Source organism: Acinetobacter sp. 742879 (assembly GCF_000588535.1).
Lineage (GTDB): Bacteria > Pseudomonadota > Gammaproteobacteria > Pseudomonadales > Moraxellaceae > Acinetobacter > Acinetobacter pittii.
The window spans coordinates 114047-171717 of sequence record NZ_JFYC01000004.1 but is presented as its reverse complement, the minus strand read 5'-3'; the positions used below and the strand labels follow the sequence as shown (position 1 = coordinate 171717).

The following is a 57671-nucleotide window of genomic DNA, read 5'->3' as shown; positions in this document are numbered from 1 at the left end:
AAATTAAAAACAGAGCCTTTTTGAGGAGAAAACTATGAAAGCATTACGTGTATTAGTCACTACAACAGCTTTATTCGCTGCTGGCGCTGCTATGGCAGATGAAGCCGTTGTTCATGACAGCTACGCATTTGACAAAAACCAATTAATTCCTGTGGGGGCACGTGCTGAGGTAGGTACAACTGGTTACGGTGGTGCTTTGTTATGGCAAGCAAACCCATATGTAGGTTTGGCTCTTGGTTATAATGGTGGTGACATTTCATGGACAGATGATGTTTCTGTAAATGGTACTAAATATGACCTAGATATGGATAACAATAATATCTATTTAAATGCTGAGATTCGTCCATGGGGTGCAAGTGCTAACCGTTGGGCTCAAGGCTTATATATAGCTGCGGGTGCTGCTTATCTAGATAATGATTATGACTTAGCTAAACGTATTGGTAATGGTGAAACTTTATCAATTGATGGTAAGAACTATCAACAAGCAGTTGCAGGCCAAGAGGGCGGTGTAAGAGGTAAAATGTCTTACAAGAATGATATCGCTCCATACTTAGGTTTTGGTTTTGCACCTAAAATCAATAAAAACTGGGGTGTATTTGGTGAGGTAGGTGCTTACTATACTGGTAACCCACAAGTTCAGTTAACTCAATATAACCTTGCTCCTGTAACAGGTAACCCAACATCTGCCCAAGATGCTGTTGATAAAGAAGCAAATGAAATTCGTAATGACGATAAATACCAATGGATGCCAGTTGGTAAAGTTGGTGTGAACTTCTACTGGTAAGATCAAAAAGAAAAAACGAGCTACGGCTCGTTTTTTTGTACTTAATAAAATAAATAAAAGAGCTAAAAAGCTCTTTTATTTATTTTTAATTTTTATTCGTCTGGGTAAGCAATTTTCTTAAGCGCTTTAATATCCGCATCAGGTGAGCATAAAGAAATAAATTCGTAACCATAACCGCGTAATAAGTGGCCTTTGCGAACCGCAATCCATGTAGTATTAACACCAAAAATATCAGTTTTGGTTTGCTTTAAACGATAATCACGTTCTGTATCATAAGCCACGTCATTGACAATACCCACACCCATGCCAAGTTCCACATAGGTTTTGATAACATCGGCATCAAGAGCTGACATTACGATATCTGCCTCTAGATGAGCCTCTTCAAACGCTTTATCAATTTTAGATCGACCTGTAAAACCACCATGATAAGTAATGAGTGGATATTCTGCTAAAAGTTCTAGAGTGATCTTATCCGCCTGCACCAGAGGATGATTTTGCGGGGTAATAATACTGTGCTGCCATTGATAGTAAGGAATGCTAGCCAGATTTTCTTCAGTCGTTAAAGACTCGGTTGCAATTCCAATATCCGCTTCGCCTTGTAAAAGCATTTCTGAAATTTCAACAGGGCTAGCTTGTTGTAAAATCAAATGAACTTTTGGAAATAATTTCTTAAATTGATTAACGATTGGAGGCAATACATAACGCGCTTGAGTATGCGTAGTTGCGATTGTTAATGTTCCTTCGTCAACCTTATTAAAATCTTCAGCAAGTCGTTTAATATTTTCAGCATCCACTAACATGCGTTCAACAATGCTAAGAAGTGACTGGCCTGGTTCAGTTAAACCTAAAAGGCGTTTACCTTTACGAACGAAAAGTTGAACACCTAATTCATCTTCTAAATCTTTGATGTGTTTACTTACACCCGATTGAGATGTGTAGAGTGCAGCCGATGCTTCCGTCAAGTTAAAGTTTTGGCGTACTGTTTCTCGGATAATTCTTAATTGTTGAAAGTTCATTTACACTTTTCCTCAAAAGAGGTGAGGAGCGTCTAAAGATCCGCAAGATATTTCCTCACCAAATATATTTCTTAAGCAACTTGGTCTGCAAATAAGTGCAATTGAGATGCGCTCACCCAAACAGTTTGATTAGGTTTAAATGCATGTAATTTTGCAGCTTCACTGCTCAGAGCAATTTCAATTAAACGTCCATTACGGTCTTGTAATTCGGCCACTACTTTTCCAGCAATCCAGATTTCACGTACAAAAGTCGCTTCAATGGTATTCGCTTGCGGTTGCGAGTGAATATGTAACTCATCTGGACGGGCAAAAGCAATCACTTTTCCTTGAGGTGCCTCAACTGCTGTTGGTAATTGAATACGGTCATTACCGATACGGATAATACCTTCCGTATGTTCACCTTCAAATCGATTTGCCTGACCCAAGAAATCAAACACAAATGGCGTTGCAGGTTTTTCATAAACTTCACGAGGTGAACCGATTTGCTCAACATTACCTTTATTCATGACAATAATCTGGTCTGCAACCTCAAGTGCTTCTTCTTGATCGTGAGTCACGAAAATTGAAGTGATATGCAATTCATCATGTAAGTTGCGTAACCAGCGACGTAATTCTTTGCGTACTTTGGCATCTAGAGCGCCAAATGGTTCATCGAGTAATAACACGCGAGGTTCTACTGCCAAAGCACGGGCTAAAGCAATACGCTGACGTTGTCCGCCAGAAAGCTGAGCAGGGTAGCGGTCTGCTAAAAAGCCTAGTTGAACTAGATCAAGTAAACGAGTGACACGTTTTTTAATTTCAGCTTCCGAAGGACGGGTTGCACGAGGGCGAACGCGTAAACCAAAGGCAATATTGTCAAATACAGTCATGTGACGGAATAAAGCATAGTGCTGAAATACAAAGCCGACCTGACGCTCACGCACATGTACATTAGTCGCATCTTCACCTTCAAGTAAAACCTGACCGCCATCGGCTGATTCTAGACCTGCAATGATACGAAGCAGAGTCGTCTTACCACAACCAGATGGTCCAAGTAGCGCAACCAGTTCACCCTCTGGAAAGTCTAGGGAAATATTTTTAAGCGCATGGAATGCACCAAAGTGTTTTTCAATATTTTTAACTTGAATACTCATGATTTCATTCCTTACGAATCAGTTGAATGCGGTTCTGGTTTATCTTGATGTAGCTCTAACCAAGTTTTTAAAATCAGTGTTAAAAGAGCTAAGAAGGCAAGCAGTGAGGACACGGCAAAGGCTGCGCTAAAGGTGTACTCGTTATATAAAATTTCAACATGCAGTGGCAGAGTATTGGTTTCACCACGGATATGACCAGAAACCACTGATACTGCGCCAAACTCACCCATTGCACGGGCATTACACAAAATCACGCCGTAAATCAGACCCCATTTAATGTTAGGGAGTGTGACCTTCCAAAAGGTTTGCCAACCTGATGCACCGAGTACAATTGCTGCTTCTTCTTCCTCTGTTCCCTGAGCTTCCATGAGTGGAATTAACTCACGTGCTACAAATGGAACTGTAATAAAAATAGTTGCTAAAACAATTCCAGGTACGGCATATAAAATCTTAATGTCATGATCCATTAACCAGCCGCCGAACCAGCCTTGGGCACCAAAAATAAGAACAATCATTAAACCTGCAATAACAGGTGAAACCGAAAAAGGCATATCAATGATAGTGGTTAAAATTGCCTTGCCTTTAAACTGGAACTTAGAGACAGCCCAAGCTGCAGCAACACCAAATATCACATTAATTGGAACTGCAATTGCTGCGGTGAGTAATGTTAATTTCACTGCTGATAAGGTATCTGGATCAATCAAAGCCTGAACATAGACTTCTAGTCCCTGTTTAAATGCTTCCACGAAAACCAAAATGAGTGGCAGCATGAGGCAACTGAGGAAAAAAATCAGTGCAATTGTAATAAGGGTATAACGTACCCAAGTTGGCTCACGTGTCGCATCACGAGACTGTAACTTCAAAGCAAGTGCGTTGCTGTCGGTATGTAAATTCATGTGATGTTTCTCCCTGTACGACGGTTTGCCCATGCTTGAAGTAAGTTAATGACAAATAGAATGATAAAAGAGAGAACTAACATGACCGCTGCAATGGTCGTTGCACCTGCATAATCATATTCTTCAAGACGAGAAATGATCATCAGCGGTGCGATTTCTGTTTTAAACGGCTGGTTACCTGCAATAAAAATAACAGAGCCATACTCACCCACGCCGCGAGCAAACGCTAAAGCAAAGCCTGTAAATAGAGCAGGTAGTAAGATCGGTAAAATAATTTTAGTAATGGTCTGCCAACGATTTGCACCAAGTGCTGAAGCTGCTTCCTCAAGTTCGGTTTCAATATCGCTGAGTACCGGCTGAACGGTTCGAACAATAAAAGGAATACCAATAAATACCAATGCCAGCGTAATTCCGATAGGTGTATAGGCAACCTGTATACCAAGTGGTTCCAGATATTGACCTAACCAACCAGTAGGTGCATAGAGTGAAGTTAGTGCAATACCTGCAACTGCGGTCGGAAGAGCAAATGGTAAATCGACCAATGCATCAACTAGACGTTTTCCGGGAAAGTTATAGCGGACAAGACACCAAGCCAAAAGCAGACCAAACACAACATTAATAAATGCTGCGATTAAAGCTGAACTAAAGCTGAGTTGAAGCGATTTCAAAATACGCTCAGACGTTAAAATTTCCCATAATCCGTCCCATCCGATTCCAAATGATTTGATAAAGACTGCGGCTAATGGAATAAGCACAATAAAAGAAACGTAGGCGAGGGTGAAGCCCAAAGATAGACCAAACCCAGGCAGCACTCGGGATCGCTGCGACATGATATTTCCTCAAAGAGAAAAGCCTGCTGAAACCAGTAAGCGAATAAATAAAGATAAACAGTGCGGTATAAAGATTGGTATTAAGCAAATTTCAGAGAGAAATGTGTTTTTACCGGGTCGATAGATGAGTGACTACACATCGAATCTTCTGGGATCAAATAGTTCAGCAAATCAGGGAATGGCCCAAAACCTGAGGCAACATTAATATGGCCCACTTCACCAAGATTAACGGGATTTAACTTCCATGATTTTGCAAGTTGTAACGCATCAAAAAAGCCGAGCCATGGATCATTTTCACTAATGAGTAGCGTTGCAGGCACATCAATTTTTAATTGATGAAAATAATCTTTGTAGTCGGTCAAGCTATGGCGAGCAAACCCTGCTTCCCCAAAGCGTGCCGGATTCGCTGGAGCGACTAAAATTAGTTTCTTAACTTGGCTTCTTAATTCTGGATGCTCAGCCAAAGCAGCTACACTCGTTAAGCATCCGAAACTATGTGCAACAATTTGAACAGGAGCTTGAGCTGCTTGAACTGTTTTAACGAATTGCTCAACCCATTCGCTTAATACAGGTCTATCCCAGTTTTTTTGCTCAACACGAGAACTAGACACGAGTTGACGCTGCAACCAAGATTGCCAATGCTGATGTTCACTGCCACCTACACCCGGAACAATTACAGTGTGAATCATGTCTGTTCTCCTTACCTTTAGTGCAAAGAATTACTTCTCTGCACTATTGATTTTCACGATTTGATCGAAAACACCACCATTATCAAAGTGTTGTTTTTGTACTTTTGTCCAACCACCAAATTCTTTATCGATTGTTACAAGCTTCAATGGCTTAAATACATTGCTATATTTTTTAAGAACAGCTGCGTTACGAGGACGGTAGAAGTTACGTGCTGCAATTTCTTGACCAGCAGGTGAGTACAAATAGTTGAGATAACCTTTAGCAATAGTTAAGTTGCCTTTTTTAGCTGCATTCTTCTCCACAATTGCAACTGGAGGCTCAGCTAAGATCGAAAGAGACGGAGTAATAATTTCAAATTTGCCCGGCTGTTCACGAATAGCTAAATGAGCTTCATTTTCCCAAGCCAGTAATACATCACCAATGCCACGCTCAGCGAAAGTAGTCGTCGCACCGCGAGCACCAGAATCTAAAACTTTAGTATGTTTATAAATTTGGCGAACGTATTCTTGTGCTTTTGCATCATTGCCGCCTGGTTGATGTTTTGCCCAAGCCCAAGCTGCGAGGTAGTTCCAACGAGCACCACCAGAGGTTTTCGGGTTTGGTGTAATGATTTCTACACCTGGTTTGATTAAATCAGCCCAGTCTTTAATTTGCTTTGGGTTGCCTTTACGCACCAAAAATACAATGGTTGATGTATATGGCGTTGAGTTTTGTGGCAGTTTTTTCTGCCAGTTAGTTGGAAGTAATTTTGCTTTTTCAGCAATTTCATCAATATCTGCTGCAAGTGCTAATGTCACCACATCTGCATTTAAGCCATCGATAACCGCACGAGCCTGTTTACCAGAGCCGCCGTGTGATTGCTTAAACTCAATATCTTGACCAGTACGTTGTTTCCAGTAAGTACCGAACTGTTTGTTGAAATCTGTATATAGCTCACGAGTAGGATCGTAAGAAACGTTTAAAAATTCTTGGGCTGCAAATGACGAAACAGAAAGAAGTGCAGCGATAACCCCGACTTTTAATTGAGAAAAACGCATGAGATAAGTCCTCAAAAAATATGAAATGTTCAAAACATGAACGCAGAATAGCGCTAGTCTTTATTCTAAAAAAATAATAAAAAACGAATTTAATATGAAAAAAATAGAAATAATAAAAAGAGATAAACTATTCTTAAATCTTGATATATAACAAGTTTCAAAAGCAGATACGAAATCGGTATAATTTTTTAAAATCAATCATTTATTATTTAAATGAAAGGTGTTGTATTGTTGTGCGGCTTTTAGTAAAGGATGGAACAAACATGTGGTGTTTTAAAAATGGGCAACCCGTTGAGACTATTCCTTTATTGGATCGAGCCTTTCATTATGGAGATGGGTGCTTTACCACAATTCGTGTTTTTCAAAATCAAATTGAGCTTAAAGAAAGACACTGGCAACGTCTAAAACTTGCATGTCAAAAACTGTCTTTAACTGTAAATTTTGAATTAATTGAACTGAGTGTACAGCAACTCCAAAAGCAAAACCTCGTACTCAACGGCACTTTAAAAATTGTGATTAGTCGTGGGGAAGGCGATCGCGGTTATACTTTGCCGAAACATGAAGCTGATATTTATATCTGGTTTTATCCAAAAGCTTTAGAGCCGTGTATGCCTGATTTTATCCAGTGTGGTGTTTTAAATCAGGCCCTAGGTTTAACCATGCCGAGCTTAGTGGGGCTTAAATCTTTAAACCGCCTTGAACAAGTATTGCTAAAAAAAGAAGCAGATCAACTCGGGTGGGCTGAAGCATTAGTTACTGATGTACAAGGTTATATTGTTGAAGGGGTCAGTAGTAATTGTTTTATTCGTTTAAATGATAGATGGATTACTCCTGAACTTCGCTATAATGGCGTCCACGGTGTAATGCGGGCAGAAATTCTGGCGCGTATGCAGCACCATGGTATTGCCTGTGAAGTACGTGTGATTGAATTAGATGAAGTATCTGAAATACAAAGTCTATTCTTTTGTAATGCTTTAAACCCTATGCGAGTGGTTACTCATTTAGGCGAGAAAACGCTAGATACACAGGCATGCATAGATTTATTTCATATCCTTAACTTAAATCAGATTCATTAATATGCCGAAGCCACCTGTGAATGCGAAAGCAAAAAACGCCAAGAAAAATAACAAAAAACAAGCTCCAAAATTTTCTAAGCGATTGGTTCTAATTGGCCTTTTTATTGTTTTAATCTTTACGTTTGCCATTTTATGGTCAAGTTTGTTTAAGGCTTATCCTATCGAAGGCAAAAAACAGATGTTATCTATTACATCTGGGGAAACTTATTCTGGTTTTATTGATCGTTTGGCAAAAGAAGATAAAGTTAGCTTTCCTATCATATTGAAGCTTTATCAAAAGTTTATGATTCATGACAGCATGAAAGCTGGTGTGTATGAAATTGAACAAGGGATGAGCGTAAGACAAGTGTTAGAGATGTTATCTGACGCTGATAATGCTCAGATGAATCGTGTTTTGGTGATTGAAGGTACAACTTTTAAGCAGCTTATTACTGCACTCAAAAATGATAAAAATGTAAAAAATACAATATTGGATTTACCTAATGATCAGCTTATGAAAGCGCTTGGGATTCCTTACGATCATCCAGAAGGCTTATTCGCGCCGAATACTTATTTCTTTGCCAAAGGCGAGACTGACAAGAAAATTCTTACCGATTTATATCATCGTCAAATAAAAGCTCTAGATACAGCTTGGGCCAATCGCGCGCCGAATTTACCTTATAAAGATAAATATGAAGCATTAATTATGGCTTCTATTGTTGAGAAAGAAACGAGTTTAGACAGTGAACTTACACAAGTTTCTGGAGTTTTTGTCCGCCGTTTAAAACTCGGTATGCGTTTACAAACGGATCCAACTGTTATTTACGGAATGGGTAATAACTATAAAGGCAACATTACCCGAGAAGACCTGCGTACTCCAACACCATATAATACTTATACCATTAATGGTTTACCGCCGACTCCAATTGCTTTGCCAAGCCAAAAAGCAATTGAAGCAGCATTACATCCAGATGATTCAAATAACATCTATTTCGTAGCGACTGGTAATGGTGGACATAAATTTACGGCAGACTTGCAAGCTCATAATCAAGCAGTGCAAGAATATTTATCCGTGTTGAGATCGAAGAAATAAGGAAAAGAGATGTTTATCAGCTTTGAAGGCACGGAAGGGGTAGGTAAAACTACACTCATTCGAAAAATTCATCAGCATTTTGAAGAGCATGGCAAACAAGTTGTTTTAACTCGAGAGCCGGGGGGCACACCGTTAGCTGAGCAAATTCGTTCTATGCTTTTGGCGGTGAATCATGATGAAAATATGAGTCATGATACCGAGTTATTACTCATTTATGCAGCACGTGCTCAACACTTACAACAAGTTATTTTGCCTGCTTTAGAAGCTAACAAAATTGTATTAAGTGATCGCTTTACCGATGCGAGTTTTGCTTATCAATGTTCTGGTCGTGGTTTAAGCCAAGATAAATTACAACTTTTAAATCAGAACTTCGTTTCACGCATGCCGGAGGTGACTTTCTGGCTAGACGCACCGATTGAACTTGGTATGAACCGTGCACGTGAACGTGGAGCTTTAGACCGTTTTGAACAAGAAAAGTTAAGCTTCTTTACTAAGGTTCGTGAAGGTTATGAAACCTTATGGAAGGCTGAGCCTGAGCGTATTAAACGTTTAGATGCAACACAAAGTCCTGATCAGGTGTTTGAACAGGCTTTGCAATATTTAGCATAGGCCATCGGATTAGCCACTCTCATATTTTTGGGAGTGGTGAAAAATGACGTTAATTCTGATTTAAATCGTCATAGAAAATATCTGCTATTTTCTTATGCTATCTTACATATGATTTATAGATTGAAGAATAACAAGGATGAAAAGCTCAAAAGAAGAAATCATGGCATTTCTTGAAAAGGAATTTCCACCAAGTCTTGAACATTGCACGATTGAATCAGTCACCCCCAAAGCAGCGGTTGTTTATTATCATGTCGACCAAAGGCATCAACGCCCTGGTGGCACGATATCTGGTCCAACCATGATGACATTAGCTGATTTTGCCTTATATATTGCGATATTAGGTGAGATCGGTATTGTTGGTTTAGCCGTAACCACCAACTTTAATATTAATTTTTTAAGAAAACCCGCGGGTGATCAAGACTTACGTAGTGAATGTAAACTCATGAAAGTAGGAAAGAGTTTAGTGGTGGGGGAGGTTTGGATTTATTCGGTCGGTTTGGATGAACCTGTTGCGCATGTGACCGCGACTTATTCAATCCCACCTAGAGCATAAATATCAAACCAAATAAAAAAGCACAGCCAAAGCTGTGCTTTTTTATAGAAGAACAACTTAAATGTCAGTATTAACCAACGGCTGTTCTACTGCAAAATTTGGAGGAGTTAAAACGGTTTTACGAATTTCACTCGAAGTTTCCGGATAATCAAGCGTGTAATGTAAACCACGTGATTCTTTACGTTGCATGGCACAGCGAACAATCATTTCCGATACTAAAACAAGGTTACGCAGCTCAATCAGGTTTTTGCTAACACGGTAGTCTTGATAATATTCAGTGATTTCACGCTTTAACATTTCAATACGGTGTAAAGCACGTTCTAAACGTTTTGTGGTTCTGACAATACCAACGTAGTTCCACATGGTCGAACGTAACTCATCCCAGTTTTGTAAAATTACCACATCTTCATCAGGGTTGGTTACTTGGGAGTCATCCCAAGTTGGTACTTCTGGTAATTTGAAGTTTTCATCAAATTTATTTTCAATATCTTTTGCTGCACTCATGCCATAAACGAAGCACTCAAGTAATGAGTTACTTGCCATACGGTTTGCACCATGTAAGCCTGTATAAGACGTTTCACCAATCGCATAGAGTCCTTCAATATCCGTCTGGCTATTTGAGTCAACCACAACACCACCACATGTATAGTGAGCTGCTGGAACTACAGGAATCATGTCTTGGGTAATATCGATGCCTAACTCAAGCAATCTTGCATAAAGTGTAGGGAAGTGCTCTTTAATAAACTCGGGTGATTTGTGGGTAATGTCTAACCATACGTGACGAATACCGAGACGCTTGATTTCATGGTCAATGGTACGTGCCACAATATCACGAGGAGCCAGTTCTGCACGATCATCAAAACGCAACATAAAACGTTCGCCATCAGGTAAGCGCAAATAAGCACCTTCACCACGCATAGCTTCGGTAATTAAAAATGAGCGTGCTTGAGGATGATACAGACAAGTTGGGTGGAACTGATTAAATTCCATATTGGCTACGCGGCAACCTGCACGGAAGGCCATTGCAATACCATCACCTGTTGCAATATCTGGATTAGATGTGTACAGATAAGCTTTCATCGCACCGCCGCAAGCCAGCGCGGTGAATGGTGCAAGGAAAGTATGAACCTTTTCAGTATTTTCATCTAATGCATATAAACCAATAGCACGATTCGCTTGGTCGGTATGGCCTAATTTATGCGAGGTGATTAAATCAATCGCAATATAATTTTCAAAAATAGTAATATTTTTACGTTCTTTGGCACGTTCAACCAAAGTAGTTGAAATGGCTTTGCCTGTTGCATCAGCAGAATGGATAATGCGACGCTGCGAGTGACCACCTTCGCGAGTCAAATGAAGCTGTTCATCTTCATCTAAGGTAAATTGCACGCCTTGTTTTAAAAGAAAATCAACAGAAGGGCGGCCGCCTTCTACGGTATGTTGTACCGCGTCCATTTCACATAAATGAGCGCCTGCAATCATAGTGTCATTAATATGCTGTTGAATAGAGTCAGTCTCATCAAGAACAGCAGCAACGCCACCTTGAGCATAAAAGGTACTTGCTTCGGTTAGAGCAGCTTTGGCTAAAACTGCAATATTAAAATGATTTGGTAACGATAAAGCCAGACTTAAACCAGCGCCGCCGCTGCCCACAATAATCACGTCAAAGTGGTGAATTGTCTGTAAATTAGGCATGTCCATTCGCATCAATTTAAAACGTCCGCTAATGACACCCCTTTTTACCTAAAAAGGCAAGAGCTTAAGCGCTCTAACTCAGAGAAAAATTGCAATTGGCTTAAAAAGTTGCAATGCGTAAAATATTCCTTGTGATGACGTATTACAAATAAACATATTGTTACGCACAACCTCAAAGCGTTGTGATACAACAGTTTTATCCTTATTCTCGTAGACCAATTGTGGGTGAGCACCGAATGAAATCTCGCTATTTACAACAAGGAATGTATGCAGCGGTATTTACAGTTGCTGCTGTTCAAGCAAATGCTGCTGTTGATTTTTCAAATCTGGTTGAACAAGTTAGTCCAGCAGTCGTGAGTGTCAATGTCGTAAAAAAAATGACTCAGGATGAACTGTTGCAACAGCAAGTTCCTGAAATTTTAAAACGTTTCTTTGGCAATCAGGTCATCATTCCACAGCAACAAGGTCCACAAGAAAAGACAGCTTATGGAAGTGCATTCTTTATTAGTAAAGATGGTTACCTACTTACTAACCACCATGTGATTGAAAATGCCTCTCGTATTAGCATCACTCTAAATGACCGCCGTGAAATTGATGCAACCGTGGTGGGTAGTGATGAGCGTACAGACGTTGCTTTGTTAAAGGTAAATGGAACTAACTATCCAGCTTTACGAGTAGGAAATGTTGACCGTTTACGTGTCGGAGAACCTGTTTTAGCTATTGGTTCGCCGTTTGGTTTTGACTATTCAGCTTCGGCCGGTATTGTCAGTGCAAAATCACGAAACATGAGCGGTGAAACTTCGGTGCCGTTTATTCAAACTGATGTGGCTTTAAATCCAGGTAACTCTGGTGGTCCATTATTTAATCAAAATGGTGAAGTGGTCGGGGTAAATTCTCGAATATTTAGCGGTACCGGCGGTTATATGGGCTTGTCTTTCTCTATTCCGATTGATGTAGCAATGGATGTTGCCGACCAGCTTAAAACAAAAGGTAAAGTCACACGCTCTTATCTAGGGGTGATGATGCAAGATATTGACCGAAACCTTGCTGATGCCTACAAATTACCAAAACCTGAAGGTGCTTTAATTACTCAAATTTCTCCGAACTCACCTGCACAAAAAGCAGGGCTAAGAGCGGGCGACGTGATTTTAAAATTAAATGGTGCGCCTGTACTTCGTACGAGTGATTTACTGTATGCATTAAACAAAGTACAGCCAAATCAAACTGTTCAGTTTGAAGTATTACGTGATGATAAAACACGTAATATTTCAGCTACTTTAACGACTGCACCAGATGAAACACCTGCTACTGGTTTACAAGGTGCTGCATCTAAGGGACCAGTTTTAGGCATGAGTATTCGTGATCTAGCTGAACCGGAAAAAAATGCGTTGAGCGTAAAAGGTGGTATTTATGTACAAGATGTTCGCCGTGGTGGTTTAGCATCATTGTCGAATATCATTCCGGGCGATGTGATTACTCAAGTCAATAATAATCAAATTTTAAATAGTCAGGATTTTGCAAAAGTTGTTTCTAACTTACCGAAAAATACCGTAGCACGTGTTGCTATTATTCGTCAGGGACAGCGCGCAATGCTTGGTTTACGTATTCAATAATCCTCAACAGAATCAATAAGCCACCCTGAAAATGGGTGGTTTTTGTTATTTATCTTGAGCGTTTAGCGATATCTACCTACACTTATTTCAGTTTTAAGGTTAATAAATAAGAGTGTTCATTTGTGAGTAGTATTTTTGATTTACATATTCAGGTGCAGCCACATCACATTGATGCGTTGGGACATGTAAATAACGTAATGTATGTTCAGTGGATGCAGGATGTAGCGGCTGCCCATGTTGAAACTTTGGGAGTAGGAGTAACTAAGTATCTTGAGTTAAAACACGCCATGGTCGCGGTTGAGCATCATGTGCAATATCGTAAAGCTGCATTTGAAGGCGAACAAATTTTGTTACGTACATGGTTAGATGACATTAATGCACTTTATTCATTCCGCCAGTATGTGTTTTTTCGTCCATCAGATCAGGCCGTATTATTTGTTGGAAATACCAAATGGGCATGTATTGAAATTGCTACAGGACGTCCAAAACGAATGTCGCCAACTTTTACTCATGCATATACGCCGCTTGATTCAAGCATAAATCCTTATGATTTTACCGTTTCATATGCTCAATAGTTGGACGTAATACGCTTACTTTGACTGTCCTTTTTTAAAACATAAGTACAAAGCTCATGATTATTTTGGATACTTTAAAATATGCATCTGTTATAATCTCACGCAATTTATTTAACCGCTTTGGCTGTGTATTAAAACAAGCTACATAGCACTCTATATTTTCTCAAGGTAACCCATGGCGCAAGCTAAAAAATCCGTCGATATCAAAAATATACGAAATTTCTCGATTATTGCCCACATTGACCATGGTAAGTCTACATTGGCTGACCGTTTTATTCAGATGTGTGGTGGTCTACAAGATCGTGAAATGCAAGCTCAAGTCTTAGACTCAATGGAGCTTGAGCGTGAACGTGGGATTACCATTAAAGCCGCTTCTGTCACGCTGTATTACACCCATCCAAATGGTCAGGAATACCAACTTAACTTTATTGATACGCCAGGGCACGTTGACTTCTCCTATGAAGTTTCTCGTTCATTAGCTGCATGTGAAGGTGCGCTACTGGTTGTAGATGCTGCACAAGGCGTTGAAGCTCAATCAGTTGCAAACTGTTATACAGCAATTGAACAAGGTCTAGAAGTTCTTCCTATTCTAAATAAAATTGATTTACCACAGGCTGAACCTGAACGTGTAATTCATGAAATTGAAGAAATTATCGGGATTGAAGCGACAGATGCACCAACCTGTTCAGCAAAAACTGGTTTAGGTGTTGAAGGTGTACTCGAGCGTTTAGTCGATGTTATTCCGGCGCCAGAAGGTGATCGTGAAGCACCATTACAAGCATTAATTATCGACTCATGGTTTGATAACTACTTAGGCGTAGTTTCTCTTGTTCGTATTAAACAAGGTCGTATCCGCAAGGGCGACAAAATGTTGGTTAAATCGACAGGACAAACTCATCCGGTCACTTCTGTAGGTGTATTTAATCCTAAGCATACTGAAACAGATATTCTTGAAGCTGGTGAAGTAGGTTTTGTTATTGCTGGTATTAAAGATATTTTTGGTGCACCAGTAGGTGACACAATTACTCTTGCTTCTACACCAGACGTTGCAACTTTACCTGGTTTCAAAAAGGTTAAACCGCAAGTATATGCTGGTCTTTTCCCTATTGATGCGAGTGACTTTGAACCGTTCCGTGAAGCATTACAAAAATTGCAGATTAACGACTCGGCTTTATTCTTTGAACCAGAAAGTTCTGATGCATTAGGCTTTGGTTTCCGTTGTGGCTTCTTAGGTATGCTACATATGGAAATTGTACAAGAGCGTTTAGAGCGTGAATACGATCTTGATCTCATCAGTTCTGCACCTACCGTAATTTATGAAGCATTAACCAAGAAAGGCGAAACGATTTACATCGATAGTCCATCAAAAATGCCGGATGGATCGACCGTAGAAGATTTGCGTGAACCAATTGCTGAATGTCATATCCTTGTTCCTCAAGAATATTTAGGGAACGTAATGACGCTCTGTATCGAACGTCGTGGTGTACAAAAAGATATGAAATTCTTGGGTAACCAAGTTTCTATTACTTTTGAAATTCCGATGGCTGAAGTCGTTATGGATTTCTTTGACAGATTAAAGTCATGCTCTCGTGGCTTTGCATCTTTAGACTATAACTTTGTACGTTTTGAAAGTTCAGCTTTAGTTAAGGTTGATGTGTTAATTAATAGCGAAAAGGTTGATGCCTTGGCTATGATTTGTCACCGTAATGATGCACGTCATCGTGGTATTGCATTGGTTGAGAAAATGAAAGATTTAATTCCTCGCCAAATGTTCGATGTTGCTATTCAGGCAGCAATCGGTGCACAAATTATTGCCCGTTCTACCGTAAAAGCGATGCGTAAAAACGTTTTGGCAAAATGTTATGGTGGTGACGTTTCGCGTAAGAAAAAACTACTTTCTAAACAAAAAGAAGGTAAGAAACGTATGAAACAAGTGGGAAGTGTTGAAATTCCACAAGAAGCGTTCTTGGCTGTATTGAAAGTAGAAAGATAAGAAATGAGGGTGGGGGAAGTGAACAATTTCTTTTCCCCACTGTAATACAAGCAGCGAGGCTGCGAGTGAGGTCATGTGGATTTTGATTTTAATTTAATTCTTGTTCCAGTTACGCTGATTCTATTTGCAGTGTGGTTGTTAGATAAACTTGTATTAAAACAGCGTGCAAATAAAGGACGCGGGAACGAAAATTTTGTCATTACATGGGCCTATGACTTTTGGCCAGTTTTAGCTGTAGTACTTGTGCTTCGTTCATTTCTTTATGAACCATTTAATATTCCATCGGACTCTATGGTACCAACTTTAGAAACTGGTGATTTTATTCTGGTGAATAAATTTGATTATGGTGTACGTCTACCTATCGTTAATAAGAAGATTATTGATGTAGGCGAACCGAAGCGTGGTGATGTAATTGTATTCCGTTATCCACCTCAACCGACTATTAGCTATATTAAACGTGTAATCGGTTTACCTGGTGATCATATTATTTATGACCATGGGCAATTGATTATTAATGGGCAGAAAGTACCGAAAGTATTAACACAGTTCAGCCGTGAAAAAGATGTGATGGATACGCCAACGTCTATTTATCATAAAGAGACGATTGGTGAGCATACCTTTACGATGCGTGAGCTTGAAGGCGTAAATGTGGCGCGCCAAGCACCGTTTATCAACTATGTTGAAAATGGTAAATATGCGAACCAAGACGGTTTATATTGGGAAGTGACTGTACCAAAAGGACATTACTTTGCAATGGGGGATAACCGCGATCAAAGTGCAGACAGTCGTTTCTGGGGGTTCGTTCCTGAAGAAAACTTAACAGGACGAGCATTCTACGTGTGGATGCATAAAGAACCGGGTTTACACCTTCCTAACTTTAGCCGAAATGGAAAAATAGATTAAAAACAACCATTAGGAAAAAAAGAAATGCGTAAGGCACAACAGGGTACTTCGTATTTAGCAATTTTATTTGGGGTGGTTATATTTGCAGTTGCAGTAAAAGCTGTACTTGCAGTTTGGCCAGCATATTGGGATGATCGGCTGATTAATAATCAGATAGAAGAGCTTTTACAAGAAAGCTCTTCTGAGATCACACCACAAAAGTTTGTAGCACAAATGGATCAGCGACTCGAAATGAACAATATTCGTGATCTCCATTTTAAAGAGATCGCTCAAGTGTTTAATCAGTCAGGTCTAACGGTCAAAAAGAAATATGAAGTAAGAAAACCTTTCTTATTCAATATTGATTTAGTTTTAACATTTGAGAAGAGTTTTGATAAAACATCAGTTCAAACTAAGTGATCCTCGCTTACTGAGTCGAATCGGATATCAATTTAAGCAGCTTGAATTGTTACAGTTAGCTTTGACTCATCGTTCGGTGAGTCACAAATACAATTACGAGCGCTTAGAGTTTCTCGGCGATTCATTATTAGGCATGATAATCGCCAATTATCTATATCATGCCTATCCAAATGAAAATGAAGGTCGTCTCACGCGTATGCGTGCGACTTTAGTTCGCCAAGAAGCGTTAGGTAAGATTGCAACCGATTTGCAACTTAGTCGGTGTTTAATATTAAGTACAGGCGAGTTGAAATCTGGTGGTCATCATCGTGAGTCAATATTAGCAGATACGGTAGAAGCGATTATTGGTGCAATTTATCTTGATAGTGGTGATCTCAACTTACTTAAAGATATTGTGCTAAAATGGTACATACCCTATTTAGACCATATAGAACCTACGGATCAACTCAAAGATCCGAAATCACGTTTACAAGAGTATCTACAAGCACGTAAAAAACCTCTCCCTGTTTACGAGGTTGTAGATATTCAGGGTGATGCACCTCATCAGCACTTTAAAGTGGAATGTGTGGTAGATGGTTTACCGAAGATTTATGGTGAGGGTTCAAGTCGTCGTTTTGCCGAGCAGGCAGCAGCGGCGGAAATTTTAAAGTTATTGGAGCAATAACCTGCATGTCGATGCATTCTGATCAAATCAATCCAGATTCAAATGAAAACCAAGATCCTAATAATCTGATTGATCAATTTTTTAGTTCCAAAGGCGTAACAATCCCTTCGGATTTTAAGAGCGGATTTGTGGCGATTGTGGGACGTCCAAATGTGGGTAAATCTACCCTCATGAACCATTTATTGGGTCAAAAGCTCTCTATTACTTCGCGTAAACCTCAAACAACACGTCATAAAATTATTGGTATTGATTCGCGCGAAAAGATGCAGGCGGTATATGTAGATACCCCAGGTATGCATAAAAAAGAAGTGCGTGCTATTAATAAAATGATGAACCGTGCTGCTCATTCTGCATTACGTGACGTTAACTTGGTTTTATTCGTTATTGATGCTTATAAGTGGACTCAAAACGACGATTTAGTGCTTGAAAAACTCAAGAACGCTGAAATGCCGGTTATTTTAGTCATTAATAAGGCCGACACTTTTGAAGATAAAAGAGAGATTCTACCTCTCATTCAAGAACGTGCCAAACTTATGAATTTTGCTGAGATTGTTCCTGTTTCTGCTTTGCGTGGTGCAAACTTAGAACACTTGAGTGAAACGATTGAGAAATACCTTCCTTATCAACCACCATTGTATTCATTTGATCAGATTACTGACCGCTCTGAACGCTTCTTGGCAAGTGAAATTATTCGCGAAAAAATCATGCGTCAGTTGGGTGAAGAGCTTCCTTATGATTTAACAGTACAAATTGAATCTTTCAAAACAGAAGAAGCAACTGTTAATGAAAAAACTGGTCGTTTAAAGCCGGCTTGTACCTATATCGATGCAACGATTTTTGTAGACCGCGCTGGTCAAAAAGCCATTGTGATTGGTGAAAAAGGTGCCAAGCTTAAAACGATTGGTATGGATGCTCGTAAAGACATGGAAAAAATGTTTGAGCAAAAAATTATGCTCACACTTTGGGTAAAAGTGAAGGGTGGCTGGTCTGATGATGAGCGTGCTCTAAAAAGCTTAGGATACAGTGATATCTAAAGGATAAGGATGCTGGTATGAAAACAATTACATCATTAATCGCTATAGTTGGATGTATATTGATGTTACAAGGTTGTGTATATAAGCTTGTAACCGTACCAGTAGGTATCGCCTATAAAACTACCAAAGGTGTAGTTAAAGGTACGGCAGCTGTTGTAGGTGCTGTTATTCCTGACGGGGATGATGAGGATGATAAAAAAGAAAAAGAATCTGAGGAATAGATTCTTTTTATGATGCGCAATGAAGTCCTCCATGGATATATGATTCATCACCGTAAGTACCGCGAAAAAAGTCATATTGTGCATCTTTTTACTCAGGAGTATGGGCGAGTCGATGGTATTTTAAGGCAGACTCCCCCCCCTCAATATCAGCCTATTCGACTGCAAGCCACAGGTAAAAGTGAACTCAAAAATTTTACTAAGCTGGAAATATTAAATCAGCCAGTTTTCTTTTTTGGTGATGCTTTTTTTGCTGGATTTTATTTAAATGAAATTGTTCTTAGACTTTGCCCATTAGAAGAGGCAATGCCACAATCTTTTGAGCAATATCAATTAACCCTGCTTCAATTACAGCAATTATCTTCCCACGAAAATCCTGATCTTTTTCTGAGACAGATTTTGCGTCAGTTCGAACATGTTTTACTTCCTGAGCTGGGTTACGCGATTGATTTCTCAATCGATACTCAACAACAGCCAATACAGGCTCACCAGTTTTATCAATTTCAGGTGACCGAAGGTTTTGCGCCCGTTGTTCAGGCAAGTCGTTCTTCATTGTCGGGTAAAGCAATTTTATCTATGTTGGATTATGAGCAAGGCCAGGATTTTTCTCACGAACAATTGCAATTATTAGGTAAACTATACCGTCAAATGATTACATCGCTTTTAGGAGATCGTCCCCTAAAAAGTCGACAATTGTGGATTCAAAATACTCAAACTCAATCGTAATTAGGATTTATTTATGGCTGCATTGCTTGGTGTAAACATAGACCATGTTGCTACTTTGAGACAGGCGCGCGGTACTACTTATCCAGACCCTGTAGAAGCTGCTCTTATTTGTGAAGAAGCGGGTGCAGAGGGGATTACTTTGCATTTGCGTGAAGACCGTCGCCATATTCAAGATGACGATGTACGTCGCATGCGTCCATTATTAAAAACGCGTATGAACCTAGAGTTGGCTGTTACTGATGAAATGGTCGAGTTTGCGAAAGAAATTCAGCCGCAGCACGTGTGTTTTGTTCCAGAAAGACGCCAAGAAGTAACAACTGAAGGTGGTTTGGATGTAGTGGGTAACTTTGAAAAAGTTAAAGCTGCAACTCAAACTTTAGCGGCCATTGGTTGCGACGTATCATTATTTATTGATGCTGATTTAGCCCAAATTGATGCAGCAGTTGCGTGTGGCGCACCTACGATTGAGTTGCACACGGGTGCATATGCAGATGCGGAAACGAAGCAAGATCAACAAGCCGAGTTAGAGCGCATTATCAAAGGTGTTGAATATGCAGCTTCAAAAGGTTTGGTTGTAAATGCAGGTCATGGCCTTAACCTTAAAAATATTGCACCAATTGCAGCTATTCCACAAATTCATGAATTAAACATTGGTCATTCAATTATTGCTGAAAGTGTTTTTGTAGGTCTGGTTCAAGCTGTTAAAGATATGAAAACAGCGATTCAGGCAGCAGGATAGTTGGTTATGTCGAGTATCAATTACGATGAGTTAATGCAACCTGTGGTGGCTTTTTTAGGATGTCAAACACCAAATGCATGGTTGGATGAAGCAATCAATAATTTAGATATCTTGATGCAAGATCATGCTAATTGCGAAAAGAAAGCTGCTAGTACAGCAATGAACTTAATGTTCCGCTATAGCTTCTTTCCTGACTTACAAGTAAAACTTGCTCAACTTGTACGAGAAGAAATGCTTCACTATGAACAAGTGCTTGAGCTTATGGCTAAGCGTGGTCAAGAGTGGACTGGCTTAAGTGCTGGGCGTTATGCAGGTGGGTTGCGTAAAGAGATTCGTACGTATGAGCCTGAAGCTTTAATTGATGTGCTGGTGATTGGTGCATTCGTAGAGGCTCGTTCATGTGAGCGTTTTTATGCACTTGCTCCGCGTGTAGATGATGAGTTAGGACGTTATTATCGATACTTGCTTAAGTCAGAGTCTCGTCATTTTGAAGACTATCTAGCTCTTGCGCTTGATGTGGCAACCACTGCAAAAATGAAAGATCCTAAAGAGGATATTCAACAGCGAATTGATCATATCCGTGAAGTTGAAAAGAATCTGATTTTAACACCAGATGATACTTTCCGTTTTCATAGTGGTATTCCTGCTTAGTCTTGGATGTCTCAAATAAAAAAGTTTACCTTTCACGGTAAACTTTTTTATTTGGTGAGTATTATCTCTTTGGCGGTAAGCATGTTCTGCTTTTAGTTTTTTAATGCATATAATTATTTAATAAATATATTTTTTATAGATTTTAATTTCTCTTAAAATTTTTAAAAAACTTTTATTTTTTTAGGCTAATAATAAATATTGTGTAAATATAAAGGCTGATATGTTCATCATGAGTTCAACTGAAATAGTTGATCATTTCTAAGGATATAAGAATGTTAGCATTAGTTACAGGTGCCTCAGCGGGTTTTGGTTATAGCATTTCAAAAAAACTGATTGAGTTAGGATATAACGTTATTGGTTGCGGAAGACGAGCAGAAAAACTAGAAGAACTAAAACAAGAGCTTGGTGAGAAATTCTACCCCCTAGTATTTGACATGACAGATACGGCAGAAAATATAAATAAAGTATTGGTTGATTTGCCAGCCGAATTTCAAATCGGCCAAATTGATTTATTGGTGAATAATGCAGGTTTGGCATTAGGATTGGAACCAGCAGATAAATCAGATCTAGATGATTGGTACACGATGATTGATACCAATGTTAAGGGGCTTGTTACGATTACCCGATTAATTTTGCCAAGTATGGTAAAGAAAAAATCAGGTTTGATTATTAATATGGGGTCTATCGCAGGCACATATCCATACCCAGGGGGCAATGTGTATGGGGCAACCAAAGCATTTGTGGAGCAATTTAGTCTAAATCTTCGTGCTGATTTGGCTGGTACAGGTGTGCGCGTAACTAACATTGAACCAGGGTTGTGTGGAGGTACTGAATTTTCTCTTGTGCGTTTTAAAGGTGATGAGGATAAAGTAAACAGTCTATATGATAAAAAGAATCCACTTTTGCCTGAAGATATTGCAAATACAGTAGCTTGGATTGCTTCACAACCTCCACACATTAATATTAATCGTATTGAAATGATGCCGACCACTCAATCTTTTAATCCTTTAAAAGTGGTTGAAGTGGAATAATAATTTAAGAAGAAAATATATTCTTTCGAGTTAGGTTAGAGCGTTAAACCTAATAAAGACTCTAAGAAAAAATTAAATCCTCTATCTGCTGATAGAGGATTTTTTATAGTTATTGATAAATTTATGGCAAAAAAAGCCCGCTTTAATGCTGCGGGCTTTTTAGTATTTGGCTCTCCCACCTGGGCTCGAACCAGGGACCTGCGGATTAACAGTCCGTCGCTCTACCGACTGAGCTATGGGAGAATCTGCATGCGATTATAAGGAGATTTTGAGAAGGGTCAAGTCTAAATTGTCATGTTTACTTCATTTTTGTGTCGTATGCTTTTTATTTGATCAGTTGAGTGATGAGTTAAGAAATTACTTGCACTTTAAAAAATCAATTGCTAGATTCAAAAAAGAACAAGCGTTTGGAGAAATCCAAACAGTGTGGATTTAAACCAACTTGCCAGCACTAAAATGGCTAAATCGGAGATAAGTATGAAAACGCTTACGATCGCTTCTATTTTTTCTAATTTTGATTTCTATCAACACAATTATCTCAATATCTTAAATCAATCAGAATCTTATTACACACTTGTAGAAGGTGCATGGATTAATGCTTATCCTTTCAAAAAGCAGGATTTATATTTAGGTGATTTATTGCAGCTTTGGTTTAGCGCTAAATGGAATGTGCATAATTCACTTAAGATTTTAAAAAGCTCGAAACTACTAAACTCTTCTGAATCTTTATATATTTTTCAATTAGAAGGGGAGTTATTGTTGGGTAAAAATAAAGTTTTAGCTTGGACTGTAGAGCATCAAGAAATTATAGAACTTCAACTTAAAAATATTTGGGCGCCGTATGTGATTGCACAAACTTGTGAACGTCCAGATAATTCAGATGACTTAATAAAAAAGGCAGCGGTTTAAGGCTGCCTTTAATGATTATGGACGAATAATCATGCAGGTTGCTGTTGCATAGGCATACAGTTTACCTTCCTCATCAATAATCTTTCCTTCAGAAATACCTAAATTTTTACTTAAATTAATAACTTTGCCTGTTGCAATTAAAGCCTGATTTTGGGGAATAGGGCGGCACATTTTTACGTTAAGGTCGATTGTGCCGTAACCTACACCCGCAGGTAACATCGTATGTACTGCACAGCCAGTCACTGAATCTAGGACGGTGGCAGCAAAACCACCATGTACGCCACCGAGTGGATTTAAATGGTTATGATCTGCTTGGGCTTTAAAGGTAACAGATCCTTCTGAAATTTCAGTAGGTTGCATAGGTATTGTTTTACTAATGCTGGCAGGTGGAATATGGCCTTCAATCATTGCTTGTAAAAATTCAAGGCCAGTCATTTCCATCGGATTTTTCATTTTTTGGGTCCTTTAATTCTTTAAGTTCTAAAATGGAACTTGATATTAGCCTATTATTAAGTCATCGATAAGTCAATTCTAGAGTTAAAGATTGAACTGATAAGTTGAATCTTAAAAACTTGTCCATTTAATATAAAATTCCTTTATTATAAAAATTGAATTAAATGAGTTGCATAATGAATTAGATAGATAAGAAAGACTTCTTTTACACTATAAGAAATAACAGGAGCATAAGGACAATGCTTTTTAAAATTGCACTCATAATGGCGGCCTTTGCAGCAAATTCTGTATTGTGTCGTTTGGCTTTGGTTGGTCGATATATTGACCCAATGACTTTTAGTCTAATACGAGTGGGAAGTGGTGCTGTTGTTTTATTTGGACTGTTTTTATATTCAAAATCGTCTAAAACCAAAGTCCAATGGAGTTTAAAAAACGCATTTTTTCTAGCGGTTTATATTTTGGCATTTTCGTATGCTTATCTTCAAATCGACGCTGGTATTGGTGCTTTGTTATTGTTTGGGGTTGTACAGCTGACTATGGTGCTTTACGGCTATTGGCAGGGGGAGCAGATTGGAATATACCGTGGTATAGGCTTATGCATTGCTTTGGCTGGAATCATTGTTTTGCTATTACCGGGTGCTCATACACCTGATTTGCAATATGCTCTAATTATGATGATATCTGGTTTGGCATGGGCGGGATACAGCATCGCGGGTCGCAATATGACACAACCGATTGCTAGTACGTTGGCAAATTTTACGCTAGCTGTGCCAATGGTTTTGTTAGCGAATGTATTACTTGCCCAAGATCGCTACATTGACATGCAAGGATGGGTCTTAGCAATTTTGTCGGGTGGTGTCACTTCAAGCGGAGCTTATGTACTCTGGTATGCGATTTTGAAGCATATTGATCGGGTGACAGCGAGTACAGTACAGCTAAGTGTGCCATGTTTGGCAATTATAGGTGGAAGCCTGTTTGTAAATGAGACTGTGACAGGGCGAGTGATTTTATCGAGTTTCATGGTTTTATTTGGAATTTTATTAATTATTTATGTAAGACCTCAAAAGCTAAAAATGCATAAGTGAATGAAAAAAGGGTTCTCTCAAGAGAACCCTTTTTATGCAAAATGCAGATTATTTTGCAGCTTTTTCAGCTTCAATTGAAGCGATAGCAGCGTCTACACCTTCAATTGAATCAGCAGCTTTTTTGATACGTGCTAACGCATCAACAAGTACTTCATCAGCTGTTGCATATGAAATACGCATAAAACCGCCTAAACCAAATGCGTCACCAGGAACAACTGCTACGCCAGTTTCTTCCAATAACCATTCAGAGAACTCTGTGCAAGATTTTAAGCCTTTTGCACGAATAAGAGGGCGAATGTTTGCATAGGCATAGAAAGCGCCATCAGCAGGTAAGGAAGAGATACCTTTAATATCATTTAAGCCATTTACAACTAAGTCATGACGGCGTTTAAACGCTTCAATCATAGGTTGTAAAACGTCTTGTGGACCATTCAATGCAGCTTCAGCAGCAACTTGCGAAATAGAAGTCGGGTTAGAAGTTGACTGTGATTGGATCTTTTTCATTGCACCAATGATTTTTGCTGGACCAGCTGCATAGCCAATACGCCAACCTGTCATTGCATATGCTTTAGAAACACCGTTTAAAACGATTGTGCGATCATATAAATCAGGAGCAACAGTTGCGATGTTGTAGAACTCATCTTCCCAACGAATCGGTTCATACATATCGTCAGATGCAACAAATACTTGTGGATGACGACGTAAAACTTCAGCTAAAGCTTCTAATTCTGCTTTGCTATAAATCATGCCTGTTGGGTTAGATGGGCTGTTTAATACAACTAAACGAGTGTTAGGTGTAATAGCAGCTTCTAATTGTTCAGGAGTGATTTTGAAGCGTTGGTCTTCGCCACATTTCACAATGACTGGAGTACCTTCAGCAATAATGACCATATCTGGATAGCTTACCCAGAAAGGTGCTGGAATGATAACTTCATCGCCTTTGTTTAATAGAGCAAGTGCCAAGTTAAAGAAGCTTTGCTTACCACCACAAGAAACCAAAATCTGGTTCGCTTGATAATCAAGATTATTATCACGCTTGAACTTAGCAATAATTGCTTTTTTTAACCCAGGAGTACCATCTACAGCCGTATATTTGGTGAAACCATTATTAATCGCTTCAATTGCAGCATCTTTGATGTGTTGAGGGGTATCAAAATCTGGCTCGCCAGCACCTAAACCAATCACGTTCTTGCCAGCAGCTTTAAGTTCAGCAGCTTTGTTTGTTACAGCAAGTGTAGGGGACGGTTTGATAGCATTGACACGATCAGAAAGACGTACGTCCACGGCAATATTCCTCTTATGGGATTAAAAAATAAAAAGCATACTATCTTATCGCAAAAATTAAGCAATTTGCGGATACGGGTATTTTTAGATGTAAAAAAGTTTAATTTAAGAAGATTCTTGTTGCTGTTTTACTCAATTGAAGCTTTTTTGAAAAGAAATGATAAAAATCATTTATAATAGGTCGCAATCGAAATTTCGAGAATGAATCATGACTGAGCAACAGCCAAAACAGAAAAAGGCTTTGGTGAAATTGCCATTCCCAATGCCGAATGAAAGCAATCAAGCAGATGATGCGGTACACAACCAAGTGCGTCCAAAACCAGAGCAATACGCGGATAGAACATGGATGCCTCCACGTGGTACGCGTCGTTCTATGGGAAAACGCTAATTTTGAAAAACAGGCAATATGCCTGTTTTTTATTGATTGAATAAAATTTCTTGATAATAACTTTTTTTCTTTTGGTACATGTGATGGTCTGCTCGTTTTAACATGTCCTCAATTTGTTCATTTGTTTGAGTGGTTGCATGTCCAATTGCAATACTAACTGGATGGCTTGAATAGTATTGATTGTCGATATTAAAAAGCTCCTGAATCGTTTGAAGCATAATTTGAACGTTCGCTTCATCTGCGCCTGGCATTAAGATCACGAATTCATCACCACCGATTCTGGATGCAGTATATGCTGTATTTGAAATAGCCTGACTTAAAATATTTCCAACACGGCGTAATAAACCATCTCCAATATCATGCCCAAACTGGTCATTTGTTTCTTTTAATCCATTCATATCTAAAAAAATTGAAGAAACTGGTCGAATAATACTTCGATTTAAACGATTAAGTTCCTCTGTAAAAAAAGCACGGTTATATAGTTTAGTAAGAACATCGTGTTGCCCTAAATATTCAAGATAGTTTTCCGCTTTTTTCCGTGCAGTAATATCTGTCAGTGCAACTTGTACTAATCCCCAAGTCTCTTCATATCCTGGAAAAACGGTAAATTGAAGCAAGACATTTCTTATTTGGCCATCTAAAGCGTAGTTAACGGCTTCACGTTTGTGATGAATATTACCTTGCCATAACTCGATGAGTTGTTCTCGAAAGGTTTCAACCATTTCTTCAGCAAAAATCTTGTGTGTATTTCTTAAAAGTGTCGACTTATCAGGAGCTTTAAATAAATCTATCGTAGCCTGATTAACATCTAAAATTAAAATATCCTCTACACACTGGCGGACAAACTCAGGATGAACATCTAGAAAAGTTCTGAAGTCTTCAATTCCCAATAGCCTAAGTTGATCAATTCTATTTTTTATACGGCTGAAATCCTCGACCCACAGCGAAGTAGGCGAGTAGATAAACATAGATTCAGCCAAGCGACGATTTTTTTCTTCCTGTCGAAGTGCATTTTGATAGGGGGTAATATCTTCGGTAGTAATTAGTACCCGCTCAAAATTAGATTCAGAACCAGGTAAAATAGACCCTCTTAACTGAACATCAATACGTTTGCCTGATAAGGTGTAATTCACAGTAGTGCTTGAAAAATGGGTTTTACCATTCCATAACGCTTCAAGCTCATAAATATGTGATTCGAACATTTCCTTTTTAAAAATAAGCTTCAAATTTGAATATAGTTCCTCGCGCGTTGTTGCTTCAAAAAGTTCCAAGGTTTTTTGGTTAACACGAATAATTTTAATTTTATGAGCGCATTCAATAACTAAGTGTTTATTTTGATTTAAAAATTCATGGAGGTTTTCAATTCCTTGCTTTCTCCATAAATCAAATTGTTGTTTAACTTCACTGAAATCCTCAATCCACATTGGAATTGGGCTAAGGTCAAAAATCGAAGAATCTAAAGTTTCCATATGTTTCTTTAAGTATTCAGTTTGCCTTAAAGTATAATGAGAAAAATTAAGATTTGGGAGGATAAAGAGTTTAAATATATTAGAATAATTAAAAATAAAAGGATTAAATGTAATTAAAAATAAAATAATGAGAAAGCAGAGATTATCTGCTTAACTCATAAATTCATAAGAAAACTTAACGATTAATAGGGTGATCAATGTTTTTTTCACCACGCCATAACTTAATAAAATCTTGCTCATCAAAATCGTAAAGTTCCATCAGTGCAACAACAGCACTCACAAAAATCATGGCACCTTCAGAGTTTCCATGAAGATTGAAAATTTTACCGTTTAACTTCCCTAAAATATCACTAAGCTCATGATCACGGCCTCGTCCATAACGATCTCGTGGATACAACTCTTCATTTAAGACAATAAGAGCTATGGCTTTTTCAGCATCTGATAAATCAGTTTTATCTAAAGCTTCTTCAAATGATTCACTGCCATGATTAAAGTAAAAAATAACTTCATCATTAATGAAACTTTGTACCATCTTTTGAGTTAAAGTCGGAAATTGAGATACTGCATTATCTTCTACATAGGGTTTAAAAGATTCCGGAAAGATAACGTTATGATAAATCCCTTTAAAAAGAGGAGCGATTTCAGAAACTTTATAGCCTGCGATGCCACAACCTAATGCAGTAATGAAATATTTCATTTTAGGGTGATTTTTTGTGTATATCTTAAAGTCTTCAACATAATGCTGAATTTGTGAAAGTGGCATTTGTTGAATGTGTTCATTTAAAGTTGGAATTGCAAAGCTTTGACCAGCCCAGCCACGACCTACACCTTCAACTGCTCCGAAGTGCTGACTTGCAACGCGCGCTGCACCACTACCGTGTTGTCCAGCAAGATTACTTCCAAATACAAAAACTGTATCTTCGGGAAGTTCGGTTACAATACTTTCATCATGATATTGATAGGTCATGGTTATACTTTTTGTTTAATGGATAGCTTCATGTTGCAACCGATTAGGGTATTGGTCAAGTGTTAAGATGCTTAATCTTTTACATTGAATTTCAAGCTCAATTTAGACTTTAAATTAAGATAAAAATCCCCATTAAAAGGGGAGACGTTAAATTCAATTTTTCATAAAGAGAGATAACTTTGAACGAAAATCAACCTTTTGATTTGGTCACTCATTATCAGCCAGCAGGTGATCAGCCACAGGCCATTGAAAAGCTGGTAAATGGTATCGAGCATGGTTTTCGTAATCAGTTATTGCTGGGTGTAACTGGCTCGGGTAAAACCTATACCATGGCGAATGTGATCGCTCAAACACAGCGACCTACCATTGTGATGGCCCATAACAAAACATTGGCTGCTCAGCTTTATGGAGAGTTTAAAGCGTTCTTCCCTAATAATGCGGTTGAGTATTTCGTAAGTTACTATGATTACTATCAACCTGAGGCTTACGTTCCATCCTCAGATACTTTTATTGAAAAAGATGCTGCCATTAACGATCACATTGACCAGATGCGACTATCGGCAACACGCGCTTTATTAGAGCGTCGTGATGCAATTATTGTGGCATCAGTTTCTGCAATTTATGGTTTGGGTGATCCAAATGCTTATATGCAAATGTTACTGCATGTGGTTGAGGGCGATCGCGTAAGTCGTGATGAAATTATCCGACGTTTGGTTGAAATGCAATATACGCGTAATGAACTTGAGTTCTTACGTGGTACATATCGAATTCGCGGCGAAATTATTGATATTTTCCCTGCCGAATCTGATCAACACGCGATTCGTATTGAACTATTTGATGACGAGGTCGATTCGATCCGTTGGTTTGACCCGTTAACGGGTAAAATGGTCCGTAAAGTTCCACGTGTTACGATTTATCCAAAAAGCCATTATGTAACGCCGAAAGATCATCTGACTCGTGCCATTGATACGATTAAAGATGAATTACAAGATCAACTTAAATTCTTCCGTGAACATGACAAATTGCTCGAAGCCCAGCGTATTGAGCAGCGTACCCGTTATGATTTAGAGATGATGCAACAGTTGGGCTATACCAATGGTATCGAAAACTATTCACGTCATTTATCGGGCCGTCCAGCTGGTGAAGCGCCTCCAACTTTATTTGATTATGTACCTGAAGATGCATTGCTGATTATTGATGAGTCACACGTTACAGTTCCGCAAATTGGGGCGATGTATAAAGGCGACCGATCACGTAAAGAAAATTTAGTGAATTACGGGTTCCGTTTACCAAGCGCACTTGATAATCGACCAATGAAATTTGAAGAGTGGGAACGCATTGTGCCGACGACTATTTTTGTCAGTGCAACACCTGCTAAATATGAGCTAGAAAAGTCTGACCAAGTGGTTGAACAAGTGGTACGTCCAACAGGATTAATTGACCCTGAAATTGAAGTTCGTCCTGTATTAACTCAGGTTGATGATGTTCTTTCTGAAATTAATATTCGTAAGAACCTAAATGAACGTGTGTTAGTGACCACTTTAACAAAGCGTATGGCGGAAGATCTGACTTCTTATTTAAAAGAATACGGGGTTAAAGTCGCTTATTTACACTCGGATATTGATACTGTTGAACGTGTCAAAATTATTCATGAGTTACGTACAGGTGTATTCGACGTTTTAGTCGGTATTAACTTGTTGCGTGAAGGTCTCGACATGCCAGAAGTTTCTTTAGTTGCTATTTTAGATGCAGATAAAGAAGGTTTTTTACGTTCAGAACGCTCACTCATTCAGACAATTGGTCGTGCCGCGCGTAACGTGAAAGGTAAAGCAATTTTATATGCTGACCGAATTACTGATTCTATGCAAAAAGCAATAGATGAGACTGAACGCCGTAGAGCTAAACAAATTGAGTTCAACGAGTTGCATGGTATTACGCCACGTAGTGCTGTTCGTCAGGTCATCAAAGAAATTGATTCAGGCGAAGTGCTTTCAGACGACGAAATTGATGAGAAGGTGCTTGAACAAGCACAAGCTTTAAGTGCTGACGAAAGACATATTCTCTCTGATCCAAAATTGTTTAGTAAGCATATTACTAAGCTTGAAAAAGAGATGTTAAAAGCTTCGAAAGATTTACAGTTCGAGCAGGCAGCTCGGATACGTGATGAAATCATTCGACTAAAAGCGCAAATGTTGCAATAAACGAATACATAACGCTACATAATGTGTTTAAAAAACAAGCTACTGTAGGTATTTGAGTTCTTTTGTATTCACAACTAATCGTTGAGGGCAACAATGGCATTTCGAAATAATGTTCCGCAAGCCAGTTGGCGTTTGGCTAAAATTGCGTTGGGCGGTGTCGTTTTGGCTGGTTTGGCTGTTGGAACCTATGTCTATGCCCAGCCAAAACCTTTGCAAACTGTCTATAAAGTTGAACTGGACCGATATCTAGGTGTTTGGTATGAAGTCGCGCGTAAGCCTGCATTTTTTCAAAAAAAGTGTGCTTATAACGTATCTGCAACTTACACCTTAAACGAAAATGGAAATGTAGTAGTAGATAATCGCTGCTACGATAATAGAAAACAATTACAGCAATCTATCGGGGAGGCCTTTGTGGTTAACCCGCCATATAACACCAAATTGAAGGTAAGTTTTTTACCGGAAGCTGTAAGATGGATTCCGGTAATCCGTGGGGATTACTGGATTTTAAAGCTAGATGAAGACTATCAGACTGTTTTGGTTGGGGAACCTTCACGTAAATACCTTTGGGTGTTATCAAGAGACCCTCATCCAGAGCAAGAAGTGGTAGATGAATATTTAAATTATGCAAAAACATTAGGTTTTGATATTCGAGATATTATTCGTACAGAACATAAAGAATAGTGGTATATGTCTGTTTAAGAAAAAACCATGTTTTTACATGGTTTTTTCTTTTTTATAGTGGATAAATCAAGTATTGTAGTGAGTTATTTTTACTAAAGTCTAAGAGGTTGATGATGTTTAAGGGCGTGATCTTATCTGTCATGGCATCATTCACTTTTGGTGTACTTTATTTTTATACTCAATTATTAAGCCAGCTAGATAGTGAGCAAACTTTTGGATGGCGGATTATTGCAACACTACCGTTCCTTACTTTATTTATGTGGTGGAGTGGTGATTTAGTCTATATCAAGACTATCTATCAACGTATTTTGGCTAAGCCTTCTTTACTATTATTATTAATCACAACCTCTATTTTAACCTCAGTACAACTTTGGCTTTTTTTGTGGGGGCCGATGCATGGGCGTGGGTTACAAGTCTCTTTGGGATATTTCCTATTACCGCTGGTTCTTGTCTTAGCTGGAAGTGTGTTGTATGGCGAAAAAATATCAAAATTTCAATGGGTAGCAATTATTCTTGCAGTCATTGGCGTTAGCCATGAGATATGGCGTTTGGGAAGTATTGCGTGGGAAACTGCATTGGTAGCAGTTGGATATTCTGCCTACTTTTTATTACGTAAAAAAATTAAAACAGATAATTTAGGGGGCTTTTGGTGGGATTTGGTCATTATTATGCCCATTGCAATTTATTTAACTCATACAGGTTTGCTGCCATACAGTAAATTTATAGACCAACCGAGTCTTTCTTTGATCATTATTGGGCTTGGAATTTTAAGTGCTATTGGTCTGGGAAGTTATATTCTGGCAAGCCGCTTTTTACCTTTAGTTGTGTTTGGACTCTTGGGGTATTTGGAACCTGTATTACTGGCTTTAGCTTCTTTAGTTTTAGGGGAGAGCATTGGTCAAGAAGAATGGTTCACTTATATTCCGATTTGGTGTGCTGTTTTTGTACTCGTTTTAGAAGGGGCAATTCATCTTTATCAACAACGGCAAAAAGCCCAAAATCTGCAACTTAATATCACGAAATATCAAAAAAGATTAAAAAATGATGAGTTCAATTAGGTTGTCAGAACCTAAAAAGTAAGAAAAAGCAAAAATTTAGCTGCTTTAAACAATAAGATAATAAAAAATAATTATAGGTATTTTATGAATTTATGATGAATTTTGGGAAAATCTAGCCGCTAACGTCAGCTTTTGATTCATTCTTGCCAATAATTCCATTACAATTACGGGGTTTTAAAAATCACGCCTAGATATAATTAATTAGAGGACGTATCTGTGAGCAAAGACACTATCATCGCCCTGCACGCTGAACACCAAGGCCGTTGGAAAAACCGTGAAGAAATCGCGGAACGTATGATTGCATTAATCGGTCAATTATACCGTGAAAAAAATATTGTCGTATCTGTTTACGGTCGCTCTTTAATTAACCGTTCTGTTATCCAAATTTTGAAAACTCACCGTCGTACACGTGTTGTAGACGTTGAACTTTCTGTTGTAAACACATTCCCAATTTTAGAAGCTTTAGCAAAAGTTGAAAATATTGGTTCTGCAGAAGTTGATATCGGTAAACTTGCTGTCGAATACAAAGAAAAAGGCGGTGATGTTGATGCTTTTGTTGCTCAATCAGTTGAGTCAATCAAAGGTAGCGCAACTTCTGAACAACCTAAAGATGTAGTTCTTTACGGTTTTGGTCGTATTGGTCGTATCTTGGCTCGTTTAATCATTAGCCAATCAGGTTTAGGTCGTGGTTTAAGCCTTAAAGCAATCGTTGTACGTAAGTCTTCTGACGGTGACTTGGCAAAACGTGCTTCTTTACTTCGTCGTGACTCTATTCACGGTACTTTCGCTGGTACAATTTCTGTTGATGAAGAAAACGAAGCAATCATTGCTAACGGTAACTTCATTAAAGTGATTTATGCGTCTAGCCCAAGTGAAGTTGACTATACTGAATACGGTATTGAAAACGCACTTTTAATCGACAACACTGGTAAATGGCGTGATGCTGAAGGTCTAAGCCAACACTTGAAATGCCCAGGCGTTGCACGTGTTGTATTGACTGCACCAAGTAAAGGCGAAATGAAAAACGTTGTATTTGGTGTGAATAACACTGACATCTTAGATGAAGACAAAATCATCTCTGCTGCAAGTTGTACAACAAATGCAATTACTCCAATTCTTAAAGTATTGGATGACAAATATAAAGTTCTTAACGGTCATGTTGAAACTGTTCACTCATTTACAAATGACCAGAACTTAATCGATAACTACCATAAAGCAGATCGTCGTGGCCGTGCTGCTACTTTGAACATGGTAATTACAGAGACTGGCGCAGCTAAAGCGGTTGCTAAAGCATTACCTGCATTGAAAGGTAAATTAACTGGTAACTCTGTACGTGTTCCTACACCAAACGTATCTCTTGCAATCTTGAACTTAACACTTGATAAAGAAGTTGATCGTGAAGAAGTGAACGAATACATTCGTCAAATTTCGATTAACTCTAACCTTCAAGGTCAAATTGGTTATACCAACTCGACTGAAGTTGTATCAAGTGACTTTATCGGTTCTCGTACAGCAGGTGTATACGATGCTCAAGCAACGATTACTTCTGGTAACCGTTTAACTGCTTACGTTTGGTACGATAACGAAGTTGGTTATAGCTGTCAGGTATTACGTATTGCTGAACAAATGTGCGGCGTAAGCTACAAAAAAATCCCAGCAGAATTGAATGCTTAAGATCATTTAACGATCTATAAAATATTTTCACAAAAAGACCCAGTTTAGACTGGGTTTTTTTACAACTGTACAAAATATATGCTGACTATTTTTTGTAAATAAATGAGAATACAAATTAAGGAAAAAAAGAAAATAGTAAGGGATAGGAATTGTCGCAGTTTAAACGTTTGTTGGTCGTTTTTGTATTCATCATTATTGCCAATTTATGTGGTGTACTCATTGCAATATGGGTATTTAAGCACTTTAATATTTATATTCCACTGAAAAATCAGGCAGTTGCTATTGATTTACAAGAGCCTCTACAGGTTAAGGTTAAAGTACAAGATGCTTTAAATGTGGATGTAAAGGGGCGCGTAAATGCCAGTATTCCAATTGATGAGAAACTGAATATTCCTTTAACACAAACATTAACTCCGCGTGTTTATTTCGATAATATGGTGCCGATTAGCACTACTATTCCTGTCAAAGAAACATTAAAAGTTGAGCAAAATCTACCAATTGATACTAAGGTTCAGGTGCGAGTTTTAGGACGTGATATTACGTTGCCATTGAAAGGAACAATTCCATTAAAACTTGATGTGCCAATTGATATTAATGTCCCGCTTGAGCAAAAAGTTCATTTAAAATTTGATGCTCCAGTACGCACGGTATTAAAAGAAAATCTACATATTCCTTTAAAAGCTAGATTAGACACTAATATTCCAATCGAGGGTAATTTAAATGTACCTGTTAAAACTGCATTAAATGCTTCGGTTGATGTGAAAAATACTTTGCCTGTTAAGATTGCAAATGGTGAGTTAAAGATTCCTCTGTCCACTATGCGATTAAATCGAGTATTAGGTTCAGAAACATCACAAAAGACAGCTGATCAATAGGGTGGATGCTAATGTTCCGTTCACTCAAGAGTATGTTAATCAGTTTCTTTTTAATGATGATACTTGCCGCTATTATGTTTTGGGTGTATCTCAATATTCAAGCAAATTTAGTCGTTTCGGCTCATAATGCCGATATTAGTTTACCTGACTCTTTAGAAACAAAAATTCAAGTTGGTAATACTTTGCAGGTTCAGTCTATTGGTAAACTTGATACAACTTTAGATATAGATCGCCAATTAACTTTACCCCTAAAAGGGAAATATTTGGCAGATTTAAATTTTGCCGTAGAAACTCCTATTACGGTAAGTGTCGATTATTCAACGACTCTAAAAATTGATCAGGTTATGCCTTTAGAAACCACCACAGATTTGGTTTATCAAAGTAAGTTTTTACCAAAATTTCCCCTTAAATTAGATATCCCTATTAAATTAGATGTGCCTTTTAATTTAAAACGTAGTTATACCGTTCCCGTTAAAATTGTTTTTGATGGTCCGGTTTATTTTGAATTCGATGAACCCGTAAATTTATCGGTGAAACATCAGTTTAAACCAAGCCTAAACGTAAATGATCCTATGGAAATGGGGAATGTCTCTTCATTTAATGCCATCATGTATAATTCTGTGCCAAAAACAAAAGCAAATCTTGATATGCAAATGACCTTACCTCTGCGCAATGTTCATCCTTGATAATTAAATAAATTGGCTAAATTTTATTTTTTATAAGGATCCTATTTGCAAAACTAAAAGCATCTGCTGGATTAAAGATAAAACAGATCGTTATAAATGGAATTGTTCCATTTTCTATTCGAGAATTTTATGAAAATATGGCAGAATAGGCGGTTTTAGAGTTTTTAGAGGATTGGCAGATGCGCTTTGTTGATGAAGCAGTCATTACCGTAGAGGCTGGCGACGGTGGCAATGGCGTAGCCAGTTTTCGCCGTGAAAAATTTGTACCATTTGGTGGCCCAGATGGTGGTGATGGCGGACGTGGTGGAAGTATCTATATTCAAGCTGATGACGATACAAGTACGCTAGTCGATTACCGTTACACACGTAAATTCCGTGCTGAGCGCGGAAAGAACGGTGCAGGTGCTAACTGTACTGGACGTGGTGGTGAAGATGTGGTTTTAAAAGTACCCGTTGGTACAACAATTGTTGATACAGATTCAGGCGATATTATTGGCGATTTGGTTGAAGACGGCCAAAGAATTCTGGTTGCTGGTGGTGGTGAAGGTGGTTTAGGTAACACCCACTTTAAATCATCAACTAACCGAGCACCGCGTAAATGTACGACTGGTACAAAAGGTGAGTTCCGCGAAATTCGTCTTGAATTAAAAGTATTGGCTGATGTTGGTTTGCTGGGTATGCCAAATGCCGGTAAATCTACTTTCATTCGTGCTGTAAGTGCTGCAAAACCAAAAGTGGCAGATTATCCATTTACAACCATGGTTCCAAACTTGGGTGTAGTCGATGCTGACCGCCATCGTTCATTTGTAATGGCCGATATTCCAGGGTTAATCGAGGGTGCAGCAGAAGGTGCAGGTTTAGGAATTCGCTTCCTTAAACATTTGGCACGTACGCGTATTCTTTTACACATTATTGATGTACAACCAATTGATGGTTCTGATCCAGCGCATAATGCAAAAGCGATTATGAATGAGTTGGCTAAGTTTTCACCAACTTTGGCAAAATTACCAGTTGTTTTAGTACTCAATAAACTTGATCAGATTGCTGAAGAAAGCCGTGAAGAGTGGTGTCAGCACATTCTAGACGAACTAGAGTGGACAGGACCTGTTTTTAAGACATCGGGCTTATTAAGCGAAGGTACAAAAGAAGTTGTGTATTACCTGATGGATCAGATTGAACAACAACGTGAACGCGAAGTTGAAGATCCTGAATACGCAGCAGAAGTAAGAGCTTTCCGTGAACAACTAGAAGTTGAAACACGTGAACAAACCATTGCGGCAAAAGAAGCATATCGTGCAATGCGTCGAGCACAACGTCTCGAAAGCATGATGGACGATGATGACGATTTTGACGATGATGAAGACGACAATGATGTAGAAGTCATCTACGTTCGTGACTAGAAAACCGAGGGAAACATGATAGAAGTGGTCGATGGGCAACGTCAGCTCAGTGAGTGTAAACGAATCGTTGTTAAAATCGGATCATCTTTACTTACAGCTAATGGGCAAGGTTTAGATCTAGATGCTATTTCGCATTGGGCGAAACAGATTGCAGATCTACACAATGCCGGACACGAGATTATTTTAGTGTCATCAGGAGCTGTAGCAGAAGGTATGGTTCGTATGAAGCTTGCGAGTCGACCCACCGATCTACCCAGTCTACAAGCCTGTGCTGCAATTGGGCAGATGGGCTTAATTCATACTTGGTCTAGTGTGCTTGAAAACCACGGTATTCGTACTGCTCAGGTTTTATTGACTCATGATGATTTGGCAGATCGCCGTCGTTATCTGAACTCGTGTGATGCTTTGCAAAACTTGATTGATTGGCGTGTGATTCCTGTCATTAATGAAAATGACACGGTGTCTACCGATGAGATCCGTTTTGGTGATAATGATACTTTAGCTGCTATGGTGGCGGGTCAGGTTCATGCAGAATTGCTGATCATTTTAACCGATCAGCAAGGTATGTTTGACTCAGATCCGCGTCATAATCCTGATGCTAAATTACTCTCTACTGTTCGTGCTATGGATGATGATTTATTCGATATGGCCGGCGGTGGCGGTGTGCTCGGGCGAGGTGGCATGGTCACTAAAGTTCGTGCTGCACGTTTAGCTGCTAAATCGGGCTGCCCAACCCTCATCGCGAGTGGCGAAAGTGATAATGTCCTGTCACGTGCGATGGCAGGTGAGATGCTAGGTACTTTGTTTACTACAGATAAAGACCGCATGACTGCTCATCAACAGTGGCTTGCTGCTCATTTACAAACAGCAGGTCGTCTTGTGATTGATGATGGTGCTGTTGAAGCGATTAAATTGAAGCATCGCAGTTTACTCCCTGTTGGAGTTAAAAATGTTGAAGGACATTTTGATCGGGGTGATGTGGTTGAATGTGTCGATAAACAAGGTAAACGTATTGCGGTAGGTCGAGTGAACTTTAGCTCACGATCAGCCGAAATTATTAAAGGCTTAGCCTCAGATAAGGTTTATCAAGTGCTTGGTGAAGCTCGTTCACTTGAAATGATTCACCGTGATCATATGGCAATTTATTAAGTTTTACTCAAATAAAAAGCTCGCTTTAAGCGAGCTTTTTTTCTGGTGTTAAACGAGGTAAAACACGGTCTTCACCTACCATATATGGATGTGTGGCAAGACTCAGCATGTCTAAGTCTTCCGAGCTATTACCATACGCATAAATCTGGTGGTAATGCTGTAGCGTATATTGCTGATGTATTCTTAACTTCTTTTGTTCACTACTACAGTCTGGAGTGGAATAGTAACCCGTCATCATGCCGTTTTTAATTTGAGTTTCGGTACAAATCAACTCGATATCTAGTAACTTGCAAAGTGGAGCAAGATAGACATCAATTGAGGCTGAAACTAATACGACCTGATCACCACGCAATTGATGGTGTTGTAACTGATTAAAAATTTCAGGCGAAAGCGCAGAGACTAACTCTTGTGCGTATTCTTCACCTAATTTTTGTAATTCAATTGCAGGCGTATTTTTAAACATGCTACGGAATAACTTGGCACGCATAGCATGGGCAGGATAAAAGTTAAGATAGTAGGCTTGAATCCATGGCAGAATTTTCAAGCCTTGCTTAACAATGTGACGCTTAGATAAAGCATAAAAGATAAACCCTGTAAAACTATCTTTACTACACAAGGTTCCATCAAAATCGAACAGGGCGAGACTTTTTATAGTCTTATTCGTTTCGCTCGTTGCATACATGTTTCATATCGTCCGTTTACGCGGGTTGCATACCAATTGGTATTATAATCACGACTTAATTTAGGCCCGGAAATCACCACTTGAGGCATAATTGCATAGAGCGGTTCTTTGCCAGTTTTTGATTTATAAAGTTTAGTCAGCGCAATATAAGTTTGAGTACTTTCAAACTTTTTCTCTTTTTCTAATTTAAGATCATCACGAATTTGTCGTGGGGTAACCAATACATTATTTTTTGCAAATACCGTAATCAGCTCTTTTTCTGACTCACTTTGAGCTGCGCGTGGATCGCCATCTTTTGTATAAAGAAGTAGATCGCCATCAAGGCTTATATCTTTATCGGTAAGTTCTTGTAGCATTTTTTGAAAAGCTGCATTACGGCTAGAATACATACCAGAGTTATAATCCGCAAAACGATAAATGGCTTTATCGTAGTCTGCCGGATAAACCATTAAACGATGTATGCCGTAATATAAACCACCGTATTCAGTATATAGGTCATCGCGGAGCGCAGCAGTACTCATACTCGAACGCTTATTGGCTTTAGCATAGTTAATATGAACTTGCATTGAGCCCAAAGTCGTAATAGGGTTCATTTTCTCGCCAATATCTTGACCAACCAATTTGGCTGCACCAGTTAAGGCACTCACATGATAGTGTTTAGCCATGAAGTCGAAAATTTCTCGGTAAAGTAAGTCGAGTTCTTTCTCGGTTTTAACTTTACGCATTTGACTCATATAGTTGTTATCAGGAGAGGGCTGAGTTCTTAGAACTTCTTCAAAGTAACCAGCAATTGTTCCACCAACGGTTTTGCCAAGCTTATCTTCAAATTTTTCATTTAAACGTGTACTAACTTCTTCAACTGCCTTTTGTCCTAACCCAGGCACTTGAGGGTTGGCAACAAAGTTAGATTCCTGATCCACTACAGCCACAATACTACAGACATTTTTCTTGGTTTTAGGAATATCCAAGTCTTTCATAATGTCATCAATATCTTTAGCCCATGACTCACGGTCATGCACACGTGATGGAATTAGACGTTTAATCTGTTGGCTTTCTAGTTCAGGCTCATCATTGTTTGACCACCAAGCTTTATCACCACAAGCAGCTAAACTCATGCATACGGCAGCCATGCCGAATGATTTTAATAAAAAACGGGAAGACAACGGTTTGTTCATGGCGAGGAAAGCACCTGCATAAAAAGATGAGCCGATTAAGCGGATGAAGTATACTATGTTGATCATCAATTGTATGAATATATATGTATATTGGTCCCTATCAACTGTCAAATAATTTAATTGTTGCTCCTATGGCGGGAGTAACTGACCGTCCATTTAGAACACTCTGCAAGTATTTTGGCGCAGGCCATGCAGTCAGTGAAATGATGACTGCTGATAAAACTTTGCGGATGAGCAAAAAGAGCCTCTACCGTGCGAACTTTGATGGTGAACTCGCTCCAATCTCTGCTCAAATTGCAGGCTCTGATCCTGAGCAATTGGCAGAGGCTGCACGCTATCAAGTAGCAAATGGCGCACAAATTGTTGATATCAATATGGGATGTCCTGCCAAGAAAGTATGTAATAAGCTCGCTGGTTCAGCGTTATTGCAAGACGAGGACTTGGTAGCGCGAATACTTGATGCAGTTGTCGCTGCTGTTGATGTTCCCGTGACTTTGAAAACCCGTTTAGGCTTTTTAAATGGTCAGGAAAATATTTTAAGAGTAGCAAAAAGAGCAGAAGAAGCGGGGATTGCCGCGCTAGCTTTACATGGCCGCACCCGTGAAGACATGTATTTAAATACAGCACGTTATGATTTGATCAAACATGTCAAAGAATTAATCAATATTCCACTTATTGCGAACGGTGATATTGATAGTCCTGAAAAAGCAAAATATGTACTCGACTATACAGGGGCCGATGCAATTATGATTGGTCGTGCTGCTCAAGGTCGACCATGGATTTTTCGTGAAATTGCTCATTATTTAAAAACTGGTGAACATTTAGCTGCACCTAATATTGAAGAGGTGAAGCAGGTGTTACTAGGACATTTATCAGAACTTTATCAGTTTTATGGTGAATACTCTGGCTGCCGTATTGCCCGCAAACACATTGCTTGGTACACCAAAGGATTACGCTCAAGTAACGAATTCCGTCAAAATATGTATAAAGTTGAAAGTACCGCTGAACAGGCAATAGTAGTCGAAAATTATTTTAATCAGCTATTGGCTGAAGGCAATTTGATGAGTGATGTTCAGGTTGAGCAGGTTAACTTACTAGAAACCCATTAAATAAAAAGCCAGTATATGATTACTGGCTTTTTAAGATTTACTCATCTTCTAGCATTTCTACAACTAACTGGTTAACCAGATCAGCAGCATCTAGCTCTCGTATTTGAGAGACATTACTACCCGCCCAAAAAGCACCGAAGCCATAGTCTTTATTCTTGCTTGCAATGGTATTTAATTGCTTGGCTAGATCGTATGCATATGGATATTCGGGTTGAGGAGGGCGATTAGGTAAATCAATTTGTGTGTGCCAATGGTTGAGCAGGCCACGGGCTGGACGCCCAGAAAGACTGGCGCTGATTTGTGTTACAGGTTCATTAAATAAAGCTTTACGATATTCGGCAGATGCGTTTGATGTATGGCATTGAACAAATGCTGTTCCGAGTTGAACAGCACTAGCTCCTAAGCTCAACATATGTCGTGCTTGTGCTCCATTCATAATACCGCCAGCGGCTACCACAGGTTGTTTGCAATGTTGGACAATCAGATGTACTAAATCACTGGTTTTAATTGCTGCATCAAAGGTTTTATTAAAAATTCCACGATGTCCGCCAGCTTCAATCCCTTGAGCAATAATAATATCAATACCAGCTGCCTCAATGGCTTGTGCTTCAACTAAATTGGTAGCAGATACCATCGTAATAATTCCGGCATCTTTTAATGCCTGAATTTGATGAGGATGGGGAATGCCAAAATGAAAACTGACTGCTTTAGGTTTGGTTTCTAATACAACATTTAAAAAATCATCGTTATCAAGAAAACTTGGATAAATACAGTTTAAATTTTGAGGAGGCTGTTCCCCAAACTTTTCAAATTGGGGACGTAAATATTCAATCCATTGAGCAGAAGTTTGAGAATTAAGTTGTTCGGGCTGATGGCAGAAAAAATTAACCTGAAATGATTTTTCGGTAAGTGTCTGGGTTTTTAAAATCTGTTCACGTGCACTTTGCGCCGTATTTGCGCCTAGACCTAGAGACCCAAGACCACCCTGATTAGAAACTTCTGCTGCAAGTTCAGGTGTAGATACCCCTGCCATAGGGGCAAGAAAAATTGGATGTTTAATTTCAAGTTGTTGTAATAGGTCCATTTTATTCACCTCATTTCTTTCTGTTCACCATAACGTGAAAGCAGAACCAAGAGCAAATAATATTGGGCATTTAGTTTTTAAATATTTAGTTCTTAAACATTGATAAGTTCTGATTTTTTAAAGTGGAGTAACATGAAATAAAGAGCCGATCCAGCTTGAAAAGCCCATCGCTAAAATTCCCCACAAGGTAATGCGTAGACTCCCTTTAAGCTTGGAAGTACCTGCGAAATGACTTGATAGCGCTCCTAAAAAAGCTAATGAAATAATGCCAAATATTAAGACTGTTTTTTCGATCCATATCTCTGGACTGAGTAAAATAGCCAGCATAGGAAACAATGCCCCAAATGAAAATGAGCCAGCTGAAGCTAATGCGGCTTGAATAGGATTTGCTGCGGTATTTTCATGAATACCTATTTCATCACGCGCGTGAGCCCCTAATGCATCATGATTTGTAAGTTCAGTAGCAACTTGTAGCGCTAAATCAGGTGCTAAGCCTCTGGATATATAAATTTGAGTGAGTTCGTCCAGTTCACGCTGCGGATGCTTTTTAAGTTCTTGTTCTTCAAATTTTAAGTCGGCTTTTTCAATATCTTCTTGTGATTTTACTGAAATATATTCTCCTGCAGCCATAGAGGTTGCACCGGAAATTAAACCAGCAATACATGCAATAAGAAGTGTATGAGCAGAAGCCCCACTTGCAGCCATTCCCATAATTAGACTAGTAACAGAAATAATTCCATCATTTGCCCCTAAAACGGCCGCCCTTAACCACCCTGAGCGGTGAATAAAATGATGTTCTGGATGTTGAGAAAAGGACATGTTTTCTCCTATTTGTAGTTATAAATTTTTATCTTATCCTATAAGATTATTTACAATAATACGATTAAAAAATGTGTCATTATAGGAAAAACAAACAGATAAGAACTTTTTAAAACATCATATTAAAGGAGATAAAATGAACAATTTAAAGAACTCATCTACTTATATAAACAGTGTCATTTATGGGTTTAATTATAATACTTATTGATTAAATTTTAATTTGATTGCTACGCAAGCATTCTATCTACTTTACTTTAGAGGTCCCAATGAATAGCAAAACAATAAAATCTATAACCCGTTCCTTTATCGTTATTGGTTCGATCTGTCCAGCTTTATGCCTCTTAAGTATTGAGACTAGTTTTGCGCAAGAGATTGTTAATCAAGAATATAAACCAGGTAATCCAATTTATGATAAATGGGATCAATTTTATAAAATTGAAAAGACTCAACCTGAAAATGCCGAGAAGTTATTATTAGAACTTGGAGAGATGACACCACAAGATATTAAAGTATGGAAAAGCTTAACTTATTTACAAATTCGACTAGGGAAACAAGATGCAGCTTTGCAAAGTCTGAGAAAAGCAGAGGCCTTAGACCCAGCAGATGATAATTTAAAACTCCAAGAAGCCTACTTATTGAATTCTCAAAAAAATAATAAAGAAGCTTTGGTAGTTTTTAAGGAGCTTACGCAATCTAAAGATGCTGATATTGCGACTAAAGCGACACAGGCTGTAAAAAATCTGAGTGGAGGAGAGGTCAAAACTTATTTCCGTGATGTGTATTTTGCACCTTCATATGAATCACGTTACGACGATGTAATTTTCCCACTTAAAGCTCGCTATGGTAAGAATCTCGATAATGGTCGAGCGCAAGTGTATGGCTTTTTAAATCTAAACCGCGATACTCAATCTCAAGGTGGTGTACGACCTGAAATTATTGATGAGAATGCGGTAACTCTAGGTGTAGGCGCTAATTATCAACCTTGGACTTCTATACCTGTACGCATGTATTTAGAAGTAGGTGGTAGCTATGATCTGATCGATCGAAATAGAGATAAATTTCGTGAAAGTGTTGTGGGTGGGGTAGCAGGTTATCAAGAGTGGTACTCTCAAAATAGTTGTAATCAGTCACTTTGTTTTAATGAGTACTTCACTGATTTATATGGCAACGCAGCAACTTATTCTAGAGAAGATTATAACGTTATTGGTGATTTACGCTTACGAACGGGTTTGAATGTCTATAAAGGTGAGAATGGCACTGTACAGGCTTATATGAAATTGCATGGCTTAGCTGACAGCAAAGATGAGTATTACAATAATTTATTTGAATATGGCCCAGGTATTTCATGGCAGCCTTTTAATTATCAACCAATAAAACTACGTGTTGAACGTCTATATGGCAATTACTTTAAAGATGTGCCAGTAAATACGAAAGATCATTACAACAATACTCGAGTAGAGCTCGTTTTTTATAAGGATTTCTAAAGTGAATAAAATTTTTATATCTATTGTATTTGGAACCCGTCCTGAATTAATCAAACTTGCCCCTGTTATTTTATTGGCAAAACAAGACCCTCGCTTTCAAGTTGAAGTGATTTTTACTGGACAGCATGACGAACTAGTAAGAGATGCGATAGATTTCTTTGGGGTTGAAATTGACCACCGTCTTAAAATTATGAATGCTGGACAAAGTTTAAATCAGTTATTAATTCATGGTTTGAGTCAAATCGAGAATGTGTACACTGATGGACAAAAAAGAGATGCAATTGTCATTCAGGGGGATACAACAACTGTTTTAGCAGCTGGCTTAGTCGCGTTTTCAATGAAAGTTCCTGTTGCGCATGTTGAAGCTGGTTTACGATCTTATGATTTAGATCATCCTTTTCCAGAGGAAGGAAATCGCCAGTTAGTTTCACGTATTACCAAATGGCATTTTGCTCCGACTGAACAATCAAAAAGAAATTTACTCAATGAACAAATTCCGCCAGAGCTCATTACAGTTACAGGCAATACAGTTGTTGACGCTGTGTATTTAGGGCGTAAATTAATTGCTGAAAAATCTGATTTGAAGAACCAGCTTGAACCTTATGGAATTCAATTAAAGCAAGATGACAAAGTATTACTCATTACTGCCCATCGTCGTGAAAACTTTGGCGGTGGAATTCAAAATATTTGCAACGCGGTTGAGTACTTAGCCCAAGCACATCCTGATTTACATTTCATTTGGCCTGTACATTTAAACCCAGCCGTCCATGACGTAGTCCATGATAAGTTTAAAGACCATTCTCAAATCCATCTTGTTAAACCATTAGACTACCCAAGTCTATTGGCAGTCATAGACCGATCTACTTTTATTTTGACGGATTCAGGAGGCTTACAAGAAGAAAGTCCATCATTTAATAAGCCAGTTTTAATCTTGCGAGACACTACCGAGCGACCAGAAGTTGTTGAGGTGGGAGCAGGTGTTTTGGTGGGTACAAATCAACAAAAAATTATTGAAGAAGCTGAAAAGTTACTCACCGACCAACAGCATTATGAAAAAATGGCGCATGTGGAAAACCCATTTGGCGATGGGCAAGCTGCTCAACGTATTCTCAATCAAATTGCTAAATCTTATGAATCGGCATAATTATGATTTAAGGATCTCGTCTCATTTATGGTTTTATTCGCATGACCATAAGTGAGGCGGTACCATAAGCTCACAATATTAACGCACCAGCGGCTCATGTAATGAGGACCATCAAAAATATAAACAGTTTTACCTTCATATGCTTTTAGCTGAGAAATAATTTCCCAAGGGTATGCGGCTCTAAATTGCCCATTCTTTTTCACTCTAAAAGCTTCTAATACTATAATTACTTTGTCTTTTCCAAGTTTATGTTCAAGCTGATCTAAAATATGTTTGGCCTGTTTAGGTGATCGAATCCCTACGCCAACGCCATCTTGGAAAAAAACTCCAGTATGGTCCGGTAGCCAGCTTTTAACCCACAAATCATAATTTTCAGGTTCACTTTCGCCACTATAAATACTTACCCAAACTGGTGAGGGGAGCTTTGACAATACATGGCCTAAAGCACTGACTCGTAGCCAAGTTGGATCGGCTTCTACCGGAAAGTAATAGCCTTTAAATGCCGTTTTTTGCTCTTTTATAATTTGGGCAGATTTTTCGCCTAACTCAATGACATTTGCTCGCGCTTTAGGTTCATTATATTCGCCAGCTAACCCTAATATAAGATTTTTAGCCCATGGCTCTTGTTTAATTTTTTCTAAATTAATTGCTTTTTCCCACTGTGGAAAATTGGATTCTTTCCACCATGATTTAGATTCAACCACAGACCATTGGGGAACAAAGGTATCGACACCTAAGTAGTGCCAATTTCCTTCTGGAGGAGTCGTTTTATTATCAGGCTGCCAGAAAATACCTTCAATATGAGGGGCTTGACCTTGATGTTTGAAAAGCCCCGCATATACGATGACACTACATATAATTAAAATAATAAAAGCAGCTATTTTAATTGGTATCTGTTTTCTCATTATTTCGTCTTAACCAGTACCACAAGAAGATAATTATTATCATAATTGCAGAGATAATCACAACTAATAAGAAGAAAGAAGACTGTTGGACTAGAGGCGCCTTTTGATTTCCGACAATGAGTTTTTGTAAAACATAGATATTTCCATTTTCTGAAACCAGCATTTTCGTCACGTTGTTTGGAATTTTATGTTGTATTTTTTCCCAAAGGTGCATAAACGTTTGTGCGCCACCTTGTGAGTCGGTAATCACATCAAAGCGGTTATTGTTATAACTGACAATAAAACCATTTTGGGCAGCAGGTGCATAAATAATATCCTGATGCATTAGTACTTGTTGTTGATAAATATCTTTGTTAACGCGGACATTTACAGATTGTGGCGCGCTCGGTGAATAACGGACTAGGTTGAGAGGCATTGGTGCTTGGGTTAAAAGCATTTTTTTCGCAGTTTGACCTAACACAATCGCGATATTTAATGCACCAGATTGACCATCAACCGCAATTGTGGGGGTTGTTGCTAAAGTCATTGAAATTGCGGCTACACCATTTTTAAGTTTATGAGGTAGCTTTACAGTAGATTTGGCTGTATCAATCCAAAGTGAACCATGTGCGTTAGGTAAACATTGGGAATTGGCTATCACTGAATTTTCCAGCTTTAGACTAAAATTTGTCGTATTAGAAATAGCTTTTGCAAAAATATTGAACTGACGGTTTACTGGGTCTGAAGCAAGGTCGGCTGTTTTCATGCTTCCAGCAAGTCCTCCATCAATCCAAGCTGTAATATTGGAACCTTGTAATAAACCACTTTGAATACGAAGTGCGATTTGTCCTTGCAAGATATCGGTTGGTTGCCATACCGCAGGGAAATCAAGAAATAAGTTTTTTTCAGCGTGATTTAATCTGAAATCTTGAATACCTAAATCGGCGAGTGTATCGATTTTTTTAAATTGAGCCCATGTTGGATTAGATATTGTATTTGGAAAAACTGCGTTTCCTGTACTCAATTGTTGTACATAAGAAGAATTAATTAGTCCATTTACTGCGCTCGTTAAATCTTGTTGAGTATGATAAGTAATTGATAAGGTAGGCACACCTTCTACAGGTTTTGCAATTTGTACTAGTGCTCCGCCTTTTAGTGGTGCTGCTGAGCGAATAACTTCAATAATAAAGTTTGTTTCAGGATTTAAATTGGTTTGTCCTGAATCAACCCATTCAACAGGTGTTATGGAGGTCCATGAACTTGCTAATCTGGCGAGCATGGAGGCTTCTATAATCTCTTTACGGTTGTATTTTAAAATACCAACAAATGGAGTAGGCCGTCTCGCTTGTGGGTTATATAAAGCATCTGGCAAATCTTTTAAGCGATATTCATTACGAATAGGTGTAAAGTCGAGCTGGGAATTACTTAAATAAGTTAGGTGATCAATATCTTCTGTACAGAATGTTTCTTTGGTTTGATTCAGCGTAGTCGGTTTCGCATATTGTTGAATAATAAAATCTAAACGGTGAAAACCACTCTGACTTGCTGGAATATCAAATTTGACTTGACCATCCCCACTTAGGGTAGTGTTATAAATGAGTTTATCATCATATTTTACAAGTAAAGTTGTATCGCTTTCAGTGGAATAATCACTTGAAAATTGAATGTTTTGCCACTGGGCACCTTTGCCAATATAGAAAAAATGAGGCTCGACTGTGTATTTAGTAGAAGTACTAATATCGTCCAGTTCCCATGTATACGCATGAGCAGACATGGCGAGCATAAGACTGGTGCTGGCAAGGAGCACTTGAGCTGTTTTGTAAAGATCAAAAGTCTTTTTCATTTATTTTTTCTCCTTGCTACGTTCCGTTTTGTACCAGTGAAGGGAGTTGCCCTGTATTTTATTTTTAAGCATGTCATATGCGGCTTTAAAAACAATAAATAGAAATATTTGTGAGTAACTTACGTAAGATAGAACTGAATAAAAGTAGAGTTCTGGTTTAACTTTTTCGAGTGAAAGCGTAAACCACATTTGTGCCACATATAGGCAAAATGACAGTCCCCATAGAGTTGTGAATGGGCCTGGAACTGAAATACCCGCAATATCAAGTATGCCAAGGGTTAAGGTGATATGACTCCAGAATAAAGCGGGTACAAAAAGTATGTAGCACATAATGTTGTTAAGAATTTCAATTCCGATAGGAAAAGGCGTTCTTAATGCGACGGGTAAATATTTACGAGTCACATAAAAATTACCTTGGGTCCAACGTGAACGCTGTTTAACAAACACACTCAGAGATGGAGGATCTTGCTGCCAACCAATTGCATAGGGCACCCATTTAATCCGTTTTTGACCAATGAAAATCCTAAAACTCATTTCTGTATCATCGACCAATGACTTTTCATCAAAACCGCCTAAGGTTTCTAAAGCATCACGCCAAATCACATAGTTAGTACCCATTAATGTCGATAGCTCAAAACGTTGCCAACGACCGCCTTGGAAAATCCATTGGAAAAAGATGAACTCAATGGCAATAAATCGGGTCAAAATACTATCTTGCCAATTACGTGTTCTTACTTTTCCATTAACGGCTACTAATTTTTTATCGGCAAGTAGGGTTTGAGCTAGCAAGCGAACACAATCGGGTTCTGGTGTACTGTCCGCATCATAGACAACAATCAATTCGCCTCTAGCATGGGGGAGGCCATTATTAAGCGTTCTAGATTTACCTTTACCCCCCATTCCTTTAGGAACATTAACAATCTTTATGCAAGGATAAATTTTTGCCAAATTTTCGGCGATTTCTAGGGTGTTATCCTTTGACCCATCATTAATGAGTAAAACTTCATATGCTTCGGCTGGGTAATCTTGTTGAGCAATTGCATGCAAAGTATCTTCAATCACAACACCTTCATTATAGGCAGGGATCAAGACACTCAAAACGGGCCATCTCTCTGGTATTGGAAGGTTTTGTAACTCTTTTTCTGCTGTTTTTGAATATTTCCAAGCTTGATAACTTAACCACGCCCAAAATGCTTGTGGAATCCAAATCCCTAAAAATCCAAATAAGAAGAGAATATCAATGGGAGCCATTTGATTTAACCCTCCTGATAATAGACGAGATGAGCAAGACTAATAAAATCAACCCGATTACAAGAGAGAACCATGAAATATAGCTACCAAACGTACCAAGGAGGTCAGGGTAGGTACTCGTCAGAATTAGATCGAGTGGAACTACAACAGTACTTAAACCGATAAAAATGTATCCAAGGAAATTAGTTTTTACATGCTCTGGCGTACTTATGTAATTAATCTTATTAAATTTCCAAGATATTCCGAGTTGAGGATATCGAATATTTGTTGTGGGTAGATCAGCAGGAGGATTAATAATAATTTCATACCCAGAAATATGACCGTTAAAACGTTTAGCCGAATAAAATAAATGCTGTTTTTGCTTAATTTCTCTAGAGGGTAACGGGAGCTGCGAAGGGTTAAATTGAATAATATAACTACCAGCGGTCTGTGAAATTAAATTTTCATCCCATCCCGTTGAGACAAAAGCAGCCATTGGGCGCAACCCAATTGCAGTCGAAAATGTGGCTTTAGCCGCAAAATATTGAGGTTGCTCTGATTTATAAAGTGCAATCGGAATCGCACCTTGGCTGACTGCTTCTTTGAGCAAGAAATAATGAGAAAAGCTAAAAACTTCATCCGGCAATATAATGCCAGGCTTGAACCCTTTATGAATAAGTCGTTGAAAGCTATCCGAGCTGATCTGGTCAATTGTAAAGATAGGCCACCATGTATCCTGATATGGAAAAAACATTGAAAGATCATCGGTACTCTGAACTTCTGTTTTTGTTTGTTCCGTTTTAATCTCACAATGATAATATTGCCGATAGAACTGCTGTAAAGTGGCATCAGGATACTGACTAGATGCAATAATAATTCCACAAATATTAAGAAGATTAGACATTAAGTAATCTCCTCTTCAGGTGGAATCTGAATAACTTTATATTCGACTTCAAGCCGCAAAGTCATAATTTCTCTAAGCTTTTTAATAAATTCAGGCTCTTCATCCGTTTTTTGTTTGCGAATTACAATGCTGTATATAGTTTCAAGATCATCATCAGCAAACTGGAAAACGATTTCTTGTGGATGATGTTGGCTCAAAATCTTAATCATTTCATTTTGAGTGGTTTTCCATACATCATCGCCTAACATTTCTTTAATTAAGCTTCGGTTGAGAATTCTAATTTCAAAGACTTCATAGTCTTGAATGTGATGATGATCAAGAAGCTTAAAGAAACTGCGTTGAAAATACTTGAGTGCGCTAAGCGGGAAAATATCACGGCGATAATTACGGTCATAACTTTGAATATCGCGGTATTTTTGAACGTTAATTTCAATATTATGGCGAACAGCACTCAGAAAAAGAGGAATGAGAGGAATAATAAAAAGTAAAAGAAGCTGACGTTCAATATGCGTCTGAGCCCCTAAGTCGAGTAGAAAATATACTGCAACACCGATAAAAGCGAGTAAGCCCACAATTAAGGATGCACCAACTTGTAAAAAAGCTCCAGAAATTAAAAGAATGAGAATAAAAATCCAGCTTCCTCTAAAACTTACAGGCAACCACTCATACGCCACCATGCCCATAAATAGATGAGCTGCGATAATCCATAAGACGAGTGTTCTTCCAGGGTTCTTTTGTTGCATGTGAGCTATAGCTACCTTATTGTAATGTTAATTTTTTTATACTTTTATTACTAAATGTGAGACATTGCGAAGTTGTTGTTGTTTATGGCCTTTTTTAAGTATCTATTATGTTTATTTGTAGAACAAAGTCTCACTATAGTCAAATACTGTTATTATTTTTTAATTAAAAATAAACACTTAAGACGTAATTCTTATTTAAATACTCTTGAAAGTTTCAATTGCTTTAAGACGAGTTTCCTTTAAATCTACAATTGGTTTTGGATAATTTAACTGAATATTCGTTTTAGTCGAGTAGGGCTCATGAATGGCTTTATTGTCTAGATGAGCTAATTCTTCAACCCATTGACGAATATAATCTCCATTTGGATCAAATTTCTTTGATTGAGCAATAGGGTTAAAAATTCTAAAGTAAGGTACGGCATCAGTTCCGGTAGAAGCACCCCATTGCCAGCCACCATTATTTGCTGCTAAATCCCCATCGATTAAATGCTCCATAAACCATTGTTCACCTACTCGCCAATCGATGAGTAAGTTTTTACATAAAAACATAGCGGTAATCATGCGAACACGATTATGCATCCATCCCGTTTTTAAAAGTTGACGCATTCCAGCATCAATAATCGGTATACCTGTCTGGCCCGTTTGCCATGCAATTAGGTGCTCTGGGTTGTGATTCCACTTAATTTTCTGAGTGTCTTTTTTAAACGGAATATGTTTAGAAACATGGGGGAAATCAAATAAAATATGTTGATAAAATTCTCGCCAAATGAGTTCATCTAACCAAGTCTGCTGGCCTTCATTTGTCAAATGAAAGTTGCCATGTTCAGCCCTAAAAAGAGCTTGCAGGCACTGGCGGATAGACAAAATCCCAATGTTTAAGTAGGGAGAAAGTTGGCTAGTTCCTTTTATATTTGGAAAGTCACGTTCTAATTTATAACCAGATAAATGATCTTTAATAAATATGTCGAGCTGCTCTAGAGCAAAATTTTCTCCAGCTGGCCATAAGTCTTGTTGCTCTTTAGAAACAGAAGGATCAAAAAAAGCTTCAATATCTTCTAGAGTTAAGCTGTTTATTTTTGAAAAAGACGCTGGATAGCTACTTTGCTTTTCAGGAATTGGATAGCATTGAGGTAAACCACTGATATCCAATTTTGAATAACATGCTTTTTTGAATGCACCGAAAACCTGATAGGGCTGCTGTGACTGATTGCGAATAGAGCATAAAGGAAAAATCGTACGGTCATGGAATAAAAAGAGCTCTTTACCTTGTTGATTTAAAAAATCTTGTACAGTTTTATCTCTTTTTAATTCATTAACGCCGAACTCTATATTTGAATAGACATTTTCAATATTAAGTTGAGTGCTAAGTTCACCCATATAATCAGCGATATCTTTCCAGTAAGGAATGACTTGCATAATAAGGGGAATATTAAGTTGTTCTAGTTCTTTTTTGAGTTGTTGAAGTTGACGTAAATAGAAATTAATTTTTATAGGCGCATCGTGATGCATTTTCCATTGTTCAGGCGATAAAATAATTAACCCAATACAAGGCCCTTGTTGAGAGGCATGCCATAAAGCAGCATGGTCTCGAACTCTCAAATCTTGACGAAACCAAATTAGCTGATTTACGTTTGACATGAAAATTGGCCCTTATAGAGTGAGGTGAGTTAAAGAATTATTATCAAAATATTATATAAAAATAAATACATAAAAAAAGCAAAGCCGAAGCTTTGCCCTTATCATCTTTAAAGATGAATTAGTGGTGATGACCACCAGCACCGTGTACGTGACCGTGATCTAATTCTTCTTGAGAAGCATCACGGATTTCTACGATTTCAACTTCAAAAGTTAAATCTTGACCAGCAAGTGGGAAGTTAGCATCAACAACAACGTTGTCGCCTTCAACCGCTTTAACAGTAACGATCTGTACGCCGTCATCTGTTTGAGCTTGGAATTGCATACCAGGTTGAATGTTCTCAACACCTTGGAACATTTGAGCTGGAACTTCTTGTACTAGGTCTGGGTTGTATTCGCCATAACCTTCAGCAGCTGGAACGTTAACAGTGAATTTTTCACCAACAGTTTTACCTGTTAATGCATTTTCTAAACCAGGAATGATATTGCCTGCACCGTGCAAATAGGCAAGTGGTTCACCTTGAGATTGATCAAGTGTTTCACCCTCAGCGTTTGTTAATTTGTAGTGGAATGAAACCACGTGGTTATTTGCAATAGCAGTCATGTTTTTGATCCATTCAATCAATTGAAGCGTACATCATAAAGTGAAAAATAAATTTTGTAGACTACAAAATCTTAATCTTTGGCACTTTTTCTGATGCGTTTTTATATAAATAGGGACGAACTTAAAAAATTCAACTTAATACAGCTTAATTTTTGGACGTACACGTCTTGTAAGTAAATCTTTCATTGTGAGTAGTCCAGCCTGAGTATATCCGTGAATCGTTGCTTGATGTAAACGATATAAAGAGACATACATTGTTTTCGCAATATAGCCTTGCACGCTTACATCTCCAAGTAATTCTCCAACGGCTTTATGACGACTTAAAGACACGAGAGAACCTTTGTCGTTAAATGTAAACATCGGCTGTGATCGGCCATTTAGTCGAGCAGCCATAGCATCGACTAAAAAGCTGGCCTGTTGGCTTGCAACTTGAGCACGGGGGCCAAGTGGAGGATGTCTTGCATCAAGTTGGCAATGAGCACAGTCACCAAACGCAAATACATTTGGATCAGAATAGGTTTGCAAGGTCGCATAGACCATCAGACGGTTAATGTTATCGCGTTTAAAGTCAGTAAAACTTTCTAATACCTTTGGTGCTTTTACGCCTGCAGCCCAAACGGTAATATCACTTTTGAGTTGGTTGCCATTGCTAAAGTAGATGCAATGCTCATCAATTTTTTCAACGCGGTGTTGAGTTAAAATTTCAACACCCATTTTTTTGAGTGGCCCAGCACTGTGTTCAGCAGTTTTATCGCTTAGAGCGGGTAAAATACGTTCAGAAGCTTCAATCAATGTGATTTTGACTTGGTTTGGATGAATCTTCTTTAAACCATATCGATAAAAGTTTTTAGTTGTTTCAATTAACTCAGCTGCCAGCTCCACACCCGTTGCTCCCGCACCAACAATTCCAATATTTAAAGTTCGCTGATTGGGTTGATTCTGAGCTTCAATATAAAGATGTAATAAATCTTGCTGGAAAATATCGGCTTGCTTTCTGCTATCAAGGAAATGGCAGTTTTCACGCACTCCAGTGGTATTAAAGTCATTTGATACTGAACCAAGCGCTAAAATAAGTGTGTCATAACTTAGCTCTTGCGAATGATTCTGTTGATCCTTAGACACTTGAGGGGGCATTAGTTCAATTAATTTTTTATCTTTATTAACCCCAACTAATGTTCCGAGCACAAATTCGTAATGATGTTTTTCTGAGTGCGCAAAATAGTTAGTTTGTTCTTCGTGGGGATTTAAAGAACCAGCAGCAATTTCGTGAAGCAATGGTTTCCAAATATGGGTAAGGTTTTGGTCAACCAATGTAATCTTTGCTTTACGATTTTTCCCAAAAGTTTCACCGAGTTGTGTCGCCAGTTCTAAGCCGCCAGCACCACCACCAACAATTACAATATGATGTAAATTTTGGGTCATTTTTTCACCTAATTATTTTTCTATAAAAAAAGATGGCTAAATTATGCCATCTTTTATTTATAAAATTTATTGTGCGTCTGTGCACAATTTGATGTTTTTAGTGCGAATCTACAGGGTAGAGTTTTGCAGCACTATGTTCACTTGATGAAAAAATAGAGAAGAGGCTAGAAAACCACATTGCGATTTTTTGGAAAATATTGGCTTCTTCAATATGTACGTTATCTTCGATTTGAAGACTACGGATCAGTTGATTATTTTGATAAATCGATACTGTTGCCAAACTTACGACTTTCATTAATGGCGCAGTTAATTGTTTTTCATTGAGCTCAATGTTTACATGTGTTTGAGTCGTTTCAAGTGGAGCAATCACCTTGAGCTGTTGGTTACTATCGAGTACTTGAACGCGTTGGGTTGCATTATCAAAAGTATTTAGGTCAATTGGTGCTGGGTCTGCATATAAAGATGTCGTTACAATTGTTGGTTGCTTTGTTTCAACCTTAAACATTTTTAAAGTCGACTTTACAACAGGTAGTTCAGCAATTAATTTCTGCTCAGGAATAATCACTTCATCACGTGTATAGGCGTAAGCAAGATTCATTAATTTATCTGCAATCTCAGCGCGTTTTACAGCACTCGGTGTACCTAAAACAATGACTAATAAACGTCTTTGAGTTAAGTCAGATGAGAATGAAGGACGTGAAGCTGTGAGTGCCAAGTTATAACCTGCTGCTTTGGTATATCCCGTTTTAAGGCCATCTACATATGGATCATATTTGAGCGCAAGGTTTGTCGCATGATGGAAGCGTTGGTTATAGCTAAAGCTTGGCATTTTTGAATAATGCAAATATTCAGGGGTTTGTTTAATTAACGCCTGACTTAATAAGCTAAGGTCGTGTGCTGTAGTGAAATGGTCAGGCATCGTAATTCCGGCAGGATTACTAAAATGAGTATCTTTCATACCCAAAGCTTGAGCTTCCTGATTCATACGTTGCACGAAGCGCGGAACATCACCAGAGATTTTTTCAGCTAAAGTCACGGCTGCATCATTAGCAGACATTACGATTAAACCTGCCAATAACTGATCAACTGAAATTTGTTCGCCAGCTTTAAGATACATTTGAGATTCATCCCACTGCACAACACTAACCACTGGAGTTGCAGTAATGATTTCTTCTTTTTTCAGCTTTCCAGCTTTAATCTCTTTTAGGGCAATGTAGGCAACCATCATTTTTGTTAAAGATGCTGGTGCGCGTTGAACATGGCTATTATGCTCAGCAATGATTTGACCCGATTGAGTATCTACAATAGTCCATGCAGCAGCTTCAACACTTTCAGGTGCAATATTGAGTAATGCAGCATTGGTTAGAGTAGTACAAAAAATACTAAAGAGGGTAAAAAGAGATAGAAAAAATTTCACGGATGACCTTAACTTCACTGGCAAATACGGGACACAGATGCACAGCATGCTATGCCTTTTTTTCGTGGAAGGCTAGTGGGAATTGTTGCCAAAAAATACATCTACGCAAGACGATACAAAAAAGTGATAATCTAATGTGAAGCCGTTCTTATTTTAAATTGAAGAATTTATGTTGCATTATCAAATTGAGTTCGATGATTACAAACAGCACCTTGTTCACGTGACAATTCGTTTTTTAGCCAACCCGAATCAGGAACTTTGGCTACCAACGTGGATTCCGGGTAGTTATCTAATTCGAGAGTTCTCAAAACATATTGAATCCGTTAAAGCTTATGATGAAGCTGGACGTCTGCTGGACATTAAAAAAACGAGCAAGAATCGCTGGCGTTTATTTAATACAGATCACGAATTAATGACGATTGAATATGATGTATATGCATATGATTTGTCTGTCCGTGGTGCTTATGTAGATCAGACTCGTCTATATATTAATCCAGCATGTATATGTTTGGCTTTAGAGGGGCAGGAGCAGTCCGCTTGTGAAGTCGAAGTTTTCTTGCCGGATGAATTAAAGCATTTTCAGTTAGCAACAGGCTTAGCTTCAAAAAGCTTAGTTAAAGGTCGATTTACTTTAAAAGCAGATCACTACGATCAACTCATTGATAGTCCATTTGAATTGGCTGATCAAACACGCTTTAGTTTTGAGACGAACGGTATTGAACATGAGTTCGTAATTTCTGGCTCGCACAATACCAATATTGATCGCCTAAAAGCCGATATTGAAAAGATTTGTGCAGCTGAAATAAATATGTTCGGTTCGGCACCATTTAAAAACTATACCTTTATGACCATGGCAACAGGTAATAGTTATGGCGGATTAGAGCATTGCAATAGCACAAGCTTGATTACACCGCGTGATGATTTGCCAAAGTCGAATGAACCAACTGAACCTTCTAAAGATTATCAACGCTTTTTAGGCTTATGTAGTCATGAATATTTTCATTCATGGTTAGTCAAGTTTATCCGCCCAGAAAACTTTGCAAACTATAATTTGCATCAAGAAGGCTATACTTCTTTACTTTGGATATTTGAAGGCTTTACTTCATATTACGATGACCTGATTTTATTACGTAGTGGCGTAATTTCTCAGAAGTCTTATCTTGATTTACTCAAAGCACAAATTGACCGTTATTTGCAAAACCCGGGCCGTTTTGTTCAAACAGTTGCTGAATCAAGTTTTGACGCATGGATTAAATTTTATCGTCAAGATGAGAAC

Annotated in this window: 57 protein-coding genes and 1 tRNA gene (1 of these 58 cut by a window edge); 33 read left to right on the top strand and 25 right to left on the bottom strand. The window is 38.4% G+C overall.

The genetic code is table 11. From position 1 onward, the window contains the following. Positions 1 to 34: 34 nt before the first annotated feature. Positions 35 to 784 (top strand): ornithine uptake porin CarO type 1, encoded by a 750-nt coding sequence (carO, locus tag J690_RS11650; RefSeq protein ID WP_032035952.1) that lies wholly within the window; start codon positions 35 to 37, stop codon positions 782 to 784. A gap of 92 nt (positions 785 to 876) precedes the next feature. Here carO and J690_RS11645 read toward each other — a convergent pair whose 3' ends face one another. The 6 genes from J690_RS11645 to J690_RS11620 form a co-directional block, all read right to left on the bottom strand. Further along, the gene (locus J690_RS11645) at positions 877 to 1800 is read right to left on the bottom strand and encodes a CysB family HTH-type transcriptional regulator (protein ID WP_032035949.1); all 924 of its coding nucleotides are present in this window, start codon (positions 1798 to 1800) and stop codon (positions 877 to 879) included. A gap of 71 nt (positions 1801 to 1871) precedes the next feature. Continuing rightward, entirely contained in the window at positions 1872 to 2933 is a 1062-nt protein-coding gene (locus J690_RS11640) for a sulfate/molybdate ABC transporter ATP-binding protein (protein ID WP_002118816.1), read from the bottom strand. Between the two features lie 11 nt (positions 2934 to 2944). Further along, a complete protein-coding gene (gene cysW, locus J690_RS11635) occupies positions 2945 to 3829 on the bottom strand; it encodes a sulfate ABC transporter permease subunit CysW (RefSeq protein WP_002118746.1) in 885 nt (294 codons plus the stop codon). Next, positions 3826 to 4659 (bottom strand): sulfate ABC transporter permease subunit CysT, encoded by an 834-nt coding sequence (gene cysT, locus J690_RS11630; protein WP_005073131.1) that lies wholly within the window; start codon positions 4657 to 4659, stop codon positions 3826 to 3828. The genes cysW and cysT overlap by 4 nt, the downstream gene beginning before the upstream one ends. 80 nt (positions 4660 to 4739) lie before the next feature. Next, positions 4740 to 5348, bottom strand: a complete 609-nt coding sequence (locus tag J690_RS11625) for an RBBP9/YdeN family alpha/beta hydrolase (RefSeq protein WP_005073133.1) — start codon at positions 5346 to 5348, stop codon at positions 4740 to 4742. 30 nt (positions 5349 to 5378) lie between these two features. Further along, positions 5379 to 6386, bottom strand: coding sequence for a sulfate ABC transporter substrate-binding protein (locus J690_RS11620; protein ID WP_001212602.1), 1008 nt, complete (start codon positions 6384 to 6386; stop codon positions 5379 to 5381). A gap of 263 nt (positions 6387 to 6649) precedes the next feature. Here J690_RS11620 and pabC point away from each other — a divergent pair, with 263 nt between their 5' ends. The 4 genes from pabC (at position 6650) to J690_RS11600 (ending at position 9696) form a co-directional block, all read left to right on the top strand. After that, entirely contained in the window at positions 6650 to 7462 is an 813-nt protein-coding gene (gene pabC / locus J690_RS11615) for an aminodeoxychorismate lyase (protein ID WP_032035945.1), read from the top strand. A gap of 1 nt (position 7463) precedes the next feature. Then, positions 7464 to 8534, top strand: a complete 1071-nt coding sequence (gene mltG / locus J690_RS11610) for an endolytic transglycosylase MltG (protein WP_017399254.1) — start codon at positions 7464 to 7466, stop codon at positions 8532 to 8534. 9 nt (positions 8535 to 8543) lie between these two features. Next, positions 8544 to 9143, top strand: a complete 600-nt coding sequence (tmk, locus tag J690_RS11605; RefSeq protein WP_032035943.1) for a dTMP kinase — start codon at positions 8544 to 8546, stop codon at positions 9141 to 9143. A gap of 136 nt (positions 9144 to 9279) precedes the next feature. Then, complete coding sequence (locus J690_RS11600) at positions 9280 to 9696, top strand: PaaI family thioesterase (RefSeq protein ID WP_032035941.1); 417 nt, start codon at positions 9280 to 9282, stop codon at positions 9694 to 9696. Between the two features lie 57 nt (positions 9697 to 9753). On the opposite strand, the gene nadB is transcribed toward J690_RS11600, so the two are convergent. Then, positions 9754 to 11397, bottom strand: a complete 1644-nt coding sequence (nadB, locus tag J690_RS11595; protein WP_032035939.1) for an L-aspartate oxidase — start codon at positions 11395 to 11397, stop codon at positions 9754 to 9756. Between the two features lie 230 nt (positions 11398 to 11627). On the opposite strand from nadB, the gene J690_RS11590 reads away from it, so the two are divergent. The 12 genes from J690_RS11590 to J690_RS11545 all read left to right on the top strand — a co-directional run bounded on the left by J690_RS11590 (position 11628) and on the right by J690_RS11545 (position 21937). Next, a complete protein-coding gene (locus tag J690_RS11590) occupies positions 11628 to 13004 on the top strand; it encodes a Do family serine endopeptidase (protein WP_017386238.1) in 1377 nt (458 codons plus the stop codon). Between the two features lie 122 nt (positions 13005 to 13126). Then, positions 13127 to 13579, top strand: a complete 453-nt coding sequence (locus J690_RS11585; RefSeq protein ID WP_032035937.1) for an acyl-CoA thioesterase — start codon at positions 13127 to 13129, stop codon at positions 13577 to 13579. Between the two features lie 175 nt (positions 13580 to 13754). Next, entirely contained in the window at positions 13755 to 15572 is a 1818-nt protein-coding gene (gene lepA / locus J690_RS11580; protein ID WP_002118606.1) for a translation elongation factor 4, read from the top strand. A 75-nt stretch (positions 15573 to 15647) separates the two neighbouring features. Beyond that, positions 15648 to 16475 carry a signal peptidase I gene (gene lepB, locus J690_RS11575; protein ID WP_032035935.1) on the top strand — a complete coding sequence of 276 codons (828 nt, stop codon included), beginning with the start codon at positions 15648 to 15650 and terminating at the stop codon, positions 16473 to 16475. 24 nt (positions 16476 to 16499) lie between these two features. Beyond that, positions 16500 to 16874: a DUF4845 domain-containing protein gene (locus J690_RS11570; protein WP_017386241.1), complete on the top strand. Its 375-nt coding sequence runs from the start codon at positions 16500 to 16502 to the stop codon at positions 16872 to 16874. After that, the gene (gene rnc, locus J690_RS0104325; RefSeq protein ID WP_005067830.1) at positions 16846 to 17538 is read left to right on the top strand and encodes a ribonuclease III; all 693 of its coding nucleotides are present in this window, start codon (positions 16846 to 16848) and stop codon (positions 17536 to 17538) included. The genes J690_RS11570 and rnc overlap by 29 nt, the downstream gene beginning before the upstream one ends. Before the next feature lie 11 nt (positions 17539 to 17549). Next, entirely contained in the window at positions 17550 to 18572 is a 1023-nt protein-coding gene (gene era / locus J690_RS11565; protein WP_079381034.1) for a GTPase Era, read from the top strand. Between the two features lie 17 nt (positions 18573 to 18589). Then, positions 18590 to 18793, top strand: coding sequence for an NF038104 family lipoprotein (locus J690_RS0104320; protein ID WP_032035932.1), 204 nt, complete (start codon positions 18590 to 18592; stop codon positions 18791 to 18793). Between the two features lie 9 nt (positions 18794 to 18802). After that, positions 18803 to 19516: a DNA repair protein RecO gene (recO, locus tag J690_RS11560; protein WP_016146115.1), complete on the top strand. Its 714-nt coding sequence runs from the start codon at positions 18803 to 18805 to the stop codon at positions 19514 to 19516. A gap of 13 nt (positions 19517 to 19529) precedes the next feature. Continuing rightward, the gene (gene pdxJ, locus J690_RS11555) at positions 19530 to 20255 is read left to right on the top strand and encodes a pyridoxine 5'-phosphate synthase (RefSeq protein ID WP_032035931.1); all 726 of its coding nucleotides are present in this window, start codon (positions 19530 to 19532) and stop codon (positions 20253 to 20255) included. Between the two features lie 6 nt (positions 20256 to 20261). Next, positions 20262 to 20906 carry a MiaE family protein gene (locus tag J690_RS11550; RefSeq protein WP_032035929.1) on the top strand — a complete coding sequence of 215 codons (645 nt, stop codon included), beginning with the start codon at positions 20262 to 20264 and terminating at the stop codon, positions 20904 to 20906. Positions 20907 to 21178: 272 nt separating this feature from the next. After that, complete coding sequence (locus J690_RS11545; RefSeq protein WP_032035927.1) at positions 21179 to 21937, top strand: SDR family oxidoreductase; 759 nt, start codon at positions 21179 to 21181, stop codon at positions 21935 to 21937. A gap of 167 nt (positions 21938 to 22104) precedes the next feature. On the opposite strand, the gene J690_RS11540 is transcribed toward J690_RS11545, so the two are convergent. After that, a tRNA-Asn gene (locus J690_RS11540) sits at positions 22105 to 22180 on the bottom strand. 46 nt (positions 22181 to 22226) lie between these two features. Here J690_RS11540 and J690_RS23815 point away from each other — a divergent pair. Together J690_RS23815 and J690_RS11535 are read left to right on the top strand one after the other, a co-directional pair. After that, positions 22227 to 22373, top strand: a complete 147-nt coding sequence (locus J690_RS23815; protein ID WP_079381033.1) for a hypothetical protein — start codon at positions 22227 to 22229, stop codon at positions 22371 to 22373. A 41-nt stretch (positions 22374 to 22414) separates the two neighbouring features. Continuing rightward, positions 22415 to 22846 carry a hypothetical protein gene (locus J690_RS11535; protein ID WP_032035925.1) on the top strand — a complete coding sequence of 144 codons (432 nt, stop codon included), beginning with the start codon at positions 22415 to 22417 and terminating at the stop codon, positions 22844 to 22846. Positions 22847 to 22861: 15 nt separating this feature from the next. Here the strand turns inward: J690_RS11535 and J690_RS11530 are convergent, their stop codons facing one another. After that, positions 22862 to 23299: a PaaI family thioesterase gene (locus tag J690_RS11530; RefSeq protein ID WP_002119022.1), complete on the bottom strand. Its 438-nt coding sequence runs from the start codon at positions 23297 to 23299 to the stop codon at positions 22862 to 22864. A 239-nt stretch (positions 23300 to 23538) separates the two neighbouring features. On the opposite strand from J690_RS11530, the gene J690_RS11525 reads away from it, so the two are divergent. Then, on the top strand, positions 23539 to 24384 hold the full coding sequence (locus J690_RS11525; protein WP_032035924.1) for a DMT family transporter: 846 nt from the start codon (positions 23539 to 23541) through the stop codon (positions 24382 to 24384). Between the two features lie 48 nt (positions 24385 to 24432). Here the strand turns inward: J690_RS11525 and J690_RS11520 are convergent, their stop codons facing one another. Beyond that, the gene (locus tag J690_RS11520; protein WP_032035922.1) at positions 24433 to 25668 is read right to left on the bottom strand and encodes a pyridoxal phosphate-dependent aminotransferase; all 1236 of its coding nucleotides are present in this window, start codon (positions 25666 to 25668) and stop codon (positions 24433 to 24435) included. Positions 25669 to 25876: 208 nt separating this feature from the next. Between J690_RS11520 and J690_RS11515 the strand changes: the two genes are divergently transcribed. Next, a complete protein-coding gene (locus tag J690_RS11515; protein WP_002118942.1) occupies positions 25877 to 26056 on the top strand; it encodes a hypothetical protein in 180 nt (59 codons plus the stop codon). Between the two features lie 29 nt (positions 26057 to 26085). On the opposite strand, the gene J690_RS11510 is transcribed toward J690_RS11515, so the two are convergent. Continuing rightward, positions 26086 to 27525 carry a sensor domain-containing diguanylate cyclase gene (locus J690_RS11510; RefSeq protein WP_032035921.1) on the bottom strand — a complete coding sequence of 480 codons (1440 nt, stop codon included), beginning with the start codon at positions 27523 to 27525 and terminating at the stop codon, positions 26086 to 26088. Positions 27526 to 27700: 175 nt separating this feature from the next. Then, positions 27701 to 28492, bottom strand: coding sequence for an A1S_2505 family phage non-structural protein (locus J690_RS11505; RefSeq protein ID WP_002118650.1), 792 nt, complete (start codon positions 28490 to 28492; stop codon positions 27701 to 27703). Between the two features lie 179 nt (positions 28493 to 28671). Here J690_RS11505 and uvrB point away from each other — a divergent pair, with 179 nt between their 5' ends. The 8 genes from uvrB to proB all read left to right on the top strand — a co-directional run bounded on the left by uvrB (position 28672) and on the right by proB (position 38216). After that, positions 28672 to 30693: an excinuclease ABC subunit UvrB gene (gene uvrB / locus J690_RS11500; protein ID WP_002118463.1), complete on the top strand. Its 2022-nt coding sequence runs from the start codon at positions 28672 to 28674 to the stop codon at positions 30691 to 30693. Positions 30694 to 30786: 93 nt separating this feature from the next. Then, positions 30787 to 31374, top strand: coding sequence for a lipocalin family protein (locus tag J690_RS11495; RefSeq protein WP_017402788.1), 588 nt, complete (start codon positions 30787 to 30789; stop codon positions 31372 to 31374). Positions 31375 to 31484: 110 nt separating this feature from the next. Beyond that, positions 31485 to 32432 carry an EamA family transporter RarD gene (gene rarD, locus J690_RS11490; RefSeq protein WP_081405138.1) on the top strand — a complete coding sequence of 316 codons (948 nt, stop codon included), beginning with the start codon at positions 31485 to 31487 and terminating at the stop codon, positions 32430 to 32432. Between the two features lie 216 nt (positions 32433 to 32648). Beyond that, positions 32649 to 34106: a glyceraldehyde-3-phosphate dehydrogenase gene (locus J690_RS11485; RefSeq protein ID WP_002118702.1), complete on the top strand. Its 1458-nt coding sequence runs from the start codon at positions 32649 to 32651 to the stop codon at positions 34104 to 34106. Positions 34107 to 34255: 149 nt separating this feature from the next. Further along, positions 34256 to 34981: a hypothetical protein gene (locus J690_RS11480; protein ID WP_017399267.1), complete on the top strand. Its 726-nt coding sequence runs from the start codon at positions 34256 to 34258 to the stop codon at positions 34979 to 34981. A gap of 11 nt (positions 34982 to 34992) precedes the next feature. Further along, positions 34993 to 35667: a hypothetical protein gene (locus tag J690_RS11475; RefSeq protein WP_005073191.1), complete on the top strand. Its 675-nt coding sequence runs from the start codon at positions 34993 to 34995 to the stop codon at positions 35665 to 35667. A gap of 179 nt (positions 35668 to 35846) precedes the next feature. Next, the gene (cgtA, locus tag J690_RS11470) at positions 35847 to 37067 is read left to right on the top strand and encodes an Obg family GTPase CgtA (RefSeq protein WP_002118576.1); all 1221 of its coding nucleotides are present in this window, start codon (positions 35847 to 35849) and stop codon (positions 37065 to 37067) included. 15 nt (positions 37068 to 37082) lie between these two features. After that, on the top strand, positions 37083 to 38216 hold the full coding sequence (gene proB, locus J690_RS11465; protein WP_002118789.1) for a glutamate 5-kinase: 1134 nt from the start codon (positions 37083 to 37085) through the stop codon (positions 38214 to 38216). Between the two features lie 25 nt (positions 38217 to 38241). Here the strand turns inward: proB and J690_RS11460 are convergent, their stop codons facing one another. After that, complete coding sequence (locus tag J690_RS11460; protein WP_032035916.1) at positions 38242 to 38898, bottom strand: HAD-IB family hydrolase; 657 nt, start codon at positions 38896 to 38898, stop codon at positions 38242 to 38244. Further along, positions 38865 to 40073, bottom strand: coding sequence for a DUF1615 domain-containing protein (locus tag J690_RS11455; protein WP_025466547.1), 1209 nt, complete (start codon positions 40071 to 40073; stop codon positions 38865 to 38867). The genes J690_RS11460 and J690_RS11455 overlap by 34 nt, the downstream gene beginning before the upstream one ends. Before the next feature lie 83 nt (positions 40074 to 40156). On the opposite strand from J690_RS11455, the gene dusB reads away from it, so the two are divergent. Beyond that, positions 40157 to 41182, top strand: coding sequence for a tRNA dihydrouridine synthase DusB (gene dusB, locus J690_RS11450; RefSeq protein WP_005067871.1), 1026 nt, complete (start codon positions 40157 to 40159; stop codon positions 41180 to 41182). 37 nt (positions 41183 to 41219) lie between these two features. Here the strand turns inward: dusB and J690_RS11445 are convergent, their stop codons facing one another. Both J690_RS11445 and J690_RS11440 read right to left on the bottom strand, forming a co-directional pair. After that, positions 41220 to 42266, bottom strand: a complete 1047-nt coding sequence (locus J690_RS11445; protein WP_032035914.1) for an NAD(P)H-dependent flavin oxidoreductase — start codon at positions 42264 to 42266, stop codon at positions 41220 to 41222. Between the two features lie 117 nt (positions 42267 to 42383). Then, complete coding sequence (locus tag J690_RS11440; RefSeq protein WP_005067876.1) at positions 42384 to 43085, bottom strand: VIT1/CCC1 transporter family protein; 702 nt, start codon at positions 43083 to 43085, stop codon at positions 42384 to 42386. Between the two features lie 266 nt (positions 43086 to 43351). Between J690_RS11440 and J690_RS11435 the strand changes: the two genes are divergently transcribed. Next, positions 43352 to 44569 (top strand): tetratricopeptide repeat protein, encoded by a 1218-nt coding sequence (locus J690_RS11435; RefSeq protein WP_032035912.1) that lies wholly within the window; start codon positions 43352 to 43354, stop codon positions 44567 to 44569. A gap of 1 nt (position 44570) precedes the next feature. Further along, positions 44571 to 45713, top strand: coding sequence for a non-hydrolyzing UDP-N-acetylglucosamine 2-epimerase (wecB, locus tag J690_RS11430; protein WP_032035909.1), 1143 nt, complete (start codon positions 44571 to 44573; stop codon positions 45711 to 45713). Here wecB and J690_RS11425 read toward each other — a convergent pair. The 9 genes from J690_RS11425 to J690_RS11385 all read right to left on the bottom strand — a co-directional run bounded on the left by J690_RS11425 (position 45698) and on the right by J690_RS11385 (position 56395). After that, entirely contained in the window at positions 45698 to 46618 is a 921-nt protein-coding gene (locus tag J690_RS11425) for a hypothetical protein (protein ID WP_032035907.1), read from the bottom strand. The two genes, wecB and J690_RS11425, sit on opposite strands and share 16 nt — an antisense overlap. Continuing rightward, positions 46596 to 48440: a hypothetical protein gene (locus tag J690_RS11420; RefSeq protein WP_002118983.1), complete on the bottom strand. Its 1845-nt coding sequence runs from the start codon at positions 48438 to 48440 to the stop codon at positions 46596 to 46598. The genes J690_RS11425 and J690_RS11420 overlap by 23 nt, the downstream gene beginning before the upstream one ends. Further along, positions 48441 to 49691: a glycosyltransferase family 2 protein gene (locus tag J690_RS11415; protein ID WP_032035904.1), complete on the bottom strand. Its 1251-nt coding sequence runs from the start codon at positions 49689 to 49691 to the stop codon at positions 48441 to 48443. After that, positions 49678 to 50574 (bottom strand): hypothetical protein, encoded by an 897-nt coding sequence (locus J690_RS11410; protein ID WP_002118561.1) that lies wholly within the window; start codon positions 50572 to 50574, stop codon positions 49678 to 49680. The genes J690_RS11415 and J690_RS11410 overlap by 14 nt, the downstream gene beginning before the upstream one ends. Then, on the bottom strand, positions 50574 to 51317 hold the full coding sequence (locus tag J690_RS11405; protein WP_032035902.1) for a hypothetical protein: 744 nt from the start codon (positions 51315 to 51317) through the stop codon (positions 50574 to 50576). The genes J690_RS11410 and J690_RS11405 overlap by 1 nt, the downstream gene beginning before the upstream one ends. A 195-nt stretch (positions 51318 to 51512) precedes the next feature. Further along, positions 51513 to 52955 carry a cryptochrome/photolyase family protein gene (locus J690_RS11400; RefSeq protein WP_032035899.1) on the bottom strand — a complete coding sequence of 481 codons (1443 nt, stop codon included), beginning with the start codon at positions 52953 to 52955 and terminating at the stop codon, positions 51513 to 51515. A 118-nt stretch (positions 52956 to 53073) separates the two neighbouring features. Then, positions 53074 to 53556: an FKBP-type peptidyl-prolyl cis-trans isomerase gene (locus tag J690_RS11395; RefSeq protein WP_002118581.1), complete on the bottom strand. Its 483-nt coding sequence runs from the start codon at positions 53554 to 53556 to the stop codon at positions 53074 to 53076. A 135-nt stretch (positions 53557 to 53691) separates the two neighbouring features. Further along, positions 53692 to 54978, bottom strand: coding sequence for an NAD(P)/FAD-dependent oxidoreductase (locus J690_RS11390; protein ID WP_032035896.1), 1287 nt, complete (start codon positions 54976 to 54978; stop codon positions 53692 to 53694). Positions 54979 to 55075: 97 nt separating this feature from the next. Next, positions 55076 to 56395 carry a D-alanyl-D-alanine carboxypeptidase PBP6B gene (locus J690_RS11385; protein ID WP_017399276.1) on the bottom strand — a complete coding sequence of 440 codons (1320 nt, stop codon included), beginning with the start codon at positions 56393 to 56395 and terminating at the stop codon, positions 55076 to 55078. Between the two features lie 169 nt (positions 56396 to 56564). Between J690_RS11385 and J690_RS11380 the strand changes: the two genes are divergently transcribed. Further along, positions 56565 to 57671, top strand: partial view of a M61 family metallopeptidase gene (locus tag J690_RS11380; protein ID WP_032035894.1) — the 5' portion only. It continues 597 nt past the right edge of the window; only the first 1107 of its 1704 coding nucleotides appear in the window; its start codon is at positions 56565 to 56567; its stop codon lies off the right edge, out of view.

Bases quoted from the DNA above. Each gene is read 5' to 3' on its own strand.
- carO (WP_032035952.1), top strand. From the start codon at position 35: ATGAAAGCATTACGTGTATTAGTCACTACAACAGCTTTATTCGCTGCT.
- J690_RS11645 (WP_032035949.1), bottom strand. From the start codon at position 1,800: ATGAACTTTCAACAATTAAGAATTATCCGAGAAACAGTACGCCAAAAC.
- J690_RS11640 (WP_002118816.1), bottom strand. From the start codon at position 2,933: ATGAGTATTCAAGTTAAAAATATTGAAAAACACTTTGGTGCATTCCAT.
- cysW (WP_002118746.1), bottom strand. From the start codon at position 3,829: ATGAATTTACATACCGACAGCAACGCACTTGCTTTGAAGTTACAGTCT.
- cysT (WP_005073131.1), bottom strand. From the start codon at position 4,659: ATGTCGCAGCGATCCCGAGTGCTGCCTGGGTTTGGTCTATCTTTGGGC.
- J690_RS11625 (WP_005073133.1), bottom strand. From the start codon at position 5,348: ATGATTCACACTGTAATTGTTCCGGGTGTAGGTGGCAGTGAACATCAG.
- J690_RS11620 (WP_001212602.1), bottom strand. From the start codon at position 6,386: ATGCGTTTTTCTCAATTAAAAGTCGGGGTTATCGCTGCACTTCTTTCT.
- pabC (WP_032035945.1), top strand. From the start codon at position 6,650: ATGTGGTGTTTTAAAAATGGGCAACCCGTTGAGACTATTCCTTTATTG.
- mltG (WP_017399254.1), top strand. From the start codon at position 7,464: ATGCCGAAGCCACCTGTGAATGCGAAAGCAAAAAACGCCAAGAAAAAT.
- tmk (WP_032035943.1), top strand. From the start codon at position 8,544: ATGTTTATCAGCTTTGAAGGCACGGAAGGGGTAGGTAAAACTACACTC.
- J690_RS11600 (WP_032035941.1), top strand. From the start codon at position 9,280: ATGAAAAGCTCAAAAGAAGAAATCATGGCATTTCTTGAAAAGGAATTT.
- nadB (WP_032035939.1), bottom strand. From the start codon at position 11,397: ATGGACATGCCTAATTTACAGACAATTCACCACTTTGACGTGATTATT.
- J690_RS11590 (WP_017386238.1), top strand. From the start codon at position 11,628: ATGAAATCTCGCTATTTACAACAAGGAATGTATGCAGCGGTATTTACA.
- lepA (WP_002118606.1), top strand. From the start codon at position 13,755: ATGGCGCAAGCTAAAAAATCCGTCGATATCAAAAATATACGAAATTTC.
- J690_RS11570 (WP_017386241.1), top strand. From the start codon at position 16,500: ATGCGTAAGGCACAACAGGGTACTTCGTATTTAGCAATTTTATTTGGG.
- era (WP_079381034.1), top strand. From the start codon at position 17,550: ATGCATTCTGATCAAATCAATCCAGATTCAAATGAAAACCAAGATCCT.
- J690_RS0104320 (WP_032035932.1), top strand. From the start codon at position 18,590: ATGAAAACAATTACATCATTAATCGCTATAGTTGGATGTATATTGATG.
- recO (WP_016146115.1), top strand. From the start codon at position 18,803: ATGATGCGCAATGAAGTCCTCCATGGATATATGATTCATCACCGTAAG.
- pdxJ (WP_032035931.1), top strand. From the start codon at position 19,530: ATGGCTGCATTGCTTGGTGTAAACATAGACCATGTTGCTACTTTGAGA.
- J690_RS11550 (WP_032035929.1), top strand. From the start codon at position 20,262: ATGTCGAGTATCAATTACGATGAGTTAATGCAACCTGTGGTGGCTTTT.
- J690_RS11545 (WP_032035927.1), top strand. From the start codon at position 21,179: ATGTTAGCATTAGTTACAGGTGCCTCAGCGGGTTTTGGTTATAGCATT.
- J690_RS11535 (WP_032035925.1), top strand. From the start codon at position 22,415: ATGAAAACGCTTACGATCGCTTCTATTTTTTCTAATTTTGATTTCTAT.
- J690_RS11530 (WP_002119022.1), bottom strand. From the start codon at position 23,299: ATGAAAAATCCGATGGAAATGACTGGCCTTGAATTTTTACAAGCAATG.
- J690_RS11525 (WP_032035924.1), top strand. From the start codon at position 23,539: ATGCTTTTTAAAATTGCACTCATAATGGCGGCCTTTGCAGCAAATTCT.
- J690_RS11515 (WP_002118942.1), top strand. From the start codon at position 25,877: ATGACTGAGCAACAGCCAAAACAGAAAAAGGCTTTGGTGAAATTGCCA.
- J690_RS11510 (WP_032035921.1), bottom strand. From the start codon at position 27,525: ATGGAAACTTTAGATTCTTCGATTTTTGACCTTAGCCCAATTCCAATG.
- J690_RS11505 (WP_002118650.1), bottom strand. From the start codon at position 28,492: ATGACCTATCAATATCATGATGAAAGTATTGTAACCGAACTTCCCGAA.
- J690_RS11495 (WP_017402788.1), top strand. From the start codon at position 30,787: ATGGCATTTCGAAATAATGTTCCGCAAGCCAGTTGGCGTTTGGCTAAA.
- rarD (WP_081405138.1), top strand. From the start codon at position 31,485: ATGATGTTTAAGGGCGTGATCTTATCTGTCATGGCATCATTCACTTTT.
- J690_RS11475 (WP_005073191.1), top strand. From the start codon at position 34,993: ATGTTCCGTTCACTCAAGAGTATGTTAATCAGTTTCTTTTTAATGATG.
- cgtA (WP_002118576.1), top strand. From the start codon at position 35,847: ATGCGCTTTGTTGATGAAGCAGTCATTACCGTAGAGGCTGGCGACGGT.
- proB (WP_002118789.1), top strand. From the start codon at position 37,083: ATGATAGAAGTGGTCGATGGGCAACGTCAGCTCAGTGAGTGTAAACGA.
- J690_RS11460 (WP_032035916.1), bottom strand. From the start codon at position 38,898: ATGTATGCAACGAGCGAAACGAATAAGACTATAAAAAGTCTCGCCCTG.
- J690_RS11455 (WP_025466547.1), bottom strand. From the start codon at position 40,073: ATGAACAAACCGTTGTCTTCCCGTTTTTTATTAAAATCATTCGGCATG.
- dusB (WP_005067871.1), top strand. From the start codon at position 40,157: ATGTATATTGGTCCCTATCAACTGTCAAATAATTTAATTGTTGCTCCT.
- J690_RS11445 (WP_032035914.1), bottom strand. From the start codon at position 42,266: ATGGACCTATTACAACAACTTGAAATTAAACATCCAATTTTTCTTGCC.
- J690_RS11440 (WP_005067876.1), bottom strand. From the start codon at position 43,085: ATGTCCTTTTCTCAACATCCAGAACATCATTTTATTCACCGCTCAGGG.
- J690_RS11435 (WP_032035912.1), top strand. From the start codon at position 43,352: ATGAATAGCAAAACAATAAAATCTATAACCCGTTCCTTTATCGTTATT.
- J690_RS11425 (WP_032035907.1), bottom strand. From the start codon at position 46,618: ATGAGAAAACAGATACCAATTAAAATAGCTGCTTTTATTATTTTAATT.
- J690_RS11420 (WP_002118983.1), bottom strand. From the start codon at position 48,440: ATGAAAAAGACTTTTGATCTTTACAAAACAGCTCAAGTGCTCCTTGCC.
- J690_RS11415 (WP_032035904.1), bottom strand. From the start codon at position 49,691: ATGGCTCCCATTGATATTCTCTTCTTATTTGGATTTTTAGGGATTTGG.
- J690_RS11410 (WP_002118561.1), bottom strand. From the start codon at position 50,574: ATGTCTAATCTTCTTAATATTTGTGGAATTATTATTGCATCTAGTCAG.
- J690_RS11405 (WP_032035902.1), bottom strand. From the start codon at position 51,317: ATGCAACAAAAGAACCCTGGAAGAACACTCGTCTTATGGATTATCGCA.
- J690_RS11400 (WP_032035899.1), bottom strand. From the start codon at position 52,955: ATGTCAAACGTAAATCAGCTAATTTGGTTTCGTCAAGATTTGAGAGTT.
- J690_RS11395 (WP_002118581.1), bottom strand. From the start codon at position 53,556: ATGACTGCTATTGCAAATAACCACGTGGTTTCATTCCACTACAAATTA.
- J690_RS11390 (WP_032035896.1), bottom strand. From the start codon at position 54,978: ATGACCCAAAATTTACATCATATTGTAATTGTTGGTGGTGGTGCTGGC.